This window comes from Methylocystis sp., assembly GCF_050246715.1.
Lineage (GTDB): Bacteria > Pseudomonadota > Alphaproteobacteria > Rhizobiales > Beijerinckiaceae > Methylocystis.
Genome location: NZ_JBFWVN010000022.1, coordinates 1 through 44,889 on the forward strand (window position 1 = coordinate 1; position 44,889 = coordinate 44,889).

Below are 44,889 nucleotides of genomic sequence, written 5' to 3' on the forward strand. Positions count from 1 at the left end.
GCAGCGTCCGCTCATTCGGCGAGCGCTTGATGACGGCGAGCACCGCGCCATTCGTGCCATAGACCGAGCCGGTATATTTATCCTTGGTTCGCAGCCAGTCGGCGTTTTGGGTGTCGGTGTTCTTATATTGCGCGCCTTTCAAGATTCCCCAATCGTCCTTGACGCGATTGACGACGCCGACTTCATAGCGGTCCTGCAGATTCTTGCCGACGCCCGGAAGATCGATGCGCGTCGAAATGCCGAGCGGCGCCAGCTCTTCCTTGGCGCCGACGCCGGAGAGCATCAGCAGTTGCGGCGTGTTGAAGGCGCCGCCGGCGAGGATCACCTCGCGCGTCGCAAGGACGGTGCGCGTCTCGCCCGGCACTCCGCTCGGATCATAATGCGCCTGATAGAGTTTCGCGCCCTTGCGATATTCTACTCCGATCGCGCGATTGTCGTCGTCGAACAATACGCGCGTCGCCAGCGCGTCGAGTTCGATGGTGAGATTTTCGGAATATTTCCTCTGCGTTTCGATCAGCCGCTCGCGCGTGCCCATGCGCTCGTGCTTACGCGTGTTGAGCGGCGGATAATGCAGGCCGAAGGCGTTCTCGCGGACGAGCCGCCAATCATTGGGATCGCCTTTGCCGAGCAGCCACCACAAGCCCCGTTGCAGGAGCGAGGGCGACTGGCCAATCGCCTCCAGGATCGATATCTTCAAAGCTTCGACGAGGTCGAAATCGCCGAGCGCGGCCTTCGGGACGTTCTTCTCCGTATGCAGCCAACCCTTCCAGCCATGGCGCGTGGGATTGATCCCGAGCAGGCCGAGCAGGCGGAAGAAGAAGCGATGATTGCAGTTCTCGAGCTTTTCGAAATAAGTGCGCATATTGTCGGCGCGCCAGGAGGCGTCGCCGGTGAGTTCGGCGATATGATCCCAGTCCGCATTGTGCGGATAGACCATGATCATCGCATTATGCGCGGTGCAGCCGCCGAGACAGCCGGCGCGCGGATAGAGCACGCCGTCGACACGCTTGCCGCTATGATCAAACTCTCGATATTTGTCGTCCTTTTTTTGGAGTTCCTGGTCTCCATAATGTCGGACGAAGAAATCCCATTGCATCGCCTGATTCTCGGTCGAGCAGGCGTGAAACACCGGAACCCGATAATCGTCTGGAAGACGTTCGTCGTCGGGATAGGCCGCGTCGCCGCCTTGAAGCGTTATCGGATCGCCGCCGGCCTCGAGCACCAGCACCTTGCAGCCGGCCTCGGCAAGGCGCGCCGCCACCGTGCCGCCGCCCGCGCCCGAGCCGACCACCACATATTCGAAGCTCGCCTTGTCGCTGAGGCTCATGGTCGTTCCCCCCTCCTTCGCCGGTTGGCCCGGACGCGCCTTAGCAGCCCGGGCCTCCGGCGCGTCACATGGTTTTCAAGAATGCGATCAGAGCCTTTTTGTCGGCGTCGCTCAGCCCCGGCTCCTCGGCGAAATAGTCGGTGCCGAAATAATGTCCGCGATTGACAATGAAGTCGGGGCATTTGTTGAGCCCGAGCAGATCATTGTAAGAGTTGGCGAACGCCTTGCGCGCCTCCTCGTCGCTCGCGTTCGGCGGCAACGCCTTCAATGCATGCTTGAGCTTGAGCAGTAGCGCCACGACCTTCTTCTTGTGCAACAAATCCTCGATCGGATTCTCACGTTTATCGAGATCAATATTGCCGATCAGCGCCACCGGCGTGCCTTTCGGGATTGGGCCGATGGCGACGCCGTCCTTGTCGAAGAAATTGCCGAGACGCAACGCTTCGACCAGCCATTTCACGTTTTCGCCGGCGTCGAATCCCGGCTGCAGCAGGTCAGGAAGATAGCCTTTCGGCACGCGCAGATAGCTCTGCTCCGTCGTCACGTCGACGACGCCGTGCAGCTTCTTGCCCGAGGCCGTGACATATTCAATGTCCTGCCGGCCGTATTGCTCGCCATATTGCCCGTATGAGCCGACGCGTTTCTCCGGCCACAGCATCTGTTCGATCGAATCGTCGAAGGACTTCAACCGACTTTCCACCGACGGGCTCTCGTAGAATCTGCCGACGCTGTTGTTGAGCAGGAAGGGCGCCGTCGACCACAGGCTGACCAGCGAAGCCGGCCGCGTATAGCCGCGGCCGCCCGCCGGCATATCGTAGGAGCGCGGCGCGCCTGTATAGGGATCGTGGACGGTGATCTTTCCGACCGACGGCAGCTCCTTATACGAGGTCGAGGAAAAATCGTTCCAGATGTTGTCGCGGATCGCATTGGTGGCGAGCGGACTGCAGGCGTTGGTTTCCAGCAGACTCACCGGCACGCGCAGTTCGGTCGACAGGAAGTTGTCGGTAAGGAAGTCGCTCGCCTTGGCGATCTTCTTCGCCTCCTGCTTGAACGCGTCAGTCTTGGTGAAGGACCAATAATTGTTCCAGCAAGTGAGATAGTCCTTGCCGACGCAGCCATCATTCGGGAAGTAGCTGAACGTCTTCTCCGGCAGCTTGCTCGAATGGCAGCGCAGGCAGCGCTCGCCGAACACTTCCTTGCCGCGTTCGAGGACGGCTGTATCGGCGGCGACATATTTGTCGCCCCCCGGCGCATTCTTCAAATAGTCGGGCTTGGCGGTTGCGACGAAGAACAGCGCGGTGTTTGGAGTCTGCGCTTCATTCGCCTGCCAATAGGAGGAATGGGCGCGTCCCGTAGCGATCGGAATGGCGGTGATCGGCTTGCCGCCGACCACGGCGTTGAAATGCTCAAGCCACTCCTCGCTGAACAGGCCAATGTTGACAAAGACCCGGTTGAATGAGCCCAGCGCGCCGACCGAATCCGCGCCGTCCTTCAAAACGCGCGGCGTGAACACCGTATCGGGCGCCTTGAAGAACTGCGTGAGCGGCGAATTGGCGGGAACATATTCGTTGAACTGCTTATTCTGCTTCTCGCCGCCAGCGAGCTTTTCCTGGCCGAATTTTAAAGCGAGTCCCACGCGCGGCCCGAGCTGGTAGATCGCGTTCATCGTTCGCGGATTGATGATGTAGTCGGTAGAAACCAGCGACGTGTCGAGCGCCCCTGGCCGCGAGACGTGGAACAATTGCCAGGAGAAATCCTTCGGATCAGCCGCATAGGTGAAGATGCGGTCCCACCAGAAATATTGCGCGCCCGGATTGGAATTCAGATTCTCCCATTTTGGATTTTCCGGATCCGTCGGCGGATTGGTCGGATTGGGGCCGACATGGCAAAAGCCGCAGGACATGCCAACGCGATAGGGGCGCACCAGATCCTTATTGTTGTAATAGTCGGGATCGGCGTAAAATCGCACCGGATCCCATTTCCGTTCGGCTTCTTCATCGAAATCCGGGTTGGGGAATAATCTCAGCCCCACGATGCCGGTCGCATAACCGTAATAGGAACCCGCCGGGAAATTCGCGCTGCGTCCCCGGGCCCCGATCTTGACGCCCGGATATTTCGCTTCGTCCTCGAAAGGATCGGGCGGGCAACTCGGATCGCGGGTGTCCAGCCAGAGACCGAAGCGATCGGCGCGGGGGCCGGTCGCTTTCTTGAAGCAGGGCTCATTGACGAGCCCCAAATAACTCCAACGATTGTCACGACTGAATTTCGTGAGCGTTGGATGGCTCGACAAGGTCTTCAGGAAGTCGAGTCCGCCGAAGGACTTCTTGTTCAAGACATCCCACAGCCGGTCGTTGCCGGCGGTCCACACCACCCAATTATTGCGGCCGATCACCGCCGCCTTGAGCGCCGCCTCGGGCGTGACGCCAGGAAGATAAGGCTGCAAGGCCTTGGCCAGGTCTTCCGGACGTTTGGTCGCGCCATTATCCATGTCGGCGTAATAATCGACATCCGAGCCCGGCAAAGACTCCGCTGTGCGTCCGACGCACATAGCTTCGTCCTTGACGTTCCCAGCGCCCGAGCCGCAATTCGGGCCGGCCTTCGCCGCGTCCATTGATCCGCCGGCGCCGGCCAGCGCCGCTGCGACCGCCAAGCTCCGCAGGATTCTATCGAGCATCGTTCCCTCCCCAATGTCGAATGCCTAAAATTCGTGGCCTAACCGCTATGCCGAAATCTCCGCGGCGATCGGCGACACGGCCGAAAGAAAAGTCGCGCCATGCGAGGCGCGGCGCCGCAAAAACCGCGTCGCGCCTAAAAGGCGGACCGTCGTCTGAACCAGCGAATCACGCCACGAACGATGAGAAGCAAGACGAGCGCGGCGATCCCGATCTGCACGATCGGCCGCGCGAAAAACCGATAGACGTAAGGCCCGGTCGCGCCCGCTGGCTGAGGCTTAAAGGGCCAGGGCTCCGCCAGATAAGGAAACTCGCTCGACAGCGGCTTGTCGTTGACCGTTGAGCGCGGCCATTGGGTCGTGTCGATGAAGGCGTTTTCCTGCAAGGGACAATCGCCCTGCGCGCAAGTGAGCAGCGCCACATCATCTTGGAGACGGCGGCCGTTCGGAAATCCGGCGGGGCGCGTCGTGGTGAACACCATCACGTCAGGAACAGAATCATAATGGCGCATGAAGAAGCCGCTGAGCTGATTCAAATTGGCGAGCGGCGGCAGCCATTGCGCGAGAAACTGCTGAACCTTCGCGCGCGTCTCGCCCTTTTCGCGAATCTCCGCCACATGCTGCGACGGCGGAATGGGATTTAAAATTTCAAAGCGGCCGAGCTGCGTGCGGTTCGAGCGTCCGACATGGTCGATCTGCTCGCCATTGCTCACGCGCTTGCTTGTGGCCCATACGAGCCAGCTTTCGGCATCTGCGGGAAAGGCGGATTTCGGAATGCTGAACGCCATGGCGATGACGTTCACGTTGAAGAATTTTGGAAAGATGAATGGATCGTCGCGAACGCCGGAATAGACCTGGATGTCCTGCGAGTCGCCCAGACCCTTGAAGGATTTCTCTTTCACCGTCATGTCATTGTTGAGACGGATCCGAATGGTGGCGTCCGGCGCTATGCCCTCTGGCGCGACGATCGTGCCTCCGTAGCGCGCCACGTCTTCGGCATTGTCGAAGCGCAGCTTCGTATGAAAATCCAGATGGATGTTATATTCGAAGGGCTCGAGATTATAGGGCGGCGGACCGATCAGCGAGCGGCGCACGTCGAGAATTGCGACCCAGCGATCGCCTTCGGGGAAGAAGAACAGGCCAGTGATGTTGGCTTCCTGCTCGTCCTCCACGAGCCACATGGGATCGGCGTGGTCCGAGGCGCGCCCCGCGCCGGGAGTCAGCAACGCAGAGATGAGGACGAGCGCGGCGAATAACTGCTTGGTCATGATCGTGCGAGCCATCAAACCCTCACTCAAATCGCGCTTCCCTGTCATGAAATGATGCTCCGCGGGAAGATTTCGAACAGTAACCGTCGCTTGCGTGTACGATACGATCGGTCCATATTTTTTACAAGGCTCAAAAAATCCGCGTCTCGAATTCGATGTCCTGTTGCGAGCGCGAAATCGGCGAGCGTTGATGCGACTCTCAATTTCTATGTCAGCGATGTGCGTCGCGGCTATGGCCTGCATCAACGCGTTCGGCGCGCCTTTCGTTCCCAGCGACGACAATCAATTTTTAGAACGATTGCCTCGCGCCGCCGCGCCAATGGGCGCGCAACTGCGCGATCTGCGCGCGCGATCGGGCGATCTCGCGGCCTCCATCGAACTCGCGCAGAAATTCGTGACGCTCGGCAGCGAACACTCCGATCCACGCTATTTCGGTTATGCGGCCGGCGTGCTCGCGCCCTTTTGGAGCATGGCCAAGCCTCCAGCGAAGGCGCTTCTGCTGCGCGCGATGATCGCGCAGAATCGGCATGATTTTGACGGCGCGCTCGCCGACGTCGACTCCGTGATAAAATCCGACCCAGCCAATCTTCAAGCATGGCTTATGCGCGCGGCGATCAGCAAAATCCTCGGCCATTTGGATGAGGCGCGCGCAAGTTGTGCGCCGCTTGCCGCATCAAGCGAACCGCTGCTGGCCATCGCCTGCGCGTGCGATGCGGCGAGTCTCATGGGAGGGTCGCACGAAGCGGCGGAGGCGCTCGAGCAAACGCTCGACGCGCGTCCTGAGGCGACGCCCGAGCGACGGAGATGGGCGTTGACCATTCTCGCCGAAATCGCTGCGCGGCGGGGCGAGGCGCAACGCGCCGAACATTCGTTCAAGACGGCGCTCGAGACCGCGAAGCCGACCGCTTATCTCCTCGCCGCCTACGCGGACTTCCTGCTTGACGAAGAGCGTTTCGCGGATGCGGCGACGCTGCTCGCCGGCCAGGCCCGCATCGACGCCGCGCTGCTGCGCCTCGCGCTCGCCGAGCAGCGGCTTGGCTCGGAAAGTCTCGCCGAGCATGTATCGCAAATCGAGGAGCGCTTCGCCGCCTCCCGCCGGCGCGGCGAAGCCTTCCATCTTGGCGACGAGGCGCGTTTCACGCTTTATCTGCGGCGCAATCCGAGCAAGGCCCTGGGACTTGCCGAGCAGAACTGGCGCGTGCAGCGCGCGCCTGCGGACGCGCGGATTTTGTATGAAGCCGCCGTCGTGGCAGGCGAAGCCGAAGCCGCTGACAAGGCGCGCGCCTTTCTGACGCGCGCGGGCATGAGCAACGAGCGACTGACCCGCCTCGCCGTTCAAGCGTCGCGTGCTGCGACGCGGCAGAGCGATCCGTGAGCGAAGCGCGTCGGCGCCCGTTTTCGCGCGCCGCCCGCTATGATGATGCGCGTTCCGACGCCGGCGGCGACGCGACATCACATGCAAGGCCGTAGCGCGTAAGCGTCGCGGCGAGCGGTCCCGACGGGCGCGCGCCGCTCGTGAAGAGCGCGCGGCGGAACGCCGGCCTGTCTCCCGCCGCATCGGCGCCAAACGCTTCGCCGAGCAATTGATCGGCGCGGCGCGCGATCGCCGGCGCGGGATCGAGCCATTCCACCGGCCAGGGCGCAAGCCGTTTGAACTCCTCAACGAGCAGCGGGTAATGCGTGCAGGCGAGCGCGACGACGTCGGTTCGCTCGCCGCCCTCTTCTTTAAAGCAAGGCGCAATTTCGTCGGCGATATCGGCGTCGCTCACGCTCTCCCCATGCATGTAGCTTTCGGCGAGGCTCGCCAGGCGCTTCGAGCCGATGAGAGTGACGGAGCAATGCGCCGCGAATTGCGCGATGAGGTTCTGCGTATAGTCGCGCGCCACCGTGCCCGGCGTGCCGAGCACGGAGATCAGCTTCGACCGCGTACGCTCGGCCGCAGGCTTGATTGCCGGCACCGTGCCGACAAAGGGCAAGTTGGGCCAATGCACACGCAGATAGGGCAGAACGATCGTCGACGCGGTGTTGCAGGCGATGACGACCATGTCAGGCGCATGAACGGCGATCAGCTCCTCCGTGAGCTTCATCACCCGCTCGACGAGCGCCGGCTCCTTCCAGGACCCATAGGGAAAGCCGGCGTCATCCGCGCAATAGAGATAGTCAGCGTGCGGGCGAAGCTTGACGATCTCGGAAAAGACCGTGAGGCCTCCGAGACCGGAGTCGAAAATGAGGAGTTTCGGCGGTCGGGTCATGCGGCGCGAATCTTTGGAACCCATAGGACAAGCTTGCCGAATCAGATTACTGCAATTTGGCGGTACGCTGGCCAATCGCTTCAACCACCGAGACAAGCGCCATACGAATGGCGCAAGCCTCCTATCGAAAAGCCCGCCTCGCGGAGCGCTTGACCGCCGTCGAACGCGCTTCGCGCGCGACCAAAGGCTAATGGAATCCTAGAACGGCAGGTTGAAAACCCGCGCCGGCGCCAGCGCGCCCTGGACGATTTCGCCGAAGGCGACCGGCACGCCGCCGCAGGCGGCGTAGACGACGCCCTCATGCGGCGCGTCGCGGCCGCGCAGAATCACCGAGCCGCCGCGCCGCAGCCGCGCCGCCGTGTCGCGATCGACCACGACGCAAGGCAGTTCGGCCAATCCGGCCTCGACCGAGAGCAACGCCTCTGCGGCCATGTTCTGATTTTCGATCTCGTCGAGCGTATAGGCGTCGTCCTCAATGAAAGGGCCGACGCGCGTGCGTCTCAGGGCGGTGACATGGCCCAAGCAGCCCAGCACGCGGCCAAGATCGCGCGCCAGCGCGCGCACATAGGCGCCCTTGCCGCACTCCATGACGAAGGTCGCATCGTCGGCTGACGACTCGATCAACGTCAGCGAGTCGATCCTGACCGCACGCGGCTTCAATTCGACCTGCTCGCCCTCGCGGGCAATGTCATAGGCGCGCTCGCCGGCGATCTTGATCGCCGAGAACTGCGGCGGGGTCTGCAAAATCTCGCCGGTAAACTGCGGCAGCAAGGCCTCGATGGCGGCTCGCGCCGGTCGCGCCGCGCTTTCACGCGTCATGCGTCCGTCGGAATCGTCAGTGTCGGTCTCGACGCCCCAACGCACCGTGAAACGGTAGGCTTTCTCGCCGTCCTGAACGAAAGGCACGGTCTTAGTCGCTTCGCCGAAGGCGACCGGAAGCATCCCAGAGGCGAGCGGATCGAGCGTGCCGGCATGGCCGGCCTTTTGCGCATTGTAAATGCGCTTGAGGCGTGACACCGCCTGGGTCGAGGTGAGTCCGACCGGCTTGTCGAGCGCCACCCAGCCGTCGACGACGGCGCGATTCGATCTCTTCTTGCTCATTCCTTGACGCGATCCTCTTCGGCGTCGTCGCCGCCGGCGAGATCGCGCTTCACATGTTCGGAGTCGAGCAGCGCGTCGATGCGCGACACATTGTCGAATGTGTCGTCGATACGAAACCTGATCTCTGGCGCGAATTTCAAATTCACCTCATGCGCGATCTCGCCGCGCAGGAATCGCTTGTGGCGATCCAGTGCGGCGAGCACCTGCGGTTCGTCCTGGCCGCCGAGCGGCATGACGTAAATCGTCGCGAGCTTGAGGTCGGGGCTCATCTTCACGCGCGAGACCGTGACGACATTCTTTTCCAGCACAGGATCGTTGATGTCGCCGCGCGACAGCATCTGCGCCAGCGCGTGGCGCACGAGTTCGCCAACGCGCAACATGCGCTGCGACGGCGCCGAGCCGGCGGAATGGTGGGATCGGGACATGACGGTCGTTCGGTTACTTGCACATCCAATACAAGTCGTCATTGCGAGCAAAGCGAAGCAATCCAATGCCATGAGATGGCCGTTTGGACTGGCTTCGTCGCTTCTCTCCTCGCAATGACAGGCGATGGTCGCGACGAAGGCGCTATAGCGTTCGCTTGATTTCCTCGACGCGGTAGCACTCGATGACGTCGCCGGCGCGCATGTCCTGGTAATTCTCGAAGGCCATGCCGCATTCCTGTCCGGCGGCCACTTCCTTGACCTCGTCCTTGAAGCGCTTGAGCGTCGAGAGCTTGCCTTCGTGAACGACGACATTGTCGCGGATGAGCCGGACATTGGCGCCGCGCTCGACATTGCCGTCGGTGACGCGGCAGCCGGCGACCTTACCGACCTTCGAAATATCGAAGACTTCAAGGATCGTCGCGTTGCCGAGCATGGTCTCGCGCAGCGTCGGGGCCAAGAGGCCCGACATCGCCGCCTTCACGTCATCCACGAGATTATAGATGATGTTGTAATAGCGGATTTCGATGCCCGAGCGTTCGGCCGCGTCGCGCGCCTCTTTGTGCGCGCGCACGTTGAAGCCGATGACTGCGGCGTTGGAGGCTTCGGCGAGCGAAATATCGGATTCCGAAATGCCGCCGACGCCGGCATGGACGACGCGCGCGCCGACCTCGTCGGTGCCAAGCTTTTCGAGCGCCGCGGCGATGGCCTCGACCGAGCCCTGCACGTCGCCCTTGATGACGAGCGGGAATTCCTTACGGCCGGCCGTCTTGAGCTGGCTCATCATATCGGAGAGCGAACCGCGCGCCGAACCGCCGCGCGCTGCGAGCTTGTCGCGTCTCTGGCGCTCGCGATATTCGGTGATCTCCCGCGCGCGGGCCTCGGATTCGACGACCGCGACGCGGTCGCCCGCCTCCGGCGTGCCGTTGAAGCCGAGAATTTCGACGGGGAAGCTCGGTCCCGCCTCCTGACGCGAAACGCCCTGGTCGTCGAGCAGTGCGCGCACGCGACCCCATTGGGCGCCGGCGACGGCGATATCGCCAACGCGCAGCGTGCCGCGCTGAACCAGCACGGTCGCGACCGGTCCGCGTCCCTTGTCGAGACGCGCCTCGATAACCGTGCCTTCCGCGGCGCGGCCGGGGTTGGCCTTGAGATCAAGCACCTCGGCCTGCAGCGCGATCGCTTCGAGCAACCGATCGAGATTGGTGTTCTGCTTCGCCGAGACTTCGACCTCAAGCGTCTCGCCGCCCATCGATTCGACCTGCACTTCGTGCTGCAGCAATTCGGTGCGCACCCGCTCAGGCTTCGCGTCCGGCTTGTCGATCTTGTTGATCGCGACAATCAGCGGCACATGAGCGGCGCGGGCGTGATTGATCGCCTCGATCGTCTGCGGCATGACGCCGTCGTCAGCGGCGACGACAAGGACGACAATATCCGTCACCCTGGCGCCGCGCGCGCGCATCGCGGTAAAGGCGGCGTGGCCAGGCGTATCGATGAAGGTGATCGGCAGCCCGCTCGGCGACGTGACCTGATAAGCGCCGATGTGCTGGGTGATGCCGCCCGCCTCGCCGGCAACGACATTGGCGTGGCGGATGGCGTCGAGCAGCGACGTTTTGCCGTGGTCGACATGTCCCATGATGGTGACGACCGGCGGCCGCGACTCGAGTTCAGTTTCGACGTCGGGCGCGTCGAACAGGCCTTCCTCGACGTCGGATTCGGCGACGCGCTTGACGGTGTGGCCCATCTCCTCAGCGACGAGCTGCGCGGTGTCGGCGTCGATGACGTCGGTGATCTTGCGCATCTCGCCCTGCTTCATCAGCAGACGGATGACGTCGACCCCGCGCTCCGACATGCGGTTCGCCAGTTCCTGAATGGTGATCGTCTCGGGCAGCGTCACTTCGCGCGCGATCTTTTCCTTCTGCTCCGCCTGACCGCGGAACAGGCGCTGTTGCCGGCGCTTGAAGGAGGCGACCGAGCGCGTGCGCTCTTCGCCCTCCTCGCTCGTCGCGGTGGTGACGGTGAGCCTGCCGCGATTCTTCATCTCGCCGCCGCGAGACGGCGCCGGGCGAGGCGGCGTCGGCGGCGCGAAGCCGCCGATCTGGCGTACGGGCGGGCGGCGCGGCTGCTCGGCCTCTCCGGCGGGGCGCGCAACAGCCGGACGCGGCGCCGCAGGGGCGGGCGCGGCGCGCGGCGGCGTCAGACCAGCGGCTTCCGGCGGCAGTCGGCGACGCGCCTCTTCCTCGGATTTACGCTTTGATTCCGCCTCCCGCGCGAGACGGTCTTCTTCCTCGCGCTTGCGCGAGTCGGCGGCGGCGCGTTCGGCGCGCTCGCGTTCGTCGCGTTCCGCACGGGCCTTCGCCTCGATTTCGGCGCGGCGGCGATCTTCCTCTTCGCGCGACTTGGCGTCGACGAGCGCCCGGGCGCGCGCCTCGCGCTCCTCGTCGGTCAATGCGCGCAACACGACGCCGGGGCCAGAACGCGACGCCGGCGCCGGACGCTGAGCCTCGGATTTCGGCTCAGCCTTTGACGGCGTGGCCGGAGCGGCGGCTGGCGCAGGCGCGGCCGCGGGTTTCGCCGTTTCGGCGTGCCCCGGGGCGCGGCGCTTCACCTTCTCGACCACGACCACTTTCGAACGGCCGTGGGAGAAGCTCTGGCGCACCATGCCGTGCTCGACCGGTCGCTGCTTCAAATGCAACGTCTTCGTCGGCGCGACGGTCAGAGTTTTGTCGCCGCTGTTCTCGCCTTCGCTCATCCAAATCCCAATCCTGGGTCGCTCGACCCGTTAACCTTCTGTCGCGCAACCGTTCGGCAACGCTTCGATGTCTTCGCCCGACGCCGCCGCGCCGTCGATGCATACGCCCCGATAGGCTGCAAGTCGATGGCATCGCGCGACAAAAGCCGCGCTCGCCCCGCCCTTGGCGAGGGCAGCATGTATCACATTTGTGCGGCCCAACGCCAAATCCAATTGCAGCGAGGAAAATAAGCCGATCACAGGCGCTGTGGATTCTGCGCGCCGCGCCGCTTGGGCTAACTTTCGCCTGCCGTCCTCGCCGCCGTCGCGCGCTTCGACCAGGGCGCCGACGGCGCCTTGCGCGAGCGCGTCGGCGACCTTGCCGAAGCCCGCCATGACGGCGCCGGCCTTGTTGGCGAGCGACAGCATTCGCAGACTATCGGCTTCAAGCAGCCGGTCGACATCTTCGGCAAGCTGCGGTTCAGCGTCGACGCGCGTTTTCAAAGAGCGCGCGAATAAATGCTTGCGCGCGGCCTGCGCGACGAGGTCGGCGCGCCCCGTCACCCAGACGCCGCGGCCAGGCAGGCGCGCCGCAATGTCCGGCGCGAGCGCGCCGTCAGGTCCGCGAACGAAGCGGATCATCGCCTCGGGCGCGCCGCGCCGGCGCGTCACGATGCAGGTCCTCTCCGAAACATGCGGCTCGCGCGTCATTGCTTCGATCAAATCCGTTGTTCGCCTTCCGACTCAGCTTGAGCTTCAGGTTCGAGTTCGGCCGCTGCGACGGGCTCCTCGATCCAGCCGACGCGCACGCGCGCCGTCATGATCATCGCTTCGGCCTCTTCGCGCGACAGGTCGATGCCCTCGAAAAAGCCCTCGTGCTTGACCGTTTCGCCGTCCTTCTTCTCGCTCCAGCCAACAAGGTCGTCCGGCACGCAGCCGGCGAAATCCTCGATCGTCTTCACGTCGTTTTCGCCGAGCCGAACCATCATCGCGGTCGTCAGCCCTTCGATCTCGCGCAATTCGTCGGCGACGCCGAGTTCCTTTCGGCGCGCTTCATTCTCGGCCTCGATGCGCTCGAGATAATTCTTGGCGCGGTTTTGAATTTCGGCCGCGGTTTCCTCGTCGAAGCCTTCGATCGACGCGAGTTCGGAAAGCTCGACATAAGCGAGCTCCTCGACCGAGCGGAAGCCTTCTGACGCCAGCAGACGGCCGACGACCTCGTCGACGTCGATCGCGCCCATGAACACTTTCGTGCGTTCGATGAATTCCTTCTGCCGGCGCTCCGACTCTTCGGCCTCGGTCAGAATGTCGATGTCCCAGCCGGTGAGCTGAGAGGCGAGGCGCACATTCTGGCCGCGGCGGCCGATCGCGAGCGACAGCTGATCGTCCGGCACCACCACTTCGATGCGCGAACTGTCTTCGTCGAGGACGACCTTGACCACTTCCGCCGGCTGCAGCGCATTGACGATGAAGGTCGCGGCGTCCGCCGACCAGGGAATGATGTCGATGCGCTCGCCCTGCAGCTCGCCGACGACGGCCTGAACGCGGGAGCCGCGCATGCCGACGCAGGCGCCGACCGGGTCGATCGACGAATCGCGCGACACCACCGCGATTTTGGCGCGCGAGCCGGGATCGCGGGCCACCGACTTCACCTCGATGACGCCGTCATAGATTTCCGGCACTTCCTGCTTGAACAGTTTCGCCATGAACTGTGGATGAGTGCGCGACAGGAAAATCTGCGGACCCCGCTGCTCGCGGCGCACGTCGTAGACATAGGCGCGTGCGCGATCGCCCGGGCGAAACATTTCGCGCGGGATCATTTCGTCGCGGCGGATGATTGCTTCGCCGCGGCCAAGATCGATGATGACATTGCCATATTCGACGCGCTTCACCACGCCGTTGACGATTTCGCCGATGCGATCCTTGTATTCTTCATATTGGCGGTCGCGCTCGGCCTCGCGCACCTTCTGCACGATGATCTGCTTGGCGGACTGCGCCGCGATGCGGCCGAAGTCGAAGGGCGGCAGAGTTTCCGAAATCCAGTCGCCGGCCTGCGCCGCCGGATTCCGTTTGCGCGCGTCGGCGAGCGAAATCTGCGTCGCGTCGTTATCGACTTCTTCGACGACGAGCAGCAGCCGCGAGAATCGCACCTCGCCGGTCTTGGCGTTGATCTCGGCGCGCACTTCGGTCTCCTGGCCGTAGCGCGAGCGCGCCGCCTTCTGCAGCGCGTCCTCCATCGACGCGATGACGATCGATCGGTCGATCGATTTTTCGCGCGCGACGGCGTCGGCGATCTGCAAAATCTCAAGTCGGTTGGCGCTGACGGCCATCGTCACTCTCCCTTGGAGCGGGCGGGCGGCTTGGATTTGCCGCCGGCCTTCTTGAACTGAGTTTGAACGCCGGCGGGAACCAGCGGTTTTGGCTTATGCGGCGCGGGCCCGCGAAAGCGTCCCGGTCCGCGGCGCGGACGCTGCTCGGCGTCCGTTTCTTCCTGCTTTTCTTCAGCCTGCTGAAGCTTGCCGGCGCGAAGCGACTCGCGGATGAGCGCCTCGGTCAGCACGAGCCGGCCTTCATCGAGATCGGCGAGCGGCAGCGAAACTGCCTTTTCCTCGTCCGACTGGGCGTCGGTGCGCTCCAGCGCGAGCAGCGCGTCATGGCCTTCGCCCTCGATCCCGCGAATGACGCCGCGAAAGCGCTTTCGCCCGCTGGCGAGCGGATACGTCAGTTCGATCTTCGCCTCGTGCCCCACGGCGCGGAGAAAATCGGAGCGGCGGACCAGCGGACGGTCGACGCCGGGCGAAGAAATCTCCAGGCGATATTCATTGGCGATGAGATCAGCGACGTCGAGCTCCGGCGACAGCGCCTGGCTCGCCGCCTCGCAATCGTCGATGGTCATCGCGCCGTCCGGACGCTCCGCCATGATCTGCAGAGTTTGCCCGTTCTGCTGCATGAGCCGCACGCGCACGACGCGATAGCCCAGTTGCGCCAGCACCGGCTCGGCGAGATGCGCCACGCGCGCGGCGACGCCGGTCTCGGCGACGAGACGCGGTTCGTCGAGGGTCGCGATGATGGCGGCGGCGTCTTGCGTCAAGCTTGGTCCTTGGAGCTCCTCGGCCGATCAAAACAAAAAGAGCGGGTCCCCGGAGGGCCCCACTCTCAAATTTCGATCACCCGAGAATGATCGTTATGAGATGAAGTTGGGCATATATGGCAGGAGAAGCGCGGAAAATCAAGAAAAACCGTTCCGGCGGCGCACACGCCGGACAAAGGCCGCGTATGGCGCAACCCTCAGATTTTTGATCAGCTTTTGCGAGATTTTGGCGCAGGAGCGCATGTTGACCTCGCCGCGATGCGCCCATAGTTTCCGCCGAATCTGACGCGGCTCATCGATCGCATTCGTTCGAGGCGCACTGCGACATTTTGGAGATCATTATCAAAGCGCGCTTGTCCCCGACGCTCACCGCCGTCGACCCTATTCGATTTCGCTCGCGCACATGCGTCTGGCCGAGCCGTTGAATTTGCCGCCGTCGGAGGCCGCCAGCGACCCTTTGACGTTGGAGGCCGCGCGCAACGTTCGGCGCGACGAACAGGGGTTTTTTGCGCTGTCGCAGGAGCCATGGCTGCGCTTTAGCGCCTTGAAGGACATGTCTCGCGGCGTTGTCGAACTTAGCTATGCGGCAAGCTTTTACGACGAGCCGGTGCGGCCAATCCTGCGGTTCTGGCTCGGCGAGCAATTCAAAGAGAATCTTCTGCCCGGGCCGTGTGAAGGCGTGGGCGTGTGGATTGGACGCGTTCCGCGCGACACGACCGACATCTGGATCAGCCCGACAAATCGCGCCGGTCCCTTTGACTTCCGCATATTGAGCGTGCGGCCGTTGAGCCGTTTCGATGCGCTGCGCAAGGCGGCGGCGGCGCCCAAACGCCTATTCTTTGCGCTTTCCGCCGGCATGGTCGGATTGAGCGAAGAATCGGAGCTCAACTGGCGCTGGGCGTTTGGCGCGGCGCCGATGTCCGCCTACCCTTCTTGGCGCGCCGCGCGGACTCGCGAGAGCGATCCCGCCTTCGATCGGCCTCGGACCGACTGGACGAACGGGCCGAGAGTCGTCGCGCTCGTCGATGAGCGCGGCGCGGCGCCGCGGGAGATAGAAACGACGCGCGCGAGCCTCGCGGCGCAGACCTATCCAAATTGCGCTTTTTTCACCAAGGCTGGCGACGCCCGGATCGACGCGCATGATCTCGTTTTGCCGCTTGTCGCCGGAGATCGGCTGGAGCCTTACGCCTGCGGCTGCCTTGTCGAGCATTTCGTCCGACATCCGCGACACGTCATTGTCTTTGCCGATGAGACGGTCGGCGAAGGCGACGCCTTGCGCCCGCTTTGTAAACCCGGCTGGAGCGCTACGCTTCATCGCTTCGAAAATTACGTCGGCCGCGCCGCCTGTTTTCGCGCCAACCTTCTGGCGGAATGCCCCGACTGGCGGGACGCCGATGCCGACGAACTGATCGATGGGCTGCTATCGGCCGCGCCAAATGACCAGGTTGGCGCGCTTCGCCGGCCATTGTTTCAACTTGCGCGCGCATCGAAGACGCGGCGAACGACGATCGACGCAATATTTCGCGGCGAAGCGCCGGCGGTCGCCGTCGTCGTCCCGACGCGCGACCGCGTCGATCTGCTTGCGCCTTGTCTCGACAGCCTGCTGCGCAGGAGTCTTTACCCTAGATTTGAGGTCGTCGTCGTCGACAATGACAGCGTCGAGCCGCGCACGCAGGCGTTGCTTCAGGCGCTGCAGGCGAAAGACGCCCGGCTCAAGGTCCTGCACATGAAGGGACCCTTCAATTTTTCCGCGCTCAGCAACGCCGGGGCGCGGACGGCGCGTGGCGATTTCCTCATCTTCCTCAATAACGACACGGAAATCGTGACGCCGGACTGGATCGAGCGGCTTCTCTATTTCGCGACCGCGCCCGACGTCGGCGCCGTCGGCGCCAAGCTCCTTTATCCCCACGGCCGCGTACAGCACGTCGGCGTGTTGCTGGGCATGGGCGGCGTCGCCGGCCATTTTGGCGCTGGCCTGACCGAAAGCGATCGCGGCTGGATGGACCGCAATGTCGCTCCGCATGAGGTTTCGGCGGTGACCGGCGCCTGCACGATGATCGAGCGCCGCAAATTCGAAGATGTCGGCGGCTTCGACGAAGTCGACCTTCCTGTCGAGCTGAATGACGTGGATCTGTGCCTGCGCCTGACCGCGCGAGGCTGGCGCTCGATCTGCAACACGCAGACCATATTGATCCATCATCAGTCGGCAAGCCGCAAAGGGGGCTCGATTCGTCTACAGCGCGTCCACCATCGGGAGCGTACCGCGTTCTACGATCGCTGGCGCGTCGTCGTTCGCGACGATCCGCATTTCCATCCGGGCCTGTCTCTCTATGCGCCGACCGAAGCATTACCGTGACGTTCGACGCTTGCGCCAGAACCTCGACCCGCTTACTTTGCCGCGCGGAAAAATTGCCTGCGCCGCCCGAGCGTCGGAGCCGCCGGGGAACGCAGACCCGTCGACGCGCTTGAGCGATTCAGCCCCAGTTAACGTGTCGAGCGCATGAACCAAGTCAGCGACTTGAGGGTAGATGAGCACGCATCGGGCTCGAAGACCGCGTAAACTGTCTGAAGTCGTCGCCACTGCGCAAAACGTGGCGCGTTTCTCGTCGACGAAGGCGATCGAGATTCTCGCGCCGCTGACGACCAAGGACGCCACGAGACGGCTGCCGACGCTGATTCGCCAAGGCCTCGGCGGCATGGCGGAGACGCTTTCGACCGCCGGGGCGGGCGCAAGCGGCGGACTGGTCGGACGCAGCTTTATCTACGCGGTCATTCTTCCGACTTTCCTATTCTGGCTTTACGCCTGCTTCTGGCAGTCCGAGCGCTACGTCGCCGAGACGCGGCTCACCGTGCGCGCCCAACATGAAAAAAAAGCGACACCGACGCAACGTCGATGATCAGTAAACTTACGGGCGGCGCCGACGTCTCCTCGCAAGACGCGTTCATCGTCCTCAATTACGTGAAAAGCCGCGCGATCGTCGCCGATCTCGGCGGCCGCGATTACATGGAGAAGAAGTTTGCGCGCTCCGGCATCGATTATTTCTCGCGGCTCGGCGGCGATGCGCGAATTGGCGAAACTCATCGACTCGCCGGTCGGCGTGTTCCTTGCGCCGCGCGATCTCTTGCGGGACGGTCCCCGCTTCCTGCGCGAGCAGGGCGTGCGCGCCGCTTGCGGCGCGGTATTGCGCCAGATCGCCGCGCAATATGATCCGCCGCTGGGGCGGCGGCGCAATCCGATCAACGACCCGCTGCGGCAGGCGGCGATCAGCTACTACTACACTTACCAGCTGACCAAGCCGGACGGGGTCGTTCCGTCCCGCCGCCCGGTCAATGAAATGGATTTCGCGCTCGAAACGCCTTTCGCCTATGACGCCTCCCCCGAGCGCGCGCGCTCGATCGTCGCCATCGTCCACGCTTTCTATCCCGAGGTGCTGCCGCTAGCTCTCGAAAAGCTGCAGAATGTCCCCGGCGCGCTGGATCTTTGCGTCTCGACGGACACCGAGGAAAAGCAACGGGCGGTCAACGAGATCTGCGCCGACTGGCGCAAGGGCAAGGTCCTGACGCGCATCTGTCCGAATCGCGGACGCGACGTCGCCGCCAAATTTTTCGGCTTTCGCGACGTCTACGCCGATTACGAACTCTTCATCCACCTCCACACCAAACGCTCGCCGCATGGCGGCGAGGCGTTGGCGCGCTGGCGCGACTATCTCCTCGACAATCTGCTTGGGTCCGAGGCCATCGCCCGCTCGATTCTGTCGCTTTTCGACGATCCAAGGCTCGGCGTCGTCTTTCCCCAGCATCTTTTCGAACTGCGCGGCATTTTGAATTGGGGCTACGACTATGATCTGGCGCGAAACCTTCTGAAGCGGATCAATGTCGAGATCGATAAGAATCTCACGCTTGAATTTCCCTCCGGCTCGATGTTCTGGGGAAGAACCGCCGCGTTCCGTCCGCTGCTCGACCTCGACATCGATTTTGACGATTTTCCGCAAGAGAGCGGCCAAGTCGACGGCACTCTCGCACACGCCATCGAGTGATCTGTGCTCATGATCGCTGAATCGCGCGGTTTCGAATGGCTCAAAGTCGCGCAGCGCGACCTGTATCCGATGGGTCATACATTGCTGCCGGTGCGCAGCCGCGAAGACATAGAGAAACATCGGCTCAAGGTCTTCCAGCCCGCGCTTGCCTGCGTCGACTCCAATTTCCATCCCTTCTCGACATTGATCGCGGAGACTCGGCCGCTTCTCTCCTATCCCTCGCGCAACGAGCGGCCGCGCTTGACACTGCTGACTCCGACCGTCAATCCACAGCAGACGTTCGGCGGCATTGCGACGGCGATGAAGCTCTTTTCGAGTTTGTTAACCGAACTTGGCGACGCCTTCGACGCGCGCATCGTCGTGACCGACGCGGATATCGAACCCGAAGCCTATGCGGCGCTGCCCGGCTATACGCCGGTTCCTTATGCGGCGAGCCTCGACGCCGAGATGGCGGCGCTGGTCGACGCCAATGAGCGGGAGGGCGGCAGGCTGAACCTGCGCGCCAACGACATTTTTTTCGCCACTGCCTGGTGGACCGCGGAATTCGCCCTCGCCATGGAGCGCGAGCGGGCGCGTTATTTCGGCGGCGCGCGGCAGTTCATCTACCTCATTCAAGACGACGAGCCGCACTTCTATGGCCGCGGCGCGAAATCCTGTCTTGCGGAAGCGACCTATCAATATGGCGATCAGACGATCGCGATCGTCAATTCCGAAGAGCTCTTCTCGGTCATGACCGAGAAATATCGCTTCAGCCAAACTTTTTATGTTCCCTTTGAGCTAAACGAACGCATTCGCGAGCGGCTCGCGAGCGTTCCGCGAGAGCCGATCATGCTCGTTTACGGTCGGCCCACCGTGGCGCGCAACGCTTTTGAGCTGATTTGCGCGGCGCTGATCATTTGGCAACAGCGGGATCCGATTCGCTCAAGCCGCTGGAGCATCGTTTTTCTGGGCGAGGATTTTCCGGATTCGCTGATCTATCCGGTGCAGAATGCGAGGGTCGGCGGCAAAGCCCGTCTCGAAGACTACGCCGACTATCTCAATCGCGCGCTCGTCGGCGTTTCGCTGATGGTCTCTTCCCACCCGAGCTATCCGCCGCTCGAAATGGCGCAAGCGGGTCTTACGACGATCTCCAACACTTTCATGGGAAAGGATCTGCGCCGCCGCTTCGACAATATTGTCGCGCCCGCCCGGCTTGATCCCACATCGCTTGCCGATTCGATCGAAGACAGCGTCAGACGCATGGAGCCTTTTGTCGGCTCCATCGTCGCCTCCCGACGTCACGCAGCGCCGTCAGCTGACGCAACCCGTGTGTTCGATCCCGAAGCGGTCGCCTCTGAGCTGCGCCGCGCCGTGGCTTCGCCGCTCTTGTCGAAGGGCGAGCGATCCCGCTCCATCTCTGAGAGCACCTGCGAAATATAATCGCCGTAGCCGCTCTTGGAGAGTTTCGACGCCGCGGCGCGCGCCTGCGCGGAGTCGATCCACCCCGCCCGAAAGGCGATCTCTTCAAGGCAAGCCACACGCTGGCCCTGACGCTGTTCGATCGCGCGCACATATTCGCCCGCTTCGATCAGCGCCTCCGGCGTGCCGGTGTCGAGCCAGGCAAATCCTCGGCCCAATCGAGCGACCTGCAGTTCGCCAAGCTCCAGATAGACGCGGTTGAGATCAGTGATTTCCAACTCGCCACGCGGGGAAGGCTTCAACTCCGCCGCGAATTGCGATGCGCGCCCGTCGTAAAAATAGAGACCGGTCACCGCCCAATTCGATCGGGGCTGGGGCGGCTTTTCTTCGATCGAGATCGCACGGCCGTCTGAATCGAATTCGACCACGCCATATCGCTCCGGATCGCGCACATGATAGGCGAACACCGTGGCCGCGCTGCGCGCTGATTCGCTCAGCGCTTCGGGCAGGCCATGGCCATAAAAAATATTGTCGCCGAGAATGAGCACCGAAGGCGCGCCGTCGACGAAATCAGCGCCGATGAGATAGGCCTGCGCCAGTCCCTCCGGTCGAGGCTGCACGGCGTAAGACAGAGACAGCCCCCATTGCGCGCCACTCCCGAGCAGCCGCTTGAAGGACATCAGGTCCTCCGGCGTGGTGATGATCAGGATTTCGCGCACGCCGGCCAGCATCAGCGTGCTGAGCGGATAATAGATCATCGGCTTGTCGTAGACGGGGAGCAATTGCTTCGACGTGACGAGCGTCATCGGGTGCAGCCTTGTGCCGCTGCCTCCAGCCAGAATGATGCCGCGCATAGGAGTCCTGTTCAGTGTGGAATTAATCGGGCGACGCAGGCGTTGAGGGAGTCGCGCCAATTCGGCAGCTCGATCCCGTAGTTGGCTTTCAGCTTGGCGTTGTCGAGCCGGGAATTTGCCGGCCGGCGCGCGGCCGTCGGATAGTCGGCGGTGGCGATGCGCTTGACGCGGACGGGCGTGCGGCCCCGCGCCTCCGCCGCTGAAAAGATCGCTTCCGCCATATCGGCCCAGCTTGCTTCGCCGTGGCCGGTCATATGGAAAACGCCGCGCAGGCGGGAATCCGAGTCTTCGACAAGTCGTTCGGCGATCGCGAGCAGCGCGTCGGCGATGTCGAGCGCGCTTGTCGGATTGCCGATCTGGTCGGCGACGACGCCGATCTCATCGCGCGTCTCCCCAAGACGCAGCATCGTCTTGACGAAATTGGTCCCGAATGGGCTGTAGACCCAAGCGGTGCGCAAAATAACGCAATTGTCGCAACGCGCCGCGATCTGCTTTTCACCCTCGAGCTTCGAACGTCCATAAGCGCCGCTCGGACACGGCGCGTCGTCTTCGCGATAGGGACGATCGCTCAGCCCGTCGAAGACATAGTCGGTTGAAAGATGCAGCAACGGCACATTCAACTCGGACGCGGTTTCGGCGACAAAACCTGCGCCCGCGCCGTTGACGCGCATCGCCGTCTCCGGCTCGCTTTCGGCCTTATCGACTTGCGTATAGGCGGCGGCGTTGACGATCGCGTCGCAGCGCACGCTGCGTAGCGAAGCAAGAACCATGTCGCGCGAGGAAAGATCGAAACGGGGACGGCCGAGGGCGAGCATTTCGACGCCGTTCGGCGCCCGTTCGATGAGCGAGCTGACTACCTGGCCGGTCAGTCCGGTTACCGCGATGCGCTTCAACTTGCCCACTTAAGCAAATACCTCCGGCAGGTCGCGCAGCCGCGGCCATTTGCGATCTTTGTCCGACAACACGACCCGGTCGGCGGCGACTGGCCAGTCGACGCCGATGTCCGGATCGTCCCAAGCGACGCCGCAATCATGCTGCGGCGAATAAAAATTCGTCACCTTGTAGATGACTTCCGTGTCGGGCTCGAGCGTGACGAAGCCATGCGCGAAACCGATCGGAATGAACAGTTGCCGCCAATTCTCTTTCGAAAGCTCGACGACGACGTGTCGTCCGAATGTCGGCGACGACCGCCGCAGATCGACGGCGATGTCGAGTATGGCCCCGCTGACCACGCGAACGAGCTTGTCCTGCGCGAAGGGCGCCGTTTGAAAATGCAAGCCGCGCACGGTGCCGACGTCGCGCGACAGCGAATGATTGTCCTGTACAAAGTCGTAATTCAATCCGGCGTTCGCCCAGGTCTTTTCATTATGCGTTTCGCAAAAAAAACCGCGCCCGTCGCCGAATTTTTTGGGCGTGACCAGCTTCAGCCCCGAAAGCTCCAGATCTTCGAACAAACCGTTTCCCCAATCGCGCTTTTAGGCGACGGCCTCTGCTTTTTCCGCGATCACGCCGAGGCGTTCGCCGCGATATGTGCCTGAGCGAATCGCCTGCCACCAGTCGGGATTGTCCAAATACCAGCGCACCGTCTTGCGAAGACCGGTTTCGAACCGCTCGGCCGGCCGCCATCCGAGTTCGCGCTCGATTTTCGAGGCGTCGATCGCATAGCGCAAATCATGTCCCGGCCGATCGGCGACAAAGGCGATCAGGTCGCGGTGCGGCCCTGCCTGCCGCGGGCGGAATTCGTCCATCAGATCGCAGATCGCTTCGACCACGTCGATGTTGCGCCATTCGTTGCGTCCGCCGACGTTGTATGACTCGCCGATCTGGCCGTCGCGCGCCACGCACATCAGCGCCGAGGCGTGATCCTCGACATAGAGCCAGTCGCGCACATTCTCGCCGCGGCCATAGACCGGCAGCGGCTTCTCCTCGATCGCATTGATGATGGTGAGCGGAATGAGCTTTTCCGGAAAGTGATAGGGGCCGTAATTATTGGAGCAATTGGTGACGATCGTCGGCAGGCCGTAGGTATGACGCCAAGCGCGAACAAGATGGTCCGAGCCGGCCTTCGACGCCGAATAGGGCGAGGTGGGCGCATAGGGCGTATCTTCGCGGAAGAGCCCTTCAGCGCCCAGCGCGCCGAACACTTCATCGGTGGAAATATGCATGAAGCGGAAGTCGCGGGCGCGGTCGCGATCGAGGCGGCGCCAATGGTCGAGCGCCGCCCGCAGCATGACGAAGGTGCCGACGACATTGGTTTCGATGAAGGCGGCCGGCCCGTCGATCGAGCGGTCGACATGGCTCTCGGCGGCGAGATGCATGACGACGTCGGGCTGAAAATCGGCGAAAGCGCCTGCGACCGCGTCAGCGTCGCAGATATCGGCCTGCAGGAAAGAAAAATTCGGACTGTCGGCGGCCGGCCGTAGCGAAGCAAGGTTACCCGCATAGGTGAGCTTGTCGAGGACGAGAATCTGATCAACGCCCTTGAGGACGCTCGCTCGCGCAACCGCCGAGCCGATGAATCCCGCGCCCCGGTGATCAATAATTTCATTAAAGCCCCGCATTACCCCTTGCTACGACATGAAAACCTGCGAGCCTCATTGCCAAGATGGCGGTTGGCGGTCTCGCCCTTACGCGCACTATGTGGCGGAACAACGTCGTGACATTGCACACGGATCTGACGCGCCTCGCGCCGCTTCCCAGCGAATTGCGCGACCGCTGTCCGGGCGGATATGCTGACGTTGACTTCAGCTTCGCATGGCGACGGCGCCATGCCAACCCTTAGGCGCGGCCGTCGATGTGGAGGGAGCAATTCGATTATTTCTGGGATGGGCGGCGCAGGCTGGCCATTGGATGGTTCGACGGCGCCGATCGCGCGACCGCGTCGTCGGTTCGTCCGGAACTCACGGTCTTTTCGGCGCGCGACGAGCGCTTCGCCAGCGCGCCCACCCTCGTCGACATTATCGACGCCGCGCGCTGGCGCTCGCGCATCATCATCATTGACCTGCCGCCCGACTGCCGATTTGTCCGGCTGACCGCAGGCGACGGCGCCGAACTCACCTTGGCGCTCGCCGCCGAGCGCGATCTTCCGCAAAGCGCGGACTGGCGCCTGCTCATGACGATGCTGCCGGACGCCGGCGGCGCCGACCCGGTCGCCTTTCGGCTGGCGGCGTTTCCGGCGCGCGGCGACGTCGAGAGGCTCTCGCGCGAGCAGACCGCCGCGGCTGGCGCAAGACTGGTCTGGGCGATCGGCCAGCGCCGCGTCGTCGAACGCGCCGACGCCGGCGTCGTCATTCGCCTTGCGCCGGCGCGCCGCATTTTCCCGGCCTATCAAAGCAGACTCGTCCTCGAGGCGGCGCCATTCGAGAGTTCAGCGGCTGGCGACGCGCGCGAGGCGCCTTTCGCCATCATGGAGCACTGGCTGCGCGAATCGGGCGCGCCGCGCGTCGTCATTCGCCTGCGCATTCCCGATTCGATCGAAGAAAGCGCCACATTGCTCGGCCGGTCCAGCGTGGCGCTGGCGATGAACCAGCGCCTGCGGCTGAAAGGCTGGACTCTCGATCAGCGGGCGGCGGGAGAGCCCGCTATCGATCCGATCACTGCCGAAGACCTGCGCCAGGCGACGGGAGAGGCTCAAGAATTTCCTGACGCCGCGGAAACGGCGGAGCCGATCGTGGTCAGCAATCTGCTTTCGCTGCTCATCGACCCCGAGGCGGCGGAAGCGGATGGCGTCGCCCTGCGCCGCGGTCGCGACAAAAGCGCGCCCGGCATGGGCGAGACCGTCGAGATTGAATTTTACGGCGCGGCGCTCGGCGACGACGTTGGCCTGGTCTGCCCGGCTGCGGGGCCAGGAGACCTGGGCGTCGCGCCTGTTGATCCGGGCGGTCCCGCCTATGCAAGGCTGTTTCGGGTCGAGGGCGACGGACTTGCCCCGCGCCGCGCGACTGACGACGAAGGACTTATCGACGAGCTGATGCGCCGCGCCGCCGACGCCGCACGCGCGGCAACCGGCTCGGCCGCGCGCGCCGTGGCCGAACGCGCCGCCGGGCTGAGAAGCCGTTGCGACAAGCTTGTCGCGTCGCTGAACGGCGCCCTGGCGCGCGCCGAAGTCGCCGCCCGTTTCGATCCGCCCGGCCTGTGGGATACGCTCGAACCGCTGGCGCAGGCGAGTTTCGCCGCGCTTGCCGTCGATTCGACCGGGCCGGCCCGCGCGCGGGTGCAACAGTTTGGCGGCTATGGCGCTTTTAGCGCCGACCCGGCGCTCGCCGCGGCGATTGCGCATGGCGGCGATTTCGCTCAGTCCGCGCGCCCTTACGCAGAAGCCGCCGGCGCGCGCAGCGTCTCCTCCCTCCTCGCGCGCTACCTTGACGCCTGCGGCGCGCGCGGCATGGCCCCGGCGGGACTTGACGCCACGCAGGAGGCGCGGCTCCTGCGCGCGCTGTTGAAAGAGCCGGACGCTACCGCGCTGCGCGAGGCGCGGGTCGCTCTCGCGATCGACGACGGCGTCCGACGCGAAGCGACAAACGCGGCGCGCCTCATCGCCGACGCCGCAGCGGTCGAACGGGCGCGGGCGCATTTTGCGGAAGCGGGCGCGACCGACGCCGCCGCTATGCTCGACGCCTATCTCGATTTGCGGCGCGCCGGCGGCTGGGCGCCTGCACATGAAGCGCCGATGCTCGCCGCGCTCGTCGCGCGCGCCGGCGTCGAACTCGACGCAGAACGGCTCCAAGCCGAAAGCGCCGCGCAGGCGCCGCCAGCGGCGGAAAGCCGGAAGGGCCTGTTCGCGGCGATGCGGGGATTCTTTGGCGGCTGAACGCAGAAGCTCCCGCGGCGCGCGGGAACCGCGTGAATGCGCGAATGAAGGCGCTCGAACGCCGCCTAAACAGCTTCGCCTTTGAGCGATTCCCCGCTAAGGCCGCACGACTGTGCGGCCCCGAATGCGCTTCAGGCGGCGGGATTCGCCTGTTCGGCGACCTTGACCGGAAGCTGCGTTCTAATCGCGTCGACGATCCTTTGAACGGCGGCGTCCGACTCAGTGGCGCGCCTTTCCGCGCCGACCGCCCGCTGCTCCATGGCCGTAAGCTCGGCCTGCGTCGCCGCGAGCAGCGACTGCAACGCATCGATATCGTTGCGCGCCTGCACCAGCGCGGTCGAGAGTTCGGCGGATTCAGCTTCCGATTTAAGCAGCGCCGCTTCTGCCCGGTCGCCGCGCTCTTCGGCGCGCTCCAGCTTCTCTCGCACCGCATTCGCTGCGGTATGGGCGCGCGCCACCGCTTGAGCCGACTGCTTCTCGAGCTCCTTTATCGCGGCGGCGGCTTGGGATACGAGGTCCAGCGCCGCTACGGCGTCGTCTGGGGCGCGCGGCCGCTGACGGGCCGGATAGTTGGGGGCCGGAGGCCGGTTCTCCCCTCTTGGGATGATTTCGTCCATCACCTGATCCAGATCCAGCGATTCCATTTGCGTCTCCCGCCATCGCACGAGCTGGATTAGCCAGCGCGTTCGCTCAGATTCCCATTATGGTCAAGAATCCGGCTAAATCTCGACCGCCAAGTCAAGCTTTAGCTATGGCGAGCGAGGAGAGCATTCTTCATAGGACAGAACCGGCCTCCACAAACCGATGCTTAAGCCAATACGATCGCTGTTGCGACTAAAAACGCCTCCTGCTGAAAGAAATTCTGTGCGTGTGCTCACTGTCGCCGCGCGCCTGCAATAATTGTAGCCCAGTAGGCTCCACGACTTCTCGTCCGAACCCCGAACAAAAAGAGCTCGTCATGAACGAAACGGCCGACTCCATCACGTCTTACAAGGCAAAGACGGCGCATCCGGCGCCCGCGCGGTTCATTCGCTTTTTCGACGAAGTAGGCATCGCCGACGTGCCGCTCGTCGGCGGCAAAAACGCTTCGCTCGGCGAAATGTACCGGGAGCTGACGGCGAAAGGCATTTTGGTGCCCAATGGTTTCGCCGTGACCGCCGAAGCCTATCGCTATGCGCTCGACCGGGCTGGCGCCTGGACCGCCCTCAAGGCGGCGCTCGACGGACTGAATCCGTCTGACGTCGACGATCTTGCAAAACGGGCCGCACGCGCCCGCGACGTCGTTTATGGCGCGCCGACGCCGCCCGATCTCGAAGCTGAAATTCGCGGCGCCCTGGCCCAGCTCACCGAGGAATATGGCGCCGATCTGACGGTCGCCGTGCGCTCTTCGGCGACGGCCGAAGATTTGCCGAATGCGAGTTTCGCCGGCCAGCACGACACCTATCTCAATGTGCGCGGCGCCGCGGCCGTTCTCGACGCGGTTCGTCATTGCTTTGCGAGCCTGTTCACCGACCGCGCCATTCGCTATCGCATCGACAATGGCTTCGATCACTTCAAGGTGTTCAATTCGGTCGGCGTGATGAAAATGGCGCGGTCCGACTTAGCTGCGTCCGGCGTCATCTTCACGATCGACACGGAAAGCGGATTCGAGGACGTCGTCTTCATCACCGGCGCCTATGGTCTCGGCGAGAATGTGGTGCAGGGCGCGGTCGATCCGGATGAATTTTACGTCTTCAAACCCACCTATCGGCAGGGCAAGCGCGCCGTCTTGAAGCGCGCGCTTGGCGCAAAAAAAATCAGGATGGTTTTTTCCGATCGCGGCAGGGCGACGACGCGGAACCTTCCGACCGACGTCAAGGACCAAGAGAGATTCTGCATATCAGACGAAGAGGCGCTGACGCTCGCCGGACAGGCCATGGTAATTGAGGAGCATTATAGCGCCAAAGCCGGCGCACACCGTCCGATGGATATCGAATGGGCGAAGGACGGCGTCGACGGCCAGCTCTATATCGTTCAGGCCCGTCCCGAAACGGTCGCTTCTCGCCGCGACCGTAACATCGCCGAAATTTACACGGTGACGAAGCACGGCGCGGTGAGGATCGAAGGGCGCGCGGTCGGTGCCAAGATCGCCAGCGGCAAGGCGCGGGTGATCGAGCACGTCAGCGCGCTCTCGACATTCGTCCCGGGCGAGATTCTTGTCGCCGACACGACCTCGCCCGATTGGGGCACGGTGATGAAATCGGCCGCCGCCATCGTGACCAATCGCGGCGGGCGCACCTGCCATGCGGCGATCGTCGCGCGCGAACTCGGCATTCCAGCGATCGTCGGCACGGATGCGGCGACGCGCGTCATCAGCACCGGCGATCTGATTTCGGTGAGCTGCGCCGAGGGCGACGTCGGCAAGGTCTATGAAGGCGGCATCGAGTTTGAGGTGGAAAGAGTCAATCTTTCGACTCTGACGAAGCCCGCCACTCACGTGATGATGAACGTCGGCAATCCCGACAGCGCGTTCACACTCGCCGCTTTGCCCAATGACGGCGTCGGTCTCGCGCGCATGGAATTCGTCATCGCCGATTCGATTAAGGCGCATCCGATGGCGCTCGTCCACCCCGAGCGGCTCGACGCGCATGAACGCGCCGAAATTGCGAGGCTGACCGTCAACTATGCGAGCCCCTCCGAATTCTTCGTCAAGCGTCTGTCGGAAGGAGTCGGCGCGATCGCGGCGGCGTTTTACCCGAAGCCTGTCGTCGTGCGCATGTCGGACTTCAAAAGCAATGAATATGCGTCATTGCTCGGCGGCGGAGTATTCGAAGCTTTTGAAGCAAATCCGATGATCGGCTTTCGCGGCGCGTCGCGCTACGCGCACCCCGCCTATCGGGACGGCTTCGCGCTTGAATGCGCCGCGATGAAACGCGTGCGCGACGAGATGGGCTTCGTCAACGTCAAGCTGATGATCCCCTTCTGTCGTCGCATCGATGAAGCGGAAAAAGTCCTTTCCCTGATGCGCGAGCTAGGTCTCGAACGCGGCAAGAACTGGCTCGAAATTTACGTCATGTGCGAAATTCCGAACAATGTGTTGTTGGTCGATCAATTCTCGAAGCGCTTCGACGGATTTTCGATCGGGTCGAACGATCTGACGCAACTCACGCTTGGCGTCGACCGCGACTCGGAAATCGTCGCCTTCGATTTCGATGAACGCGACGAAGGCGTCAAGGAGATCATTCGCTTGGCGGTCGAAGGCGCAAAACGCAATGGTCGTCACTGCGGAATTTGCGGCCAGGCGCCCTCGGATTATCCCGAGATCGCCGAGTTCCTGGTCGGCCTGGGGATCGACTCGATCAGCCTTAATCCTGACTCGGTCCTGCAGACGACGAAGCGCATCGTCGAATTGGAGAAGCGTCTCGGCAGAACGCCGAGAAAGACGGTTTGATCGGCCGCGCCCATCTTTCGCTCAAGTCAAATTGCTCTGCGCGCCGGACGCCGCATGCGTCGATCGCGCTGCGGCGGCGCGGCGCCAGCGAGGAATTCAACATGAAATTTTTCGCCACGATGGCGCCGTCCGCCGGACTCGTAGGAGTCGCGGCGGCGCTGCATTTTGCAGAAGCCGGATCGATCGTGAACTTTATCGCCTCGGCTCTGGCGCTCGCGAGCGTCGCGCATATCATTGGCGAAGCCACCGACCAGCTCGGCAATCGCCTCTCGCCGGCGACGACTGGCGTCATTCAGTCGGCGGTCGGCAATCTGCCCGAACTGTTCGTCTGCATCTTCGCGCTGAAAGCCGGACTGCTCACCGTCGTACAGGCTTCGCTGATCGGCTCGATTTTGTCCAACGCCCTCCTCGTTCTCGGGCTCGCTTTTGTCGCCGGCGGCTGGAAGCATGGCGTTCTTTGCTTCGAGAGCCAAACGCCGCGGATGATTGCGACGCTGCTCCTCCTGGCGGTGTCGGCGCTGGTGCTGCCGACGCTCGCGCAGGAATTGCATCTTCCCAGCGGCGCCCATGAGCAGGCGCTGGCCGTTGTCTGCGCAATCGTGCTGCTGTTGGTTTTCATCGTTCTCACCCAGGCCATACTGAGACAGGGCCAGCGCGCGCTGCCGGCCGAGACTCATGCGCGACTTCACGCCTGGCCGCTTGGCGCAGCGGTCGGCGTTCTCGCCGCTTGCGGTATCGCCGCCGGCTTTGTGTCGGATTGGTTTGTCGATGCGCTCGGGCCCGCGATCGAAGCGCTTGGCGTCAGCGAAGCCTTCTCGGGTCTTGTCGTTGTCGCCATCGCCGGCAACGCCGTCGAAAATGTGGTTGGCGTTCGGCTTGCGGCTCAAGGCAAGGCGGACCTCGCAGTCAGCGTTATCCTCAACTCGGCGCTTCAGGTCGCGGTGGCGCTTATCCCAGCGCTCGTGCTCATCAGCTTTGCGATTGGCGGCGCGACGCCATTCACGCTCGCCATTCCGCCGATTCTCACGGCGGCGCTGTTTCTTTCAGTCTTGGTCGTCACCGTCGTGACCGTAGACGGCCGGGCCGACATGGTCGACGGGGCGGCGCTGATCGGGCTCTATGTCATCGTCGCGGCGATCTTCTGGTGGGGCTAGCCCCGTCATCGCGCCCTATATGAGTCGCTCAGCAAGCGGCGCCGACATCAGTCCGGCGCCGCGCAAGCGCGACAAAAGCGCGACGGGAGAGACTGATGAAACCAAGATTGGCAATCCTATTCGCCGGGCTTCTGGCGTTGAGCGGAACGGCGCGCGGCGGCGCGGTCGACGCGCATCGCGCCTTTCTCCCCGGCGACATCAAATGGGCGCCGGCGCCCTCTTCTTTGCCGGGCGGCGCCGAAATGGCGGTGCTCTATGGAGATCCGACCCAGGAAGGAGATTTCGTCATTCGCATCAGGGCGCCAAAGGGCTATCGCGTTCCGCCGCACACCCATCCCAGCGCGGAACTCGTGACGATCATCTCAGGCGCCTTCAGCTTCGGGAGAGGCCAATCGGCGGACCGCGCCAGCGTTGAGAAGCTTCCTGCCGGCGGCTTTATCGCGATGCCCGGCGGCGTCCTGCATTATGTCTTTGTCGATGAGGACTCGGTGCTGCAGATCAACGCGACCGGCCCCTGGAAGATCGACTATTACAATCCGAAAGACGACCCGCGCCTCAACATCGCCCCAGCCGGGGCGGCCAAACCGTAAAAATTGGGGCGTCAGATGAAACGGCTCGCGCCTTTACATCCGAGGTCGCGAGCCGTTCCTTTTTTGGGCGGCCGCGCGCTGGCGGCCGCCTATCGCGTTGAAGTAGTCGCGCCGGGCTCGAAGACAAGCAGAGCCGATCGCGCCATGTTTGCGCTGGCCAGTCGCAAGGAACAATCTTTCAGCGCGAGAGTTGCGCATGAAGGGTGGCGAGCAAGGTGCGGCGGGCAAGGATTTCATCCATGCTCTCGACCATCCTCATCATCGTCCTACTGTTGTTGCGCCTCGGCGCGCTTCCTGCATGGCCTTATAGTTCCGGACGGGGATATGGCCCCGGCGGCGTCATCGGCGCCGTGCTCGCAATTGTCGTCGTCATGGCGCCGATTGGCAGGCTGTAAGCGCCGTGACGCCGGCTCGGGGGCTTGCCAGCACGCTTCGGGCGCGCGGGGTAATGCATGATCGAGACCAGAACAGGGCCGCTCGAGCGCAGAGACGTTCAATCCGACCGCGACGCCTCGAGGGAGGCGCGCACGGTCGGATTTGTCCGACGCCATCCTTGGCTCGTCCTCATTGGCGCGCTGGCGCTCATTTTTCTTGGAATCGGCGGGTTCATCTACTGGGATTATGCGTCGCACTTCGAGTCGACCGACGACGCATTCATTGACGCCAGACAATATTCGATCTCTCCGAGGGCGTCGGGATACATCACCGCCGTCGAGGTGACCGACAATCAACATGTCTCCGCCGGCGATGTCATCGCCCGCATCGATCAACGCGACTATCGCATCGCATTGGCCGACGCCGAGGCTCAACTGGCGGTCGCGCGAGCGACCGCCAATAATCTCGACGCGCAAATCGCCGCGCAGCGCGCTCAGATCAGCGCGTCCGAGGCGAAGGTCGAGCAGTCGCGGGCCGCGCTGCTTTTCGCCCAGCAGGAGGCGACTCGATCGCGCACCCTGGTCCGGCGGGGCACCGGAACGGTGCAACGCCAGCAGCGGACCTCGTCGCAACTGGCGCAAGAACAGGCGGGGCGTGAACGCGCCAGCGACGCCCTGGAAGCCGCCCGCGGACAGATTCAGTCATTGGAGGCGCAGCGCGCTGCGGCGCAGGCGAAGATCGCGCAAGCCAATGCGCAAGTCGACAAGGCCCGGCTTAACCTGTCCTATACGACGGTGCGAGCCGCCGAGGCCGGTCGAGTCGTTCGACTAACGGCCGCGGTCGGAGAGCTGGCGCAGGCGGGCGCAAGCCTTGCGATGTTCGTTCCCGACAACATTTGGGTGACGGCGAATTTCAAGGAGACCCAACTTGACGACATGCGTCCCGGGCAGCCTGCGCGGATAAGCGTCGACGCATATCCGCAACGCGCCTTTCCGGGTAGCGTCGTCAGCATTCAGCCGGGTTCCGGCACGGCGTTCTCGCTGCTGCCGGCGGAGAATGCGACAGGCAATTACGTCAAGATCGTTCAGCGAGTGCCGGTGAAAATCTCGATTGACGACTTGCCGTCCGACCTCGTGCTCGGCCCCGGAATGTCGGTCGTCCCAACGGTTCGCGTCAACCCGCATCCTTCGATTTATGAACGGCTGAGAAACCTCTTGTGAGCGCCGTCGATCACATCGGCGCCGCCGCGCCCAACCCTTGGTTGATCGCCGCCGTCGTCTCGGTCGCGACCTTCATGGAGGTGCTGGATACGACCATCGCCAATGTCGCCCTGCCTTATATCGCCGGCGGCATGGCCGTATCCCCCGATGTAGCTGCATGGGTGGTGACGACCTATCTCGTCTCCAACGCGGTGATCTTGACGGCGAGCAGCCATCTGGCGAAGGCGCTGGGCCGAAAGCCGTTTTTTCTCATCTGCCTCGCACTCTTTACCGCAAGCTCGATATTGTGCGGCTTCGCCTGGGATATCCGCTCGCTGCTCTTTTTTCGTGTCCTGCAAGGGCTCGGCGGCGGCGGAATGGTGCCCGTCTCGCAATCGGTTCTCGCCGACGCTTTTCCGCCGGAAAAGCGCGGACAGGGCTTCGCGCTTTTTGGCATAGCTGTGGTGGTTGCGCCCGTCATCGGTCCGACACTTGGCGGCTGGCTTTCCGACAATTATTCCTGGCATTGGTGTTTCCTGATCAACGGCCCCATCGGACTGTTGTCGATCGCCATGGTCGCCGCCGTGTTGCGCGAACCGGACGTCAAGCGAAGCGCGCCGCCCTTCGATTTCATCGGATTTCTGCTCGTGTCGACATTTCTCGGCGCGCTCGAAGTCGTGCTCGATCGCGGTCAGCGCGACGACTGGTTCGGCTCAAATTTCATCATCGGATTCGCGAGCGTTTCCGCCGCCGCCTTTGCGCTCATGGTCCCTTGGGAGGCGACGCGCAAAAATCCCGTGGTCGATATTCGGATGATCGCGACGCGGCAGTTCGGCGCCTGTTTCCTGGTGATGATGGCGGTCGGCGCGGTGCTCATCGCAACTACGCAGATCCTGCCGCAACTGCTTCAGCTCTCCTTCGGCTATACGGCGACTCTCGCCGGCCTGGTGCTATCGCCTGGCGGGGTGGTGACGATGGCGATGATGATCGTCGTCGGGCGGCTATCGAATCTGGTGCAGCCGAAATATCTCATCATGGCTGGCGCCGCCGTGGTCGCCCTTTCGATATACAATCTCACCTATCTCTACGTCGACCTTGACTTCTGGTATTTCGCGCGCACGCGCATCTATATTGGAATCGGTCTGCCGCTCATTTTCATTCCGGTTACCACCGCCTCCTACCAGGGCCTGCCGCCCGAGAAGACCGACCAGGCTTCAGCGCTCATCAATGTCGCGCGCAATGTCGGCGGCTCAATCGGCGTTTCGCTTGCGCAGAACGTTCTGGCGCACCGAGAACAATTCCATTTAAGCCGGCTGGCGGAAAAAACGATTCCCTCCAATGTTCAATTTCAGGAGGCGTTTCGCCGCGCCACCGAATATTTTCTCGCGCTCGGCAGCACGGCCTCGGACGCACGTCGGCAGGCTTTCGCCTGGATCGGCAGACAGGCGCAGACGCAGGCTTCCCATCTGGCCTACATCGACGTTTTCTATGTGCTGACGCTCGTCGCGGCGATCATCATCCCGATCGCCTTGTTCTTGCGCCACGCCCGGCTCGGCGCCCATACCTCGACGCCGGCGCATTGATGCGGCGCAATCGATCGCGCCCTTGCTCTTTGCGTCGCATTGCGTTTCGGGCGACTCGTCCCTGTGCGCAAATCTTCCAGCGATCGTTCGAGGGGCTCGCTGCGGGGTTACTTTTTGCGATTTTCGCCTTTAGAGTTCCGCCCGCGCGGTAGAGTTCCGCAGCCATAAATGGAGATCAATGATGTTTCGCTTTTCGCTCGGACGCGCCTTTTGGGCGATGTCCTTCACAATCGCGCTTGCGCCCAGCGCCGCCATGGCGCAATCCGTGCAAGTCGGCACCCTGCTCTGCCATCTTTCCGGCGGCGTCGGCATGATCATCATCGAAAATCAGGCGCTCGACTGCGTGTACAGGGACGCGAAAGGCAGCCCGCCCCAGCATTACATCGGCAGACTGACCAATGTTGGCGCCAATATCGGCATCAGCGGTCCGGGCCAGATGATTTGGACGGTTCTCGCAGCGACAAATAGCATCGAGCCTGGCGCGCTGGCCGGAGACTATGTCGGCGCGGAGGGCTCAGCCGCGGTCGGCGCCGGCGCTGGCGCCGCCGTTCTGGTCGGCGGCTCCAACAAGACAATCTCCCTGCAGCCGGTTTCCGTCTCTCTGGGCACCGGACTCAATGTCTCCGCCGGCATCGGCAATGTCAGCCTGCAATATATGCCGGTGACGCCGCCCCCGCCGCCGCCCGGCCCCGCGCCCAAGAAGCCTCGCCACCATCGGTAAAATCGGGCTGTGCACCGAACCGACCGAATGGGCGCGCCGCCAGCGCGCCCTTTTTTGCGGCCATCGACGTCACTTCGAATGCGGCGTTCCGATGTAAGGGAATTCTTGCAAAGTGTCGGTATGCGGCTTCAGCCCGTCTGGGGGAATGTCGCCCTTTGAAAGAAACGACAGACGAAAATTGATGACGTCGTCGGCGAAGGTGCGGCCATTCGGGTAGCCCGCAGGCCGTGTGGGATCGAAGCTGAGCATATCCGGCAGGATGCCGTGTTCGTCGATCGCGGCGATCGCCTCGTCCCTGGCATAATTGCCGGTATGGCCCATCAGATGGATGAACTGTTCGAGCCAGCGCTTGCGATCGTTCACCGGTTCGCTGGCGTTATATTCTTCCTTGGTTTCGTCCGTGTTGAAGAAGCTGCTGACCGACGGGTGGCCGGCGCGATCGACGTGAACGAGTTCACCGTTACGGCGCACGCTGCAACGCCCCCAAATTCTGACGGCTGGATTGCCGCCAAGAGCGCTCGTCGGCATTTCGACGACGGTCGAAAGCACATTCGCCTCGGTGTTCGAATCGACGCCCGTCCAGGGAGACTTGCCGCCAAGATGCGGGGCGGTGAAATTTCTACCGCCGGATGTATCGAACAGCGCCAGAATGCCGTCGTAATCGAAAAAGAAAGCGTCGCTGCGCACGCCGGCGAAGAAGGTGAAATCGCCGGATCGGACCATGTTCGGCTCGGGGTCGAAAGACACTTCCGCGCCCGAGACGATCTTTTCGCCGACCGGTTCGGGAGAATGCGATTCGACGCCGCGCGCGAGGTAAACGTCGAAGGTCTGCCGGCCGTTTTGCTTTGGCGAGAACACATAGCTGATCGCGATGTCCGTCAGGCAATCGCCGTCATTGTCGATGTTGAGCCGATAGATGGCGTCCGGATGAAACTCGTCGAAAGAGGGATTGGCGTTGAGGATGATCGCGGTCCGAGACGGATCGCTCGGCGACTGAAACGCATAGAGATCGCACAAGTCCAACCGCTGATCGCCAAGCGGCGGACCGAGACTGAGGCCGGTGAAATGATTCGACATGTTTCGCCTCCTTTAGAGACGTGGGAAGGATTTCCAACTCAACCAGCGGCGCGATTATCGAAGAACGCTGTGTCGCCTCTGTTTCAAGATTAGGATTGACCCCGTTCGCTTGGTTCGCCGCGGATCAATTTGATGATGCTCGAAAAATCCGCGCCGCCTTGGCCCGCAGCCTGATGCAAAGCATAGAGTTGCGTCGCCGCTGCGCCGAGCGGCGAGGCGGCGCCGGCTCGAGCGGCGGCTTCCTGGGCGAGTCTTAAATCCTTCAGCATCAGGGCGGACATAAAACCGGGCCTATAGTCATTGTTTGCAGGTGACGTAGGGACCAACTCAGGCGCCGGGCAGTAGCTCGTCAGCGACCAGGACTGGCCCGAAGAAATCGACGCCGCCTCGAACAACGCCCGATGCGACAGTCCCAGCCGTTCGGCGAGCACGAAGGCCTCGGCCGTTGCGATCATCGTGACGCCGAGCATGAGATTGTTGCAGATTTTCGCCGCCTGCCCCATGCCGGCGTCGCCGCAATGAAGCACATGCGCGCCCATATGTTCGAGAACGGGCTGCGCCGCCGCGAAGGCCGCCGCCTCGCCGCCGCACATGAAGGTCAGAGTCGCCGCTTTCGCGCCGGCGACGCCACCCGACACCGGCGCGTCGACCGAGAGCGCGCCGTTCGCTTGCGCGAGACGGTGCGCACCGCGCGCGCTTTCGACGTCGATGGTGGAACAGTCGATGAGCAGCTTGCCGCGCGCTTCCGGCGCGATTTCGCTCCAGACGGCAAGCGTCTGATCGCCACTCTGCAACATGGTGATGGCGACTTCGGCGCCGCCGATCGCATCGCGCAAGGAGCTTGCGGCGATCACGCCGTCCTCGGCGGCGGCTTTTACGAGCGACGCGTTAAGATCGATGCCGCGCGTCTCGACGCCGGCGCGCGCCAGCGCCGCCGCCATCGGGCGCCCCATATTGCCGAGGCCGATGAAAGCGACGCGCCTCATAACTACGACAACGTCGGCATGACGAAACTCGCGCCCGCCCCGACGCCGCCCGGCCAGCGCGATGCGACGGTCTTGGTCTTGGTATAGAAGCGCATGGCGTCCGGCCCGTGCTGATTGAGATCGCCGAACATCGATCGTTTCCAGCCGCCAAAGGTGTAATAGGCCAAGGGCGTCGGGATCGGCACATTGACGCCGACCATGCCGACTTCGACGCGGGAGGCGAATTCCCGCGCCGCGTCGCCGTCGCGGGTGAAGATGGCGACGCCATTGCCAAATTCGTGATCATTGGCGAGCGACAGCGCCTCGTCGAAGCCGCACGCGCGAACGACGCTGAGCACCGGGCCGAAGATTTCCTCCTTATAGATGCGCATGTCGGGCCGCACTTCGTCGAACAGGCAGCCCCCCATGTAAAAGCCGTTCTCATAGCCTTGCATCTTGAAGCCGCGTCCGTCGACCCGAAGCTTGGCGCCCTCCTCGACTCCGAGCGCGACATAGTCCTTGACCCGCTCCAGATGCGCGCGGGTGATCAGCGGGCCGAAATCGGCCGATGGATCGGTAGACGGTCCGATGCGGAGATTTTCCACCCTTGGTTCGAGCCGAGCGACGAGCGCGTCGGCTGTTTCTTCGCCCACCGGCACGGCGACCGAAATCGCCATGCAGCGCTCGCCGCCGGACCCGTAAGCCGCGCCGACCAGAGCGTCGACCGCCTGATCCATGTCGGCGTCAGGCATGATCACCATATGGTTCTTTGCGCCGCCGAAACATTGCATGCGCTTCCCGTGAGCCGCTCCTTGCGCATAAACATATTCCGCGACAGGCGTTGAGCCGACAAAGCCGATGGCTTTGATTCGCGGCTCTTCGAGCAGCGCGTCGACCGCTTCCTTGTCGCCATTGATGACATTGAGCACGCCCGCCGGCAGTCCGGCTTCGAGCATCAGTTCGGCGAGCAGCAGCGGCGCGCCGGGATTGCGCTCGGAGGGTTTTAGGATGAAGGCGTTGCCGCAGGCGATCGCCGGCGCGAATTTCCACATCGGAATCATCACCGGGAAATTGAACGGCGTAATGCCGGCGACGACGCCGAGCGGCTGGCGCATCGAATAAACATCAAAGCCCGCCGTCGCCGAATCGGTAAATTCGCCTTTCATCAGATGCGGAACGCCGATGCAGAATTCGACGACCTCGACGCCGCGCTGAATCTCGCCTTGCGCGTCGGCGAGGGTTTTGCCGTGCTCGCGGGCGAGAATTGACGCCAGCCTCTCCTTCTCGCGCCCGACGATATCGACGAATTTCATCAGCACGCGGGCTCTGCGTTGCGGATTGACCGCCGCCCATTCGCGTTGCGCCGCAGCGGCGTTGTCGACCGCGGCGCACACCTCGTCGCGGCTGGCGAGCGGCACGCGGGAGATCGCCGCGCCGGTCATCGGCTCATAGGCGTCGCTGAAACGCCCGGACGTTCCCTTGACCCGGCGTCCGCCGATAAAATGCGATAATTCTTCCATGTTCGCTCATCTAAGGCGCGTCCGCGCGATGTCATCTCGCAGGACCGGATGGCTTTCCTATATATTAAAGAGACAGGGCTTCCACGACGGCCATCGGCGATGGGACTGCAACTCGCAGACGAAAGCAAGAATCGATACGCGCGGGCGCCGCGACAGGCGGACTGGACGATCGATCAGAACTGGGCCTCCTACAGCGACGAGGAACATGATCGCTGGAACAGGCTGTTCGCCCGGCAGGCGAAGCTCCTACCAGGCCGAGCCTGCGACGAATTCCTGGAGGCGAAGCAGAAGCTCGAACTGTCGCGCTCCGGCATTCCGGATTTCGCCGATCTCAGCCGCCGATTGAGCGCGATGACCGGCTGGAGCGTGGTTCCGGTCGCGGGCCTTATTCCGGACGACGCCTTCTTCGATCATCTCGCCAATCGGCGCTTTCCGGCGGGCGCCTTCATTCGCCCTGAGTCGGAGCTTGGATATCTACAGGAGCCCGACGTCTTCCACGACGTCTTCGGCCATGTGCCGCTCCTCGCCAATCCGACCTATGCGCGCTTTCTCGAAGCCTACGGCAAGGGCGGCCAACGGGCGCTGGCGCGCGGCCAGCTCCATCATCTCGCGCGGCTTTACTGGTATACAATCGAATTCGGCCTGATCGAGACGCCGGCTGGGTTGCGCATCTTCGGGGCCGGAATCCTGTCCTCGCCTTCGGAGACGGTCTTTTCGCTCGAAGATTCCTCGCCGAACCGCGTCGCCTTCGATCTCGAAAGGGTGATGCGAACAAATTACGTCATCAGCGATTTTCAGCAGACCTATTTCGTCATCGAAAGCTTCGAGAAGCTGCTTGACGCCGGCTATCAGGATTTCGGTCCGATCTATGATCGGCTGCGCGGCGCTTCGGACTTTGCACCCTATGAACTGGCGCCGGGAGATCGCATCCTCTCGAGCGGCGATTTCCATTATTTTCGCGGCAAGCAAAGCGCTTATGCCAATCCTCGCCGATCATGATCCATGGGCCCAGCGATTTTCTTTAGATCAATTTTTTGGTCTGCCCTGTGTTTTCGCTCCAGCGATGAACGAATTGCCCTCTCCCGAATGCGATCAATGAAGGCCTCAACAGCCGGGTCGTTGCTCGATAGCAAAGTTCTCCCAACAATGCCGGAGCCGACAACGAAGTCACCGCGATGTGTCTCAATTGCAACAGCGCTCAGGAATTGAGCGCGTCGGCGCTCCAATCTTCGCCTGCGCCATTGCCCAGACCAGTTTGGTAGAGTAACAAGAATCCATTCTCGCTGGAGGCAAACTCGCCTCGTCAAGTGGGGCGGCGGATATTCAGATGGTCAACCATCAGACTCATGGGCGCACGGGGGGCCGCAAGATCATTGCGGCGGCGATGTTGTCTCTGCTTGTTCTGCGTGGATTGAGCTTTTTGGCGATCGCCGGCGCGTTTTTAGAGTCGTCGAGCGTGGCGAATCCCGTTCTTTCGACCCTCGATCTTGGCGAACATTGCGACTGGACGGAGGGTCAGTCGGATCACCAAACGCCGAACCAGGATTGTTCGGATTGCTGTGTATTTTGCGCCTCCGCGGCGCGCGACCTGATTGTTCCGGGCGCTCTTAGCTTCAAGGCGACGGACGCTCTGTTTTCGTCGGCGGTTGTTTCCCTGTCGACGTTTTATCGAGATAAACCGGGCTGGCCGAGGCCGCCAGGGTTGATCGCAAATTGGTCTGCGACTTCACCTCCGCTCATTTCATAGCAAGCGGAGTCGGCGTTTTCGCCCCGCACACGCTCGCTGCATAAGCGTAGCTCGATCAGAACGCTCCCCGCATCTGGAATTGGAGTCGCGTTGCGCCGCGCCAGCTCGACGAGAGCGCGGCTGACGAGTGGCTGCGCGCCTCCCGACTACTTACTAGGAACAAAAAGATGCTGCGGAAACGTCTCGCCCTTAGCGGCTCCGTCCTCACTCTGGCTTTGGCTGATCCGAATTATTCCGCGGCTCAGCAAGCCCTTCCGACCATCGAGATTGGCAAACCGCAGCAGTTGGGGGCGCGATCGCCGCGTTCGACGACCCCCCGAGCTCGGGCGCGCCCAGCACGGTTGCTGAACCGGGTCCTGCGATAGAAGGGGGACAGGGCTCCGGCCAACCGGCGCTGTTCACCAGAGGCGGAGGCTCCCTTGTGGCGCCGTCCATTCCCGCCCTGCGCGCGCAACTCAACCGCACTGTCGGCTCGGTCGCCTTTGTTGATTCCAATACGCCAGAACAGCAAACGCGCTACATTTCAGATCTGCGGGACGCGCTAAAGGATACGCCCGGCGTCTTCGCAGAATCGCGATATGGCGCGGAGATCCGCCTCTCGGTGCGCGGCTCCAATCTGACGCGCGACTTCCACAATCGAGGACTGGAGCTTCTGCAAGACGGCATACCGATGACGTTTGCGGACGGCGCCGGCGACACCTATTCGATTGACCCTCACTATTATCGCGCCGTCGAGGTCTATAAGGGCGGCAACGGATTGACCTATGGCGCATCGACGCTCGGCGGCGCCATCAATTTCGTTTCGCCAACGGCCTATACCGCAATCTCGCCGAATTATCTCAATCTCGAAGGCGGAAGCTTCGAGACCATACGCGGTCAGGCGCAGGCGTCCAGAATCATCGGCAACTTCGACGTTCTGCTCAATGGATCGTTCACGCATTCGCTTGGTTTTCGTGGTCACGAGAAGTCCGATTACACGCTTATCAATGGCAATGCCGGATACAGGTTCTCGAACAATCTCGAAACCCGCATGTATTTCGGTTATTACAACACCCATCAGCAATTGCCGGGCACGCTGACTCTGAGTCAGATCGCGGCGGATCCGAGGCTTTCGCTGCCGCCTTTCGTCGAAAGTTTCGGAACATATAATGGCAACTACATCAATCCCGCATCCGGCGACTGGGCCTTTAGCGGCAATCAGGGTCGATATCAGCAAAACTACCGCGTCGCCAACAAGACGACTTATGTTACGGATTTCGGGCAGTTCGACGTCAGCAGCTGGTACATCGGTCAGTATCTCTATCACCCGATCTTCGTCGTCATTCAGCAGAACACCAACAACTGGGGAGTCACGCCGCGCTTTACGTCCAAACATGAACTGCTTGGCCATAAGAATGAAGTGATCGCCGGCGCGCGCGTCTGGGGCGAGAACGGAAGCGACAAATGGTGGACGAATTTCAACGGCACGATCGCCAACCCCTATGGCTTGTCCGATCGTCCCACTCTCTTTAATTCGTTTGGCGCGCCGCCTTTTGGCAATGTCATCGGCGCCGGCTTCCCGGGATGGTCGTGGAATTCGCTTTCACAGTTCGGATTCAACAATGGCAACAACGCTTGCGGATTCGTCAATTATGCGATCGCGCAGGACTGTCCGCTTGTCCCGTTTGTCCCGGTGGGTCAAAATCCGCAGCTGCGGAACAATACGATCAACGCCTTCAACGTCGAATTCTATGGCGAGGACAGATTTCACCTTACTAAAAATCTTATCGCGATGGTGGGGCTGAAATACATTAGCGATCGAAGAGCCACGGCGGCCTTGGGCGGAATTCCCTTTGAGCCTCTCGCGGGAAGCGCGTCCAAGACCTATCACGGGCTGATGCCGAAGTTCGGTCTGATGTGGCAGGCCACGCCGGATATTCAGGTATTCTCCGATGTTACTCTATCGCGCGACGTGCCGGACTTTATCGATCTGACGCAAACGCTTTTTGCGCCTCGACCGCCATGGCTTCCAAATTCGGAGGGTCTGTTTGGGTTTCAGATGAATAATCTCAAGGCGCAGAAGGCTTGGACGGGCGAGATCGGCACTCGGGGCAAATATGACCGTTTTGCTTGGGATTTTACCTATTACTACGCCAATATCTGGGACGAATTGCTGAAGTTCAACACCAATCCGGCTTCCGGCACAGTGTCCGTCACGCGCAATGCGCCAAATACCGTCCACCAAGGCATCGAACTTGGCGGCAGCGTCGAGGTTCTTCGTGACTTGCAGGGCGAAGGCGCCGGCGACGTTCTCAAGATCGCCCAGATATGGAACATGAATCTATACGCCTTCAATGGCGACCCGACCTACGGGAACAATTGGCTCCCGGCGATTCCGCGCAATGTGCTGCGCACGACCGTCAGCTACAACACGCGGGAAGGGCTGTATATTGCGCCGCAAGTCGATTGGGTCCCGTCAGGCGCATATGTGGATTACGCCAATACGCTGAGGGCGCCGGGCTACGCCCTGATTGGTCTGCAAGCAGGTTGGAAGATGACCAATGGTCTTGAATTGTATTTGGATGCGCGCAATCTCGGAAACGTCCATTATGTCAGCGACGTCATCAGCGTCGCTAACGCCGCTCGCCCGCCGTTCACAATCGCTACGGGCCTGTATGACTGGGTGCCCGGCAATCCACAGGCGTTCTATCCCGGTAATGGCGCGTCGGTCTATGGCGGCGTAAAGTATCGCTTCTAACGCTGAAAGGTGTGTGGGTTGGCGCGGGTCTTGTTATGGCCGCGCCGACCCGAGCTCCTATGAAGCTCACCGAAAATTGTTGAGAACGACAGTTCCGCCGGAAATAACCAAATCCGGATATTCGAGAATCTTGAAGTTGCCCAGCGGGTTTCCTTTGACCGCGATGAGATCTGCAGGAGCGCCTGCTGTTAATTTTTCCAGGGGCTCCATGCCGAGTTCCTTGCCGGCCTCAGATGTCGCGGCTCGCAAAATTTCGACATCGGACATTCGTGTTGCGTGCCGCATGAGTTGCAATTCTTGAGCATCGATACCCCACGGCACATCCACGTGAGCGATTTCCGCCCCATAAAGAAAGGAAACTCCAGCTTCTGAGAGTTTCCTTGCGTTTATGAACACTCCTGGGCAGTGAGACATCGTATCGAGTGTTGTAACGACTTTCACTTTCTGCAGCGCCGCTCGCTCGATCAAGCGATCATCCAGTTCGGAACATGGAACATGCGCCCACTCATCAACGCCCGCCGCCAGGGCGATCGAAGCGCCCCTGCTTTCGCCGATATGAGCAGTTACAAGTTTTCCTAGTCTGTGAGCCTCCGCTACGATCGTGGACACGAGTTCAACCTTCGCCATCGCCCATGGAGGCGGAACAATTCCCGGATGCTGTTGGCTCCAGGGCGCACCAGGTTCGCCGCCGGGTTCAAGCGCAATTTTGATAACAGCGGCGCCCCCTTCGACCAGTCGTCGCACAAGATCTCTTGCTTCCTCGGCCGACTGCACCGCCTCGGCCACGTAGCCTGCGCCAAAAATCGATATGGGATAGCCGCCTTGTACCGTAATGATTGGCCCGGATGTTAAGTGGCGTAGTTTTCCGTTGCCTCCGGAAGCGCGCAATACGGGGCCTCCCACCTCCCTAAGCGTCGTGACGCCATGTTTCAAAACGACGTCATCGGGGACATTGTGTATCGCGATATGCGCATGAAGCTCGATAAAGCCCGGTAAGATCGTCGCATCGCCAAGGTCTATGACTTCTTTTGCTCGATCTTTCGGCCGTTCCAGGGGGCCGACTTCGACGATAGCGGCGCCTTTTATGAAAACCGACTGGTCCGATCGGAACTCAACGCCATCAAATATTCTACGCGCAGTCAGCAATATCGAGGTAGCGTCGCCTGGCTCGGAACGTGGCTGGCTCGGAACTTGAATTTCAGCTGCGATTGAAGCTGACGATTGACAGATTAGAGCAAGCACGGCGATGTGGCGCAGGAGAATTCGACTTGAAGAGAATTTGCGGCGCACCTGGTCTGCAATTAAGCGACACGCATTCGTCATGCTGACTCCATTCGAAGCTGGCGGCCAACTGAGCATGTAGCACATTGATCGACAAAATGGATGATGATCGAAGCACGCAATTTAGCGGTCATCTCTTCCGATGGCGCCCGGTCAATAGTCTGGTTGCAAAAATGGAGCAATCGGACGTCCCGTCGCATCGGCCACAACGGCGCTCCCGCTCTTAACCAAAGCGGGAGACTCCTATGAAACGAACTTCAATTCGAGATGATTAGTGCCGTTTTAGTTCGCTTTCTATGGCGCCGCCTCCATAGCCTATCCATTTTAATGGCGCGTCACGGTCGACGAAGATGGGCAATACGCTTTTGCCGCGCCCCTCTGACGTCCGGCTCTGATCTACGACATGGCTCGCCCCCGCAAGCCTAGAGCAGACTCCGATCAAGGTGGATCATATCCACACGCGGCGAAATAGTTTGCGCATTCGAGTGGCTTGAAGATTTCTGCGCGGGTTTCGAGTGCGCGCATCAGTCCGGCGACAGTTCGCTCCG

33 protein-coding genes and 1 pseudogene are annotated in these 44,889 nt (G+C 62.3%); 15 read left to right on the forward strand and 19 right to left on the reverse strand.

Annotation, left to right across the window (positions count from 1 at the left end; all coding sequences use genetic code 11):
• The 3 genes from AB7I51_RS08960 to AB7I51_RS08970 form a co-directional block, all read right to left on the reverse strand.
• A partial coding sequence (locus tag AB7I51_RS08960) for a GMC family oxidoreductase (RefSeq protein ID WP_428406184.1) occupies positions 1 to 1,327 on the reverse strand: 1,327 nt, incomplete at its 3' end.
• Between the two features lie 64 nt (positions 1,328 to 1,391).
• Positions 1,392 to 4,001: a hypothetical protein gene (locus tag AB7I51_RS08965; RefSeq protein ID WP_428403662.1), complete on the reverse strand. Its 2,610-nt coding sequence runs from the start codon at positions 3,999 to 4,001 to the stop codon at positions 1,392 to 1,394.
• Positions 4,002 to 4,135: 134 nt separating this feature from the next.
• A complete protein-coding gene (locus AB7I51_RS08970) occupies positions 4,136 to 5,281 on the reverse strand; it encodes a hypothetical protein (protein ID WP_428403663.1) in 1,146 nt (381 codons plus the stop codon).
• Between the two features lie 217 nt (positions 5,282 to 5,498).
• On the opposite strand from AB7I51_RS08970, the gene AB7I51_RS08975 reads away from it, so the two are divergent.
• Complete coding sequence (locus tag AB7I51_RS08975) at positions 5,499 to 6,641, forward strand: hypothetical protein (protein WP_428403664.1); 1,143 nt, start codon at positions 5,499 to 5,501, stop codon at positions 6,639 to 6,641.
• Positions 6,642 to 6,678: 37 nt separating this feature from the next.
• Here AB7I51_RS08975 and murI read toward each other — a convergent pair whose 3' ends face one another.
• The 7 genes from murI to rimP form a co-directional block, all read right to left on the reverse strand.
• Positions 6,679 to 7,518, reverse strand: a complete 840-nt coding sequence (gene murI, locus AB7I51_RS08980; protein WP_428403665.1) for a glutamate racemase — start codon at positions 7,516 to 7,518, stop codon at positions 6,679 to 6,681.
• 198 nt (positions 7,519 to 7,716) lie between these two features.
• Positions 7,717 to 8,619 (reverse strand): tRNA pseudouridine(55) synthase TruB, encoded by a 903-nt coding sequence (truB, locus tag AB7I51_RS08985; RefSeq protein ID WP_428403666.1) that lies wholly within the window; start codon positions 8,617 to 8,619, stop codon positions 7,717 to 7,719.
• The gene (gene rbfA / locus AB7I51_RS08990) at positions 8,616 to 9,044 is read right to left on the reverse strand and encodes a 30S ribosome-binding factor RbfA (RefSeq protein ID WP_428403667.1); all 429 of its coding nucleotides are present in this window, start codon (positions 9,042 to 9,044) and stop codon (positions 8,616 to 8,618) included. Before rbfA ends, truB begins: the two co-directional genes overlap by 4 nt.
• 142 nt (positions 9,045 to 9,186) lie before the next feature.
• Entirely contained in the window at positions 9,187 to 11,793 is a 2,607-nt protein-coding gene (gene infB / locus AB7I51_RS08995; protein WP_428403668.1) for a translation initiation factor IF-2, read from the reverse strand.
• A 30-nt stretch (positions 11,794 to 11,823) separates the two neighbouring features.
• The gene (locus tag AB7I51_RS09000; protein WP_428403669.1) at positions 11,824 to 12,483 is read right to left on the reverse strand and encodes an RNA-binding protein; all 660 of its coding nucleotides are present in this window, start codon (positions 12,481 to 12,483) and stop codon (positions 11,824 to 11,826) included.
• A gap of 8 nt (positions 12,484 to 12,491) precedes the next feature.
• Positions 12,492 to 14,102, reverse strand: a complete 1,611-nt coding sequence (gene nusA, locus AB7I51_RS09005; protein ID WP_428403670.1) for a transcription termination factor NusA — start codon at positions 14,100 to 14,102, stop codon at positions 12,492 to 12,494.
• Positions 14,103 to 14,104: 2 nt separating this feature from the next.
• Positions 14,105 to 14,863 carry a ribosome maturation factor RimP gene (gene rimP, locus AB7I51_RS09010; protein WP_428403671.1) on the reverse strand — a complete coding sequence of 253 codons (759 nt, stop codon included), beginning with the start codon at positions 14,861 to 14,863 and terminating at the stop codon, positions 14,105 to 14,107.
• A 403-nt stretch (positions 14,864 to 15,266) separates the two neighbouring features.
• Here rimP and AB7I51_RS09015 point away from each other — a divergent pair, with 403 nt between their 5' ends.
• The 4 genes and pseudogenes from AB7I51_RS09015 to AB7I51_RS09030 all read left to right on the forward strand — a co-directional run.
• Positions 15,267 to 17,219 carry a glycosyltransferase family 2 protein gene (locus tag AB7I51_RS09015; RefSeq protein ID WP_428403672.1) on the forward strand — a complete coding sequence of 651 codons (1,953 nt, stop codon included), beginning with the start codon at positions 15,267 to 15,269 and terminating at the stop codon, positions 17,217 to 17,219.
• A 172-nt stretch (positions 17,220 to 17,391) separates the two neighbouring features.
• Positions 17,392 to 17,760 carry a hypothetical protein gene (locus AB7I51_RS09020; protein WP_428406185.1) on the forward strand — a complete coding sequence of 123 codons (369 nt, stop codon included), beginning with the start codon at positions 17,392 to 17,394 and terminating at the stop codon, positions 17,758 to 17,760.
• A 120-nt stretch (positions 17,761 to 17,880) separates the two neighbouring features.
• Positions 17,881 to 18,900 carry a rhamnan synthesis F family protein gene (locus AB7I51_RS09025; RefSeq protein WP_428403674.1) on the forward strand — a complete coding sequence of 340 codons (1,020 nt, stop codon included), beginning with the start codon at positions 17,881 to 17,883 and terminating at the stop codon, positions 18,898 to 18,900.
• Positions 18,901 to 18,969: 69 nt separating this feature from the next.
• Positions 18,970 to 20,109, forward strand: a pseudogene (locus AB7I51_RS09030) (rhamnan synthesis F family protein); the annotation flags it as partial.
• Positions 20,110 to 20,177: 68 nt separating this feature from the next.
• Here AB7I51_RS09030 and rfbA read toward each other — a convergent pair.
• The 4 genes from rfbA to rfbB are packed head-to-tail and all read right to left on the reverse strand — an operon-like array spanning position 20,178 to position 23,713.
• Positions 20,178 to 21,152 (reverse strand): glucose-1-phosphate thymidylyltransferase RfbA, encoded by a 975-nt coding sequence (rfbA, locus tag AB7I51_RS09035; RefSeq protein ID WP_428403675.1) that lies wholly within the window; start codon positions 21,150 to 21,152, stop codon positions 20,178 to 20,180.
• An 11-nt stretch (positions 21,153 to 21,163) separates the two neighbouring features.
• On the reverse strand, positions 21,164 to 22,045 hold the full coding sequence (gene rfbD / locus AB7I51_RS09040) for a dTDP-4-dehydrorhamnose reductase (RefSeq protein WP_428403693.1): 882 nt from the start codon (positions 22,043 to 22,045) through the stop codon (positions 21,164 to 21,166).
• A gap of 9 nt (positions 22,046 to 22,054) precedes the next feature.
• Positions 22,055 to 22,606, reverse strand: a complete 552-nt coding sequence (rfbC, locus tag AB7I51_RS09045) for a dTDP-4-dehydrorhamnose 3,5-epimerase (protein WP_428403676.1) — start codon at positions 22,604 to 22,606, stop codon at positions 22,055 to 22,057.
• 21 nt (positions 22,607 to 22,627) lie between these two features.
• Positions 22,628 to 23,713 (reverse strand): dTDP-glucose 4,6-dehydratase, encoded by a 1,086-nt coding sequence (gene rfbB, locus AB7I51_RS09050; RefSeq protein ID WP_428403677.1) that lies wholly within the window; start codon positions 23,711 to 23,713, stop codon positions 22,628 to 22,630.
• Between the two features lie 233 nt (positions 23,714 to 23,946).
• Here rfbB and AB7I51_RS09055 point away from each other — a divergent pair, with 233 nt between their 5' ends.
• Positions 23,947 to 25,962 carry a hypothetical protein gene (locus AB7I51_RS09055; protein WP_428403678.1) on the forward strand — a complete coding sequence of 672 codons (2,016 nt, stop codon included), beginning with the start codon at positions 23,947 to 23,949 and terminating at the stop codon, positions 25,960 to 25,962.
• A gap of 131 nt (positions 25,963 to 26,093) precedes the next feature.
• Here the strand turns inward: AB7I51_RS09055 and AB7I51_RS09060 are convergent, their stop codons facing one another.
• Positions 26,094 to 26,606 carry an ABC transporter permease gene (locus tag AB7I51_RS09060; protein WP_428403679.1) on the reverse strand — a complete coding sequence of 171 codons (513 nt, stop codon included), beginning with the start codon at positions 26,604 to 26,606 and terminating at the stop codon, positions 26,094 to 26,096.
• Between the two features lie 314 nt (positions 26,607 to 26,920).
• On the opposite strand from AB7I51_RS09060, the gene ppsA reads away from it, so the two are divergent.
• The 7 genes from ppsA (at position 26,921) to AB7I51_RS09095 (ending at position 35,014) form a co-directional block, all read left to right on the forward strand.
• On the forward strand, positions 26,921 to 29,392 hold the full coding sequence (ppsA, locus tag AB7I51_RS09065) for a phosphoenolpyruvate synthase (protein WP_428403680.1): 2,472 nt from the start codon (positions 26,921 to 26,923) through the stop codon (positions 29,390 to 29,392).
• Between the two features lie 101 nt (positions 29,393 to 29,493).
• Complete coding sequence (locus tag AB7I51_RS09070; RefSeq protein ID WP_428403681.1) at positions 29,494 to 30,546, forward strand: calcium:proton antiporter; 1,053 nt, start codon at positions 29,494 to 29,496, stop codon at positions 30,544 to 30,546.
• Positions 30,547 to 30,641: 95 nt separating this feature from the next.
• Positions 30,642 to 31,136 carry a cupin domain-containing protein gene (locus AB7I51_RS09075; RefSeq protein ID WP_428403682.1) on the forward strand — a complete coding sequence of 165 codons (495 nt, stop codon included), beginning with the start codon at positions 30,642 to 30,644 and terminating at the stop codon, positions 31,134 to 31,136.
• A 239-nt stretch (positions 31,137 to 31,375) separates the two neighbouring features.
• Complete coding sequence (locus tag AB7I51_RS09080) at positions 31,376 to 31,531, forward strand: DUF3309 family protein (RefSeq protein ID WP_428403683.1); 156 nt, start codon at positions 31,376 to 31,378, stop codon at positions 31,529 to 31,531.
• A 57-nt stretch (positions 31,532 to 31,588) separates the two neighbouring features.
• The gene (locus AB7I51_RS09085; protein ID WP_428403684.1) at positions 31,589 to 32,731 is read left to right on the forward strand and encodes an HlyD family secretion protein; all 1,143 of its coding nucleotides are present in this window, start codon (positions 31,589 to 31,591) and stop codon (positions 32,729 to 32,731) included.
• Positions 32,728 to 34,293: a DHA2 family efflux MFS transporter permease subunit gene (locus AB7I51_RS09090; RefSeq protein ID WP_428403685.1), complete on the forward strand. Its 1,566-nt coding sequence runs from the start codon at positions 32,728 to 32,730 to the stop codon at positions 34,291 to 34,293. The genes AB7I51_RS09085 and AB7I51_RS09090 overlap by 4 nt, the downstream gene beginning before the upstream one ends.
• Positions 34,294 to 34,471: 178 nt before the next feature.
• A complete protein-coding gene (locus tag AB7I51_RS09095) occupies positions 34,472 to 35,014 on the forward strand; it encodes a DUF992 domain-containing protein (protein WP_428403686.1) in 543 nt (180 codons plus the stop codon).
• 69 nt (positions 35,015 to 35,083) lie between these two features.
• Here AB7I51_RS09095 and AB7I51_RS09100 read toward each other — a convergent pair whose 3' ends face one another.
• The 3 genes from AB7I51_RS09100 to AB7I51_RS09110 form a co-directional block, all read right to left on the reverse strand.
• The gene (locus AB7I51_RS09100) at positions 35,084 to 36,091 is read right to left on the reverse strand and encodes a DUF4331 family protein (RefSeq protein ID WP_428403687.1); all 1,008 of its coding nucleotides are present in this window, start codon (positions 36,089 to 36,091) and stop codon (positions 35,084 to 35,086) included.
• An 89-nt stretch (positions 36,092 to 36,180) separates the two neighbouring features.
• Positions 36,181 to 37,077, reverse strand: coding sequence for a 3-hydroxyisobutyrate dehydrogenase (mmsB, locus tag AB7I51_RS09105; RefSeq protein WP_428403688.1), 897 nt, complete (start codon positions 37,075 to 37,077; stop codon positions 36,181 to 36,183).
• Between the two features lie 2 nt (positions 37,078 to 37,079).
• Positions 37,080 to 38,576 carry a CoA-acylating methylmalonate-semialdehyde dehydrogenase gene (locus tag AB7I51_RS09110; protein WP_428403689.1) on the reverse strand — a complete coding sequence of 499 codons (1,497 nt, stop codon included), beginning with the start codon at positions 38,574 to 38,576 and terminating at the stop codon, positions 37,080 to 37,082.
• 99 nt (positions 38,577 to 38,675) lie between these two features.
• On the opposite strand from AB7I51_RS09110, the gene phhA reads away from it, so the two are divergent.
• Both phhA and AB7I51_RS09120 read left to right on the forward strand, forming a co-directional pair.
• Positions 38,676 to 39,575 (forward strand): phenylalanine 4-monooxygenase, encoded by a 900-nt coding sequence (gene phhA, locus AB7I51_RS09115; RefSeq protein ID WP_428403690.1) that lies wholly within the window; start codon positions 38,676 to 38,678, stop codon positions 39,573 to 39,575.
• A 1,169-nt stretch (positions 39,576 to 40,744) separates the two neighbouring features.
• Positions 40,745 to 43,060, forward strand: coding sequence for a TonB-dependent receptor family protein (locus tag AB7I51_RS09120; RefSeq protein ID WP_428403691.1), 2,316 nt, complete (start codon positions 40,745 to 40,747; stop codon positions 43,058 to 43,060).
• A gap of 66 nt (positions 43,061 to 43,126) precedes the next feature.
• On the opposite strand, the gene AB7I51_RS09125 is transcribed toward AB7I51_RS09120, so the two are convergent.
• Complete coding sequence (locus AB7I51_RS09125; RefSeq protein WP_428403692.1) at positions 43,127 to 44,383, reverse strand: amidohydrolase family protein; 1,257 nt, start codon at positions 44,381 to 44,383, stop codon at positions 43,127 to 43,129.
• Positions 44,384 to 44,889: the final 506 nt, after the last annotated feature.

Coding starts and splice junctions, on each gene's coding strand:
- AB7I51_RS08965 (WP_428403662.1), bottom strand. CDS start 4,001: ATGCTCGATAGAATCCTGCGGAGCTTGGCGGTCGCAGCGGCGCTGGCC.
- AB7I51_RS08970 (WP_428403663.1), bottom strand. CDS start 5,281: ATGGCTCGCACGATCATGACCAAGCAGTTATTCGCCGCGCTCGTCCTC.
- AB7I51_RS08975 (WP_428403664.1), top strand. CDS start 5,499: ATGGCCTGCATCAACGCGTTCGGCGCGCCTTTCGTTCCCAGCGACGAC.
- murI (WP_428403665.1), bottom strand. CDS start 7,518: ATGACCCGACCGCCGAAACTCCTCATTTTCGACTCCGGTCTCGGAGGC.
- truB (WP_428403666.1), bottom strand. CDS start 8,619: ATGAGCAAGAAGAGATCGAATCGCGCCGTCGTCGACGGCTGGGTGGCG.
- rbfA (WP_428403667.1), bottom strand. CDS start 9,044: ATGTCCCGATCCCACCATTCCGCCGGCTCGGCGCCGTCGCAGCGCATG.
- infB (WP_428403668.1), bottom strand. CDS start 11,793: ATGAGCGAAGGCGAGAACAGCGGCGACAAAACTCTGACCGTCGCGCCG.
- AB7I51_RS09000 (WP_428403669.1), bottom strand. CDS start 12,483: ATGACGCGCGAGCCGCATGTTTCGGAGAGGACCTGCATCGTGACGCGC.
- nusA (WP_428403670.1), bottom strand. CDS start 14,102: ATGGCCGTCAGCGCCAACCGACTTGAGATTTTGCAGATCGCCGACGCC.
- AB7I51_RS09015 (WP_428403672.1), top strand. CDS start 15,267: ATGCGTCTGGCCGAGCCGTTGAATTTGCCGCCGTCGGAGGCCGCCAGC.
- AB7I51_RS09020 (WP_428406185.1), top strand. CDS start 17,392: ATGAGCACGCATCGGGCTCGAAGACCGCGTAAACTGTCTGAAGTCGTC.
- rfbA (WP_428403675.1), bottom strand. CDS start 21,152: ATGCGCGGCATCATTCTGGCTGGAGGCAGCGGCACAAGGCTGCACCCG.
- rfbB (WP_428403677.1), bottom strand. CDS start 23,713: ATGCGGGGCTTTAATGAAATTATTGATCACCGGGGCGCGGGATTCATC.
- AB7I51_RS09055 (WP_428403678.1), top strand. CDS start 23,947: ATGTGGAGGGAGCAATTCGATTATTTCTGGGATGGGCGGCGCAGGCTG.
- AB7I51_RS09060 (WP_428403679.1), bottom strand. CDS start 26,606: ATGGAATCGCTGGATCTGGATCAGGTGATGGACGAAATCATCCCAAGA.
- ppsA (WP_428403680.1), top strand. CDS start 26,921: ATGAACGAAACGGCCGACTCCATCACGTCTTACAAGGCAAAGACGGCG.
- AB7I51_RS09070 (WP_428403681.1), top strand. CDS start 29,494: ATGAAATTTTTCGCCACGATGGCGCCGTCCGCCGGACTCGTAGGAGTC.
- AB7I51_RS09075 (WP_428403682.1), top strand. CDS start 30,642: ATGAAACCAAGATTGGCAATCCTATTCGCCGGGCTTCTGGCGTTGAGC.
- AB7I51_RS09080 (WP_428403683.1), top strand. CDS start 31,376: ATGCTCTCGACCATCCTCATCATCGTCCTACTGTTGTTGCGCCTCGGC.
- AB7I51_RS09085 (WP_428403684.1), top strand. CDS start 31,589: ATGATCGAGACCAGAACAGGGCCGCTCGAGCGCAGAGACGTTCAATCC.
- AB7I51_RS09095 (WP_428403686.1), top strand. CDS start 34,472: ATGATGTTTCGCTTTTCGCTCGGACGCGCCTTTTGGGCGATGTCCTTC.
- AB7I51_RS09100 (WP_428403687.1), bottom strand. CDS start 36,091: ATGTCGAATCATTTCACCGGCCTCAGTCTCGGTCCGCCGCTTGGCGAT.
- mmsB (WP_428403688.1), bottom strand. CDS start 37,077: ATGAGGCGCGTCGCTTTCATCGGCCTCGGCAATATGGGGCGCCCGATG.
- AB7I51_RS09110 (WP_428403689.1), bottom strand. CDS start 38,576: ATGGAAGAATTATCGCATTTTATCGGCGGACGCCGGGTCAAGGGAACG.
- phhA (WP_428403690.1), top strand. CDS start 38,676: ATGGGACTGCAACTCGCAGACGAAAGCAAGAATCGATACGCGCGGGCG.
- AB7I51_RS09125 (WP_428403692.1), bottom strand. CDS start 44,383: ATGACGAATGCGTGTCGCTTAATTGCAGACCAGGTGCGCCGCAAATTC.